The sequence below is a fragment of the Hymenobacter caeli genome (assembly GCF_013294115.1).
Taxonomy (GTDB): domain Bacteria; phylum Bacteroidota; class Bacteroidia; order Cytophagales; family Hymenobacteraceae; genus Hymenobacter; species Hymenobacter caeli.
Genome location: NZ_JABSNP010000004.1, coordinates 226,633 through 281,796, shown reverse-complemented (window position 1 = coordinate 281,796; position 55,164 = coordinate 226,633). Strand labels below are relative to the sequence as shown.

The 55,164-nt window shown below is 63.2% G+C and carries 56 protein-coding genes and 2 tRNA genes (2 of these 58 cut by a window edge); 25 read left to right on the top strand and 33 right to left on the bottom strand.

The annotated features are described in order from the left end of the window. The 5 genes from pta to HNP98_RS06515 form a co-directional block, all read left to right on the top strand. Window positions 1–1,937, top strand: the 3' portion of a protein-coding gene (gene pta, locus HNP98_RS06535; RefSeq protein ID WP_173809233.1) for a phosphate acetyltransferase. The gene continues 157 nt to the left of window position 1, outside the view; the window shows 1,937 of its 2,094 coding nt (coding positions 158–2,094); the start codon falls outside the window, past its left edge; the stop codon is at window positions 1,935–1,937. Window positions 1,938–2,116: 179 nt separating this feature from the next. Then, entirely contained in the window at window positions 2,117–3,310 is a 1,194-nt protein-coding gene (locus HNP98_RS06530; RefSeq protein WP_173809232.1) for an acetate/propionate family kinase, read from the top strand. A 102-nt stretch (window positions 3,311–3,412) separates the two neighbouring features. After that, entirely contained in the window at window positions 3,413–3,646 is a 234-nt protein-coding gene (locus HNP98_RS06525; protein WP_173809231.1) for a cytochrome b5 domain-containing protein, read from the top strand. Window positions 3,647–3,654: 8 nt separating this feature from the next. Further along, entirely contained in the window at window positions 3,655–4,461 is an 807-nt protein-coding gene (murQ, locus tag HNP98_RS06520; protein WP_173809230.1) for an N-acetylmuramic acid 6-phosphate etherase, read from the top strand. Window positions 4,462–4,585: 124 nt separating this feature from the next. Continuing rightward, a complete protein-coding gene (locus tag HNP98_RS06515) occupies window positions 4,586–5,152 on the top strand; it encodes a hypothetical protein (protein WP_173809229.1) in 567 nt (188 codons plus the stop codon). 96 nt (window positions 5,153–5,248) lie between these two features. On the opposite strand, the gene hemH is transcribed toward HNP98_RS06515, so the two are convergent. Then, entirely contained in the window at window positions 5,249–6,295 is a 1,047-nt protein-coding gene (gene hemH, locus HNP98_RS06510; RefSeq protein ID WP_173809228.1) for a ferrochelatase, read from the bottom strand. Window positions 6,296–6,438: 143 nt separating this feature from the next. On the opposite strand from hemH, the gene HNP98_RS06505 reads away from it, so the two are divergent. Further along, on the top strand, window positions 6,439–7,458 hold the full coding sequence (locus HNP98_RS06505) for an AraC family transcriptional regulator (protein WP_173809227.1): 1,020 nt from the start codon (window positions 6,439–6,441) through the stop codon (window positions 7,456–7,458). Here the strand turns inward: HNP98_RS06505 and HNP98_RS06500 are convergent. Beyond that, window positions 7,415–8,101, bottom strand: a complete 687-nt coding sequence (locus HNP98_RS06500; protein ID WP_173809226.1) for a metal-dependent hydrolase — start codon at window positions 8,099–8,101, stop codon at window positions 7,415–7,417. The genes HNP98_RS06505 and HNP98_RS06500 overlap by 44 nt on opposite strands. Window positions 8,102–8,324: 223 nt before the next feature. On the opposite strand from HNP98_RS06500, the gene era reads away from it, so the two are divergent. The 3 genes from era (at window position 8,325) to HNP98_RS06485 (ending at window position 11,116) form a co-directional block, all read left to right on the top strand. Next, entirely contained in the window at window positions 8,325–9,221 is an 897-nt protein-coding gene (gene era / locus HNP98_RS06495) for a GTPase Era (protein ID WP_173809225.1), read from the top strand. A gap of 185 nt (window positions 9,222–9,406) precedes the next feature. Further along, on the top strand, window positions 9,407–10,729 hold the full coding sequence (gene der, locus HNP98_RS06490; RefSeq protein WP_173809224.1) for a ribosome biogenesis GTPase Der: 1,323 nt from the start codon (window positions 9,407–9,409) through the stop codon (window positions 10,727–10,729). A gap of 123 nt (window positions 10,730–10,852) precedes the next feature. After that, window positions 10,853–11,116, top strand: a complete 264-nt coding sequence (locus tag HNP98_RS06485; protein ID WP_173809223.1) for a hypothetical protein — start codon at window positions 10,853–10,855, stop codon at window positions 11,114–11,116. Between the two features lie 79 nt (window positions 11,117–11,195). On the opposite strand, the gene HNP98_RS06480 is transcribed toward HNP98_RS06485, so the two are convergent. Both HNP98_RS06480 and HNP98_RS06475 read right to left on the bottom strand, forming a co-directional pair. Next, window positions 11,196–11,561 carry a PRC-barrel domain-containing protein gene (locus HNP98_RS06480; protein ID WP_173809222.1) on the bottom strand — a complete coding sequence of 122 codons (366 nt, stop codon included), beginning with the start codon at window positions 11,559–11,561 and terminating at the stop codon, window positions 11,196–11,198. A gap of 12 nt (window positions 11,562–11,573) precedes the next feature. After that, complete coding sequence (locus HNP98_RS06475) at window positions 11,574–12,155, bottom strand: hypothetical protein (RefSeq protein WP_173809221.1); 582 nt, start codon at window positions 12,153–12,155, stop codon at window positions 11,574–11,576. Between the two features lie 236 nt (window positions 12,156–12,391). On the opposite strand from HNP98_RS06475, the gene HNP98_RS06470 reads away from it, so the two are divergent. Continuing rightward, window positions 12,392–13,384 (top strand): DUF2157 domain-containing protein, encoded by a 993-nt coding sequence (locus HNP98_RS06470; protein ID WP_173809220.1) that lies wholly within the window; start codon window positions 12,392–12,394, stop codon window positions 13,382–13,384. A 1-nt stretch (window position 13,385) separates the two neighbouring features. Then, on the top strand, window positions 13,386–14,573 hold the full coding sequence (locus HNP98_RS06465) for a hypothetical protein (protein ID WP_173809219.1): 1,188 nt from the start codon (window positions 13,386–13,388) through the stop codon (window positions 14,571–14,573). Between the two features lie 3 nt (window positions 14,574–14,576). On the opposite strand, the gene HNP98_RS06460 is transcribed toward HNP98_RS06465, so the two are convergent. Further along, on the bottom strand, window positions 14,577–15,719 hold the full coding sequence (locus tag HNP98_RS06460; protein ID WP_173809218.1) for a cysteine desulfurase family protein: 1,143 nt from the start codon (window positions 15,717–15,719) through the stop codon (window positions 14,577–14,579). A gap of 104 nt (window positions 15,720–15,823) precedes the next feature. Beyond that, window positions 15,824–17,221: a phosphoglucosamine mutase gene (gene glmM, locus HNP98_RS06455; protein ID WP_173809217.1), complete on the bottom strand. Its 1,398-nt coding sequence runs from the start codon at window positions 17,219–17,221 to the stop codon at window positions 15,824–15,826. Between the two features lie 74 nt (window positions 17,222–17,295). On the opposite strand from glmM, the gene mazG reads away from it, so the two are divergent. From mazG to HNP98_RS06415, 8 genes are all read left to right on the top strand, one after another. Next, window positions 17,296–18,162: a nucleoside triphosphate pyrophosphohydrolase gene (gene mazG / locus HNP98_RS06450; protein ID WP_173809216.1), complete on the top strand. Its 867-nt coding sequence runs from the start codon at window positions 17,296–17,298 to the stop codon at window positions 18,160–18,162. Between the two features lie 276 nt (window positions 18,163–18,438). After that, a complete protein-coding gene (locus HNP98_RS06445; RefSeq protein WP_173809215.1) occupies window positions 18,439–19,317 on the top strand; it encodes a MotA/TolQ/ExbB proton channel family protein in 879 nt (292 codons plus the stop codon). 118 nt (window positions 19,318–19,435) lie between these two features. Beyond that, a complete protein-coding gene (locus HNP98_RS06440) occupies window positions 19,436–20,065 on the top strand; it encodes an ExbD/TolR family protein (protein WP_173809214.1) in 630 nt (209 codons plus the stop codon). A 106-nt stretch (window positions 20,066–20,171) separates the two neighbouring features. Beyond that, window positions 20,172–20,633 carry an ExbD/TolR family protein gene (locus HNP98_RS06435; protein WP_317171054.1) on the top strand — a complete coding sequence of 154 codons (462 nt, stop codon included), beginning with the start codon at window positions 20,172–20,174 and terminating at the stop codon, window positions 20,631–20,633. Beyond that, complete coding sequence (locus HNP98_RS06430; protein WP_246275000.1) at window positions 20,630–21,460, top strand: energy transducer TonB; 831 nt, start codon at window positions 20,630–20,632, stop codon at window positions 21,458–21,460. The genes HNP98_RS06435 and HNP98_RS06430 overlap by 4 nt, the downstream gene beginning before the upstream one ends. Window positions 21,461–21,708: 248 nt before the next feature. Continuing rightward, window positions 21,709–22,008 (top strand): hypothetical protein, encoded by a 300-nt coding sequence (locus HNP98_RS06425; protein ID WP_173809212.1) that lies wholly within the window; start codon window positions 21,709–21,711, stop codon window positions 22,006–22,008. After that, window positions 21,989–22,990 carry a PstS family phosphate ABC transporter substrate-binding protein gene (locus HNP98_RS06420; protein ID WP_173809211.1) on the top strand — a complete coding sequence of 334 codons (1,002 nt, stop codon included), beginning with the start codon at window positions 21,989–21,991 and terminating at the stop codon, window positions 22,988–22,990. Before HNP98_RS06425 ends, HNP98_RS06420 begins: the two co-directional genes overlap by 20 nt. Window positions 22,991–23,044: 54 nt before the next feature. Next, window positions 23,045–24,694 carry a tetratricopeptide repeat protein gene (locus HNP98_RS06415; protein WP_173809210.1) on the top strand — a complete coding sequence of 550 codons (1,650 nt, stop codon included), beginning with the start codon at window positions 23,045–23,047 and terminating at the stop codon, window positions 24,692–24,694. Window positions 24,695–24,760: 66 nt separating this feature from the next. Here HNP98_RS06415 and HNP98_RS06410 read toward each other — a convergent pair whose 3' ends face one another. The 15 genes from HNP98_RS06410 to HNP98_RS06340 form a co-directional block, all read right to left on the bottom strand. After that, entirely contained in the window at window positions 24,761–25,810 is a 1,050-nt protein-coding gene (locus HNP98_RS06410) for an RluA family pseudouridine synthase (protein WP_173809209.1), read from the bottom strand. 71 nt (window positions 25,811–25,881) lie between these two features. Next, a complete protein-coding gene (locus HNP98_RS06405) occupies window positions 25,882–26,526 on the bottom strand; it encodes an OmpH family outer membrane protein (protein WP_380267063.1) in 645 nt (214 codons plus the stop codon). Between the two features lie 50 nt (window positions 26,527–26,576). Beyond that, on the bottom strand, window positions 26,577–27,263 hold the full coding sequence (locus tag HNP98_RS06400; RefSeq protein WP_246274998.1) for an OmpH family outer membrane protein: 687 nt from the start codon (window positions 27,261–27,263) through the stop codon (window positions 26,577–26,579). A 34-nt stretch (window positions 27,264–27,297) separates the two neighbouring features. Further along, window positions 27,298–29,802, bottom strand: a complete 2,505-nt coding sequence (gene bamA, locus HNP98_RS06395) for an outer membrane protein assembly factor BamA (RefSeq protein ID WP_317171053.1) — start codon at window positions 29,800–29,802, stop codon at window positions 27,298–27,300. A 24-nt stretch (window positions 29,803–29,826) separates the two neighbouring features. Next, the gene (locus tag HNP98_RS06390; RefSeq protein WP_173809206.1) at window positions 29,827–30,573 is read right to left on the bottom strand and encodes an isoprenyl transferase; all 747 of its coding nucleotides are present in this window, start codon (window positions 30,571–30,573) and stop codon (window positions 29,827–29,829) included. Window positions 30,574–30,733: 160 nt separating this feature from the next. Next, window positions 30,734–31,501 carry a type IX secretion system protein PorG gene (gene porG / locus HNP98_RS06385; RefSeq protein WP_246274997.1) on the bottom strand — a complete coding sequence of 256 codons (768 nt, stop codon included), beginning with the start codon at window positions 31,499–31,501 and terminating at the stop codon, window positions 30,734–30,736. Between the two features lie 51 nt (window positions 31,502–31,552). Next, the gene (locus HNP98_RS06380) at window positions 31,553–32,425 is read right to left on the bottom strand and encodes a DUF6089 family protein (RefSeq protein ID WP_173809204.1); all 873 of its coding nucleotides are present in this window, start codon (window positions 32,423–32,425) and stop codon (window positions 31,553–31,555) included. Between the two features lie 136 nt (window positions 32,426–32,561). After that, entirely contained in the window at window positions 32,562–33,455 is an 894-nt protein-coding gene (locus HNP98_RS06375) for an NAD kinase (protein ID WP_173809203.1), read from the bottom strand. Window positions 33,456–33,543: 88 nt separating this feature from the next. After that, window positions 33,544–34,980 carry a POTRA domain-containing protein gene (locus HNP98_RS06370; RefSeq protein ID WP_173809202.1) on the bottom strand — a complete coding sequence of 479 codons (1,437 nt, stop codon included), beginning with the start codon at window positions 34,978–34,980 and terminating at the stop codon, window positions 33,544–33,546. A gap of 43 nt (window positions 34,981–35,023) precedes the next feature. After that, window positions 35,024–35,701, bottom strand: a complete 678-nt coding sequence (locus HNP98_RS06365; RefSeq protein ID WP_173809201.1) for a CBS domain-containing protein — start codon at window positions 35,699–35,701, stop codon at window positions 35,024–35,026. Window positions 35,702–35,877: 176 nt separating this feature from the next. Next, a complete protein-coding gene (locus tag HNP98_RS06360; protein ID WP_173809200.1) occupies window positions 35,878–36,660 on the bottom strand; it encodes an alpha/beta fold hydrolase in 783 nt (260 codons plus the stop codon). Between the two features lie 10 nt (window positions 36,661–36,670). After that, window positions 36,671–37,276, bottom strand: a complete 606-nt coding sequence (locus tag HNP98_RS06355) for an anthranilate synthase component II (RefSeq protein ID WP_173809199.1) — start codon at window positions 37,274–37,276, stop codon at window positions 36,671–36,673. Between the two features lie 122 nt (window positions 37,277–37,398). After that, entirely contained in the window at window positions 37,399–37,929 is a 531-nt protein-coding gene (locus tag HNP98_RS06350) for a CvpA family protein (protein WP_173809198.1), read from the bottom strand. Window positions 37,930–38,008: 79 nt separating this feature from the next. Continuing rightward, window positions 38,009–38,473: a GatB/YqeY domain-containing protein gene (locus HNP98_RS06345; protein WP_173809197.1), complete on the bottom strand. Its 465-nt coding sequence runs from the start codon at window positions 38,471–38,473 to the stop codon at window positions 38,009–38,011. An 88-nt stretch (window positions 38,474–38,561) separates the two neighbouring features. After that, complete coding sequence (locus tag HNP98_RS06340) at window positions 38,562–39,584, bottom strand: hypothetical protein (RefSeq protein WP_173809196.1); 1,023 nt, start codon at window positions 39,582–39,584, stop codon at window positions 38,562–38,564. 113 nt (window positions 39,585–39,697) lie between these two features. Between HNP98_RS06340 and HNP98_RS06335 the strand changes: the two genes are divergently transcribed. Beyond that, window positions 39,698–40,414 (top strand): pyridoxine 5'-phosphate synthase, encoded by a 717-nt coding sequence (locus tag HNP98_RS06335; RefSeq protein ID WP_173809195.1) that lies wholly within the window; start codon window positions 39,698–39,700, stop codon window positions 40,412–40,414. A 109-nt stretch (window positions 40,415–40,523) separates the two neighbouring features. Next, a complete protein-coding gene (locus HNP98_RS06330; RefSeq protein WP_173809194.1) occupies window positions 40,524–42,434 on the top strand; it encodes a T9SS type A sorting domain-containing protein in 1,911 nt (636 codons plus the stop codon). Between the two features lie 92 nt (window positions 42,435–42,526). Here HNP98_RS06330 and HNP98_RS06325 read toward each other — a convergent pair whose 3' ends face one another. From HNP98_RS06325 to mutS, 6 genes are all read right to left on the bottom strand, one after another. Further along, window positions 42,527–43,525, bottom strand: a complete 999-nt coding sequence (locus HNP98_RS06325) for an AAA family ATPase (RefSeq protein WP_173809193.1) — start codon at window positions 43,523–43,525, stop codon at window positions 42,527–42,529. Between the two features lie 56 nt (window positions 43,526–43,581). Next, window positions 43,582–44,298 (bottom strand): GAF domain-containing protein, encoded by a 717-nt coding sequence (locus HNP98_RS06320; RefSeq protein WP_173809192.1) that lies wholly within the window; start codon window positions 44,296–44,298, stop codon window positions 43,582–43,584. Window positions 44,299–44,477: 179 nt separating this feature from the next. Then, a tRNA-Leu gene (locus HNP98_RS06315) sits at window positions 44,478–44,561 on the bottom strand. Continuing rightward, complete coding sequence (locus HNP98_RS06310) at window positions 44,562–45,059, bottom strand: HNH endonuclease signature motif containing protein (RefSeq protein ID WP_173809191.1); 498 nt, start codon at window positions 45,057–45,059, stop codon at window positions 44,562–44,564. 40 nt (window positions 45,060–45,099) lie between these two features. Next, window positions 45,100–45,175, bottom strand: a tRNA-Gly gene (locus HNP98_RS06305). 132 nt (window positions 45,176–45,307) lie between these two features. Continuing rightward, complete coding sequence (gene mutS / locus HNP98_RS06300; protein WP_173809272.1) at window positions 45,308–47,971, bottom strand: DNA mismatch repair protein MutS; 2,664 nt, start codon at window positions 47,969–47,971, stop codon at window positions 45,308–45,310. A gap of 219 nt (window positions 47,972–48,190) precedes the next feature. Between mutS and HNP98_RS06295 the strand changes: the two genes are divergently transcribed. Next, window positions 48,191–48,724 (top strand): RNA methyltransferase, encoded by a 534-nt coding sequence (locus HNP98_RS06295; RefSeq protein ID WP_173809190.1) that lies wholly within the window; start codon window positions 48,191–48,193, stop codon window positions 48,722–48,724. Between the two features lie 197 nt (window positions 48,725–48,921). Then, window positions 48,922–49,341: a hypothetical protein gene (locus tag HNP98_RS06290; RefSeq protein WP_173809189.1), complete on the top strand. Its 420-nt coding sequence runs from the start codon at window positions 48,922–48,924 to the stop codon at window positions 49,339–49,341. A 53-nt stretch (window positions 49,342–49,394) separates the two neighbouring features. Here the strand turns inward: HNP98_RS06290 and HNP98_RS06285 are convergent, their stop codons facing one another. The 3 genes from HNP98_RS06285 to HNP98_RS06275 form a co-directional block, all read right to left on the bottom strand. After that, window positions 49,395–50,165, bottom strand: coding sequence for a TerC family protein (locus HNP98_RS06285; RefSeq protein ID WP_173809188.1), 771 nt, complete (start codon window positions 50,163–50,165; stop codon window positions 49,395–49,397). Window positions 50,166–50,267: 102 nt separating this feature from the next. Next, a complete protein-coding gene (locus HNP98_RS06280; RefSeq protein WP_173809187.1) occupies window positions 50,268–50,759 on the bottom strand; it encodes a YajQ family cyclic di-GMP-binding protein in 492 nt (163 codons plus the stop codon). 227 nt (window positions 50,760–50,986) lie between these two features. Further along, complete coding sequence (locus HNP98_RS06275; RefSeq protein WP_217425667.1) at window positions 50,987–51,127, bottom strand: Mpo1-like protein; 141 nt, start codon at window positions 51,125–51,127, stop codon at window positions 50,987–50,989. A 77-nt stretch (window positions 51,128–51,204) separates the two neighbouring features. On the opposite strand from HNP98_RS06275, the gene HNP98_RS06270 reads away from it, so the two are divergent. Further along, window positions 51,205–51,711, top strand: coding sequence for a PaaI family thioesterase (locus HNP98_RS06270; protein ID WP_173809186.1), 507 nt, complete (start codon window positions 51,205–51,207; stop codon window positions 51,709–51,711). A 115-nt stretch (window positions 51,712–51,826) separates the two neighbouring features. On the opposite strand, the gene HNP98_RS06265 is transcribed toward HNP98_RS06270, so the two are convergent. The 3 genes from HNP98_RS06265 to HNP98_RS21825 form a co-directional block, all read right to left on the bottom strand. After that, window positions 51,827–52,855 carry an NYN domain-containing protein gene (locus HNP98_RS06265; protein WP_173809185.1) on the bottom strand — a complete coding sequence of 343 codons (1,029 nt, stop codon included), beginning with the start codon at window positions 52,853–52,855 and terminating at the stop codon, window positions 51,827–51,829. 358 nt (window positions 52,856–53,213) lie between these two features. Then, window positions 53,214–53,954, bottom strand: coding sequence for a metal-dependent hydrolase (locus HNP98_RS06260; RefSeq protein WP_173809184.1), 741 nt, complete (start codon window positions 53,952–53,954; stop codon window positions 53,214–53,216). Between the two features lie 64 nt (window positions 53,955–54,018). After that, entirely contained in the window at window positions 54,019–54,390 is a 372-nt protein-coding gene (locus HNP98_RS21825) for a hypothetical protein (RefSeq protein ID WP_173809183.1), read from the bottom strand. 150 nt (window positions 54,391–54,540) lie between these two features. Between HNP98_RS21825 and mfd the strand changes: the two genes are divergently transcribed. Beyond that, window positions 54,541–55,164: the start of a transcription-repair coupling factor gene (mfd, locus tag HNP98_RS06250; protein ID WP_173809182.1), read on the top strand. It continues 2,790 nt past the right edge of the window; only the first 624 of its 3,414 coding nucleotides appear in the window; it begins with the start codon at window positions 54,541–54,543; the stop codon falls past the right edge of the window.

The following is a 55,164-nucleotide window of genomic DNA, read 5'->3' as shown; positions in this document are numbered from 1 at the left end:
TGGACGTGATGATGCGCCATTTCAAGCTGCCGCTGGCCGTGGCCGATACCTACGCCTACACGCGGCCCGAGGCCCTGCGGCTGATGGAGGCCGGCGCGGAGGGAGCCATGATCGACGCCATCATCCGCAAGTTCAAGCGGTGGGAGGACGACTACGACTTCACGGTGGTGGAGGGCAGCGACTTCCTGGGGGCCGGGACGGCTTTTGAGTTCGACGCCAACGTGTCGATTGCCAAAAACCTGGGCGTGCCGGTCATCCTGGTGGCCTCGGGCGAGGGCAAGAGCACGGCCCAGATTATCAGCGCGGTGCTCACGCTGCTGCACAGCTTCGAGGCCCGCGAGGTGCCGGTGCTGCTGGCCGTGGCCAACCGCGTGCCGCCCGCCCAGGCCGACGACGTGCGGGCCCTGCTGCACAGCCAGCTGCCGGCCGACGTGCTGCTGGCCGTCATCCCCGAAGATGCCGACCTGCTGCACCCCACCATGCGCGAAATTCAGGCCGGGCTGGACGGGCGGCTGCTGTTCGGCGCGGCGGGCCTCGACAACCAGGTGGACAACTACATCATCGGGGCCATGCAGGTGCCCAACTTTCTCAACTACCTCACCGACAACGTACTGATTGTGACGCCCGCCGACCGCGGCGACATCATCCTCTGCGCCCTGCAAGCCCACCAGTCGGCCAACTACCCGCGCGTGGCGGGCATCGTGCTCACGGCCCGCGGCGAGCCCGACGCGGCCGTGGTGCGCCTGCTCGACGGGCTGCCGGGCGTGGTGCCCATTCTGGCCGTGGCCACCGGTACGTTTGCCACCACCACCCGCGTGGGGGCCATCCGCTCGCGCATCACGCCCGACAACCCGAAAAAGATTCAGCTGGCCATCAGCACCTTCGAGCGCCACGTGGACGTGCGGGCCCTGGAAGAAAAGCTGGCCGGCTTCCAGTCGGTGGGCCTCACGCCGCACATGTTCCAGTACCGGCTGCTGCAATGGGCCAAGCGCCAGCGCCGCCACATCGTGCTGCCCGAGGGCAACGACGACCGGGTGCTGCGGGCCGCCGCGCTGCTGCTCCAGCAAGACATCGTGGACCTGACCATCCTGGGCAACCCCGCCGACGTGGCCGCCGCCGCCAAGCGCCTGGGCATCAGCCTGCCCGCCGGCCACTTGACCATCGTCGACCCGGTGGAATCGGCGTACTACGCCGATTACGTGGAGACGTTTTACGAGCTGCGCAAGGACAAGGGCGTGAACCACGACATGGCCCGCGACCTGCTGCGCGACGTGTCGTACTTCGGCTCGATGATGGTGTACCGGGGCCAGGCAGACGGCATGGTGTCGGGGGCGGTGCACACCACGCAGCACACGATTCGGCCGGCCTTGCAGTTCATCAAAACCAAGCCGGGCGTATCGGTGGTGTCGTCGGTGTTTTTCATGTGCCTGCCCGACCGGGTGGCCGTGTTCGGCGACTGTGCCGTGAACCCCAACCCCACGGCCGAGCAGCTGGCCGAAATTGCCATTTCCTCGGCCGACAGCAGCCTGGCGTTCGGCATCGAGCCGCGGGTGGCCATGCTCTCGTACTCGTCGGGCACCTCGGGCGCGGGGGCCGACGTGGAGAAGGTGCGCCAGGCCACCGCGCTGGTGCGCCAGCTGCGGCCCGAGTTGAAAGTGGAGGGCCCCATCCAGTACGACGCGGCCGTGGACCCGCTGGTGGGCCGCCAGAAGCTGCCCGACTCGGAGGTGGCCGGCCAGGCCAGCGTCTTCATCTTCCCCGACCTGAACACTGGCAACAACACCTACAAAGCCGTGCAGCGCGAAACCGGGGCCCTGGCCATCGGCCCGGTGCTGCAAGGCCTGAACAAGCCCGTGAACGACCTCAGCCGCGGCTGCACCGTGGACGACGTGTTTAACACGGTGGTGATTACCGCGATTCAGAGCCAGCAGGGCTGAACGGTGTTTAGCTCATTAAGATAAAATCAAAACGGTCATGCTGAGCGCAGCCGAAGCATCTCTCCCGCTGAGTAACTATGATTACTGCTGCGGTAGAGATGCTTCGGCTGCGCTCAGCATGACGGTCTAAATGCATTCATTATAACGTTCTATTTGTTACCTCACCGCCTTCCTCCCGCATGAACATCTTCGTCGTTAATTCTGGTAGCAGCTCCCTTAAGTACCAGCTGTTCAACTGGCCCGATGAGCAGCCGCTGTGCAGCGGGTTGGTGGAGCGCATTGGCTCGGCGGAGGCCGAAATCACGCACCGGGTATTCGGCGTGGGGGCCCCGGCGGAGGCCCTGCACCGCACCCTGGCCGTACCCGACTACGAGGCCGGTTTGCGCGAAGTGGTGCGCCTGCTGACGGACGGGCCCGGGGCCGTTATTCGGGCCCCGGCAGAAGTGGGTATAGTGGGCCACCGGGTGGTGCACGGTGGCGAGGCCTTCACGGGGCCCACGCTCGTTGACGCGGCGGTGAAGGCGAAAATCAAGGAACTGTTCGGGCTGGCCCCGCTGCATAACCCGGCCAACTACCAGGGCATTGAGGTGGCGGAGCGGCTGTTTCCGGGGGCCCGGCAGGTGGCGGTGTTCGACACGGCGTTTCACCAGACGCTGCCCGAATATGCGTTTCGCTACGCGCTACCCACGGCGCTTTACACCGAGCAGCGCATCCGCAAATACGGCTTCCACGGCACCAGCCACCAGTACGTAGCGGGCCAGGCCGCCAAGTACTTGCAAAACCCCGACGCCCGGCTCATCACCGTTCACCTCGGCAACGGGTGCAGCATGGCGGCGGTGCGCGGCGGCCGCTCCCTCGATACCAGCATGGGCTTCAGCCCGCTCGCCGGCCTGGTGATGGGCACCCGCTCGGGTGACCTCGACCCCTCGGTGCTGCTGCACCTGCTGGGGCCCCTGGGCTATACCACGGAGCAGGTAGGCACGCTGCTGAACAAGGAAAGCGGGATGCTGGGCCTCGCCGGCTCCAACGACCTGCGCGACGTGGGGCGGGCCCTGGCGGCCGGCGACGCGCGCGCCGCGCTGGCCCTGGACATCTACGCCTACCGCATCCGCCAGTACATCGGGGCCTACGCGGCGGTGCTCAACGGGCTCGATGCCATCGTGTTCACGGCCGGGGTGGGCGAGAACGATGCCCTGGTGCGGGACCGCGCCTGCCAGGACCTGGAGTTTTTCGGCCTGGCGCTGGACGCGGCCCGGAACGAGGCCTGCACCCCGGGCTTGCGCGACATTAGCCAGCCCGCGTCGCGGGTCCGGATTCTGGTCATTCCGACCAACGAGGAGCTGGAAATTGCCCGGCAGTGCGCCACGCTGTAGCGCCTCTACCCCACTGCGTAGTTTCCCCAACTACTCAAGGATACCCGGCGTAATTTTGGGCTCCAGCACCACCCTCGGCCGCCACCCTCCTTGCCCCAACCCATGCTCAGCGAATACACCCGCGGCCAGCTGGCCCTGCGCAACGGCCAGGACCGCGACGAAATCTGGGTGGCCTACCAGGGCCGCATTTACGACGTGGGCGGCTCGCGGCTGTGGAAGCGCGGCAACCACTACGAGCACTGGGCCGGCCAGGACCTGACGCCCGAACTGGACCAAGACGCCCCGCACAACGCCCACGTGTTCGACAAATTCCCCGTCGTGGGCCTCTTAAAATAGCTTGCCCGATGATGACCACTGAAGCCCCCTCCGAGTTCACCGACCTTGAACATTTGCCCACCGCCGCCCTGCTGGCCGGCATGAACCGGCTCGACCAGACCGTGCCGCTGGCCGTGCAGCGGGCCCTGCCGCAACTGGAGGCCCTGGTGGAAGCCACCGTGGCCCGGTTGCGGGCCGGGGGCCGGCTGTTCTACATCGGGGCCGGCACCAGCGGGCGGCTGGGGGTGGTGGACGCCTCCGAGTGCCCGCCCACGTTCGGCGTGCCGGCCGGGCTGGTGGTCGGCCTCATTGCCGGCGGCGACGGGGCCATCCGCCAGGCCGTGGAGGGCGCGGAAGACAACGCCACCCAGGCCTGGGTGGACTTGCAGGCCCACGGCGTCAGCGCGCAAGACGTGGTGGTGGGCATCGCCGCCTCGGGCCGCACGCCCTACGTCATCGGGGGCCTCAATGCGGCCCGCGCCGCCGGCCTGGCCACGGGCTGCATCGTGTGCAACGCCGGCTCGGGCGTGGCGGCAGCAGCCGAGTACCCGGTGGAGGTCGTCACGGGGCCCGAGTTCCTCACCGGCAGCACCCGCCTCAAGGCCGGCACGGCCCAGAAGCTGGCCCTCAACATGCTCACCACGGCCACCTTCATCCGCCTGGGCCGGGTGAAGGGCAACAAGATGGTGGACATGCAGCTCTCGAATGAAAAGCTAATCGAGCGCGGCCAGCGCATGCTGATGGACGAGCTGGGCATCGGCCAGCCCGCGGCCGCCGCCCTGCTGGCCCGCCACGGCAGCGTGCGGGCCGCGCTCGGGGCCCCGGGCCCGGCGTAGGCGCGGGCCGGAACGCGGGGCCCCCGGCCCGGGGTTAGGGCAGGAGCCGGACGGTATTTGGCCGGCCCGGCCCAACCGAATGCGCGTTGGCGCGTTTCTATCCCAGCCCCTATCCTGCCCCGCTATGCACACCATCGAGCCTTATTATAACTGGATCGACCAGTATTCTGCGGCCGAAGACCCCCAGTCGCCGCTCTTCGGGGCCGAAAACAGTCTGGAGCTTTTCACCAACAACATCTACGGCTACCTCATTCACCCGCAGTGGGACAGCATGGAGTCGGAAACGCTATTTTTGAAAATTCTCTTCGCCGACTACGAAGAGAAAGTGGCCGTTATCGAGTTCATCGGCGAGTGGAACGACGCCATCGAGAACGACGTGATGCACCTCAAGCGCCACATCGTGGACCCGCTCGTGGCCGAGGGCATCCGCAAGTTCATCCTCATCGGCGAGAACGTGTTCAACTTCCACGGGGCCGAGGACGACTACTACGCCGAGTGGTTCGAGGACGTAGAAGACGGCTGGGTGGCCGGCATCAACTTCCAGGAGCACGTACTGCGCGAAATGCACCAGTATAATGTGGATAACTACGTGAATTTTGGGGGGCAACTCGACGACTTGCCCTGGCGCACCTACGAGCCCCGCCGCTTATTTGAAGTAGTGGATGGGCTGTTGCAGCGCCGCTTGAACTGAGCGGTGAGGGCCAATATTGAGCCGTAATTAAACGGTCATGCTGTAAACGGTCATGCTGAACGTGTTATAGGCCAAAACCTTCCACCCAACTCCGTTCTACTTCCGCCGAATCATGTCGGCCACGGCTTCCACCCACTGCGGCTCGGAATTCAGCGAGGGCACCAACTGCCAGTGCGTGCCGCCGGCTTCCTCGAACAGCTCCTTGAATTCCTCGCCCACCTCGATGGTCGTTTCCAGGCAGTCGGCCACGAAAGCGGGGCTGAAGGCCAGCACGTGGTGGATGCCCTTGGCGGGGAACTCCTTCAGGGCCTCGTCGGTGTAGGGTTGCAGCCAGGGGTCGCGCAGGCGGCTTTGCAGGCGGCTCTGGAAGCTGACGGTGTATTGCCCGGGCGCGAGGCCCAGGCCCGCCGCCACCAGGCGCGAGGTGGCGAAGCACTGGGCCCGGTAGCAGTACTGGTTGCGGTCGGTGAGCGTGTCGCAGCAGCTGCCGAAGCGGCAGTAGTTGGTGGGGTCGCCCTTTTTCACGTGGCGCTCCGGGATGCCGTGGTAGCTGAACACGACGTGGTCGTAGTGCTGCTTGTCCAGTTCGGCCCGGCCGCGCGCCACGATGCTGGCAATGAAGCCCGGCTCGGTGGCAAACTGGCTGATGAAGTTGATGCTGGGCACGATCCACCAATCTTTCACGATGTCCATCACCTTCTCCTGCACCGAGCCCGTGCTGGCCGAGGCGTACTGCGGAAACAGCGGCAGTACCACGATGCGCTCTACTTCGGCGGCCCGCAACTCGTCCAGCGCCTTCTCGATGCTGGGGTTTTGGTAGCGCATCCCGAAGGCCACCACGTAGCCGGGCCCCAGCGCGGCCTGCACCTTTTCCTGCAAGTCGAGGCCGTGGAAGAGCAGCGGCGAGCCGCGGTCGGCGTCCCAGAGCTGCTGGTAGATTTTGGCCGATTTCGGGGCCCGCAGCGGCACCACCAGCCCCTGGAACAGCGGGTAGCGGATGGCGGCCGGCATGTCCACCACGCGGCCGTCGGTGAGGAACTCGTTGAGGTAGCGGCGCACGTCGCCGGTTTGGGGCGAGTCGGGCGTGCCCAGGTTGACTAATAGGACGCCGATGCGGCGGGCGGAAATGGCGGGAGAATTCATCGAGGCAAAGTTCGGGAGCAACGGGCGGACTGTACGGGCCCCCGGCGGGCTCGTGATGCAATCACCTAAGCAAACAGCCGCGCGCGGGCATGGTTCGACGCGCTGCCCGTACTTGCGGCGCTATTTCGCGCTATGTGCCCCCGATGACGCCGCCCGACACCCTCGCTGCTTCTTCCCTCAACCTGCTGCTGTGGGCCGCCGGCCAGCACGGCGCCAGCGTGCCGGCCCTGTGCCAGGCCATCGGGTTCGACCCCGCCACGGCCGCCGGGCCCGACGCCCGCGTGCCCCTGGCCACCATCCAGCGGCTGTGGCCGTTGGTGATGGAAGCCACCCACGACCCGTATTTCGACCTGCACCTCGGCGGCTTCGTCAATTTTACGGCCGCCGGCACGCTGGCTTACGTGCTGCTGCACGCGCCCACCCTCGGCGCAGCCATCGCCCAGCTCTGCCGCTACCAGGACGTGGCCTGCCAGGGCGTGCGCACCTTCCAAACGCCGGCCGCGGAGGGGCCCGGGGGCATTTGGCTGAACCTGGAGCTGACCAGCCCCGCCATCGTGCACCCGCGCCACGTGCTGAACTCGGAGCTCTCGCTGTGCCTCGCGGCGTTTGGCACGCTCGTCGGCCGGCCCGTGGTGCCCGGGGCCGTGCAGCTGGCCTACCCGCGCCCGGCCGATACCCGGGCCCACGAGCAGGCGTTTGGCACGGCGGCATTGGCGTTTGACGCGCCGGTAACCCGGGTAGCTTTTGACGCGGCGACCCTGGCGTTGCCGGTGCTGCACGCCAACGCGGCGCTGTTTCCGCTGTTCGAGCAGCACACGGCGGCCTTGCTGGCCCAGCTTCCGGCCCACCAGCCGCCTACGCTGCCGGAACGGGTGCGGGGCGAAATCGTGCGCCAGCTCAAGGGCGAAGCGCCCACGCTGGCCGCCGTGGCCGACCGCCTGTGCCTGGGCGTGCGCACCCTGCAACTCAAGCTCAAGGAAGCCGGCCACACCTACCAGCAGCTCCTCGACCACGTGCGCCGCGACCTGGCCCAAAGCCACCTGCGCGAATCCGAGCTGAGCACCACCGACATTTCCTTCCTGCTCGGCTACTCCGAGCCGAGCGTGTTTGCCCGCTCCTTTAAGAAATGGACGGGGCAGACGCCGGGCGCGTTTCGCCGGTAACCTCCCGGTTGCGGTCGACCCAGTACGCCAGCGGCACGAACAGCCACAGCACCTGCGCGCCCCAAGCCAGGGCCCCCACGCTGGCCGGCGCCGGGCTAAACAGGCCGGCCACGTGCGTCAGCGCCAGCAACACCACCAGCACCAGCAAGCCGTAGCGGCCGGCACCGTTGCGGGCCCGGGTGCGCCGCATGTACAGCCACAAGCCGAGGCCCAGCAGCGCAAATTCTATCACCTGCGTGGCCACCAAGTGGTTCCACATGCCCAGGCCCAGCAGCGGCGAGGCCCCCGGGTACAGCGGCAGATCGGGCACGTGCACCACCAAATCGAGCAGCCAGTGGCTGGGCACCAGCAGGCCCACCAGCAAGGCCCCGCCGGCGTTGCGCCGCAGCAGCCAGTAGGCCAATCCCAGCAACAGGCCCGCTACCAGTTCACCCACCAAGCTGTGCGTGAAGGGATAGTACACGAAATCAAACGCGTTGGTGGCCGTGAAGTGCGGCACGATACGCACCCGCTCCACGCCCAAGAGCAGCAGCGTGGGCCACACCAAATCGGCGAGTTGGGCGGCCAGGAACAGCGTGCCCAGCGACACGCGGGGTTGCAGGGTTTTAGCGCCGAAACCGACGCCGAAATGTCCGAGAAACATAGGGCTTGAGGAAAAGAGTGGAAGGAAACGTGCTGTGGGAGAACAGGACAAAGGTCCGGGCCCGCCCCACCGGCCTCGCTGACGATTCCCGAAAATTGGATTGACCAAAAGCGAAATTCGGCACGTTCGCCCGGGCGTTTACCAGCCGGTTACTTTGGGGGCCCGTAGCATTTGCGCCGCGCAAGCCGTACCTTTGCGCCCTCATTATCAAATCTATCCCTCTGTGAATCCCGAACTTAAGCCCCACCGGGCCGGCTTTGTAAGCATCATCGGTAAGCCCAACGTGGGCAAGTCCACGCTGATGAACGCGCTGGTGGGCGAGCGGCTGAGCATCGTCACCAGCAAGGCCCAGACCACCCGCCACCGCATTCTTGGCATCCTCAACGGGCCCGATTTTCAGCTTATTTACTCCGACACGCCGGGCATCATTCAGCCCAAGTACGAGCTGCACAACGCCATGATGGCGTTCGTGTACTCGTCGCTGGAAGACGCCGACGTGGTGTTGTTCGTGACGGACATTTACGAGAAGTACGACGAGGAGCCCGTGGTGGAGCGCCTGCGCAAAATGGTGGACACGCCCATCATTCTGCTCGTCAACAAAATAGACCAGGCCGACCAGGCCGCCGTGGAGGCCAAGCTGGCCTACTGGCAGGAGCAGCTGCCCAACGCCGCCGAGGTGCTGCCCATCTCGGCCCTCAACGCCTTCGGCACCGAGCGGGTGCTGGAGTCGGTGCTCGAAAAGCTGCCCGTCCACCCCGAGTACTACCCCAAAGACGAGCTGACCGACAAGCCGGAGCGCTTCTTCGCCGCCGAAATGGTGCGCGAGAAAATCTTTAAGCTCTACAAAAAGGAGATTCCCTACAGCTGCGAGGTCACCGTCGAGGAGTTCAAGGAGGAAGACACCATCATCCACATGCGCGGCGTCATCTACGTGGAGCGAGCCAGCCAGAAGGGCATCGTCATCGGCAAGGGCGGCGAGGCCCTGAAGAAAGTGGGCACCTGGGCCCGCGAAGACATGGAGAAGTTTTTCGCCAAAAAGGTCTTCCTCGAACTGCACGTAAAAGTGAACGAGAACTGGCGCACCGACCCCAAAGCCCTGAGCCGGTTCGGGTACCAGTAAGTCATTTAACATTTAGCAATTAACATTTAACAGCCGTTCCTGCTGACGCTACTGGCTCGGTATAGACATTGCCGTCTGCGTGTTAAATGATAAATGTTAACTGAATAAAACCTCCGACCATTCTTAACTAAACAACCCCGGGCACTGCCGAATCTAGGTCGGGCCGGCGGCTGGGGCTACGCAACATGAGTAATACCATTGCAATTGTGGGCCGCCCCAACGTGGGCAAGTCCACCCTTTTCAACCGCCTCGTGGGCCAGCGCAAGGCCATCATGGACAACGAGAGCGGCGTGACGCGCGACCGCCACTACGGCCACGGCGACTGGATTGGCAAGAACTTCACCGTGATTGACACCGGCGGCTACGTGCACGGCTCGGACGACATTTTCGAGGGCGAAATCCGCAAGCAGGTGAAACTGGCCATCGACGAGGCCGACGTGGTGCTCTTCATGGTGGACGCCGCGGACGGTGTGCATGGCCTGGACGAGGAATTTGCCCAGGTACTGCGGCCCTACTTGAAGAAGAAGCCTATTTTGCTGGTGGCCAACAAGGCCGATACCAACGCCCGGGCCCACGGCAGCGGCGAGTTTTATTCGCTGGGCATGGGCGAGGGCGAAATCTTCGCCATCAGCAGCGCCAACGGCCACGGCACCGGCGAGCTGCTCGACGAGGTGGTGAGCCACTTCCCGGAGGCCGGCATCGAGGAGCCCGATTCGGACATCCCCAAAATTGCCGTGGTGGGCCGGCCCAACGTGGGCAAGTCGAGCTTCGTGAACCTGCTGCTGGGCACCGAGCGCAGCATCGTGACCGACATTGCCGGCACCACGCGCGACGCCATTTCGACCCGCTACAACGTGTTCGGCCACGACTTCATTTTGGTGGACACGGCCGGCCTGCGCCGCAAGGCCAAGGTGAGCGAGGACATCGAATTCTACGCCAACATGCGCAGCCTTAGGGCCCTGGAAGAGTGCGACGTGTGCGTGGTGCTGATTGACGCCACCCGCGGCATCGAGTCGCAGGACGTAAACATCATCGCCCTGGCCGACAAAAACCGCAAGGGCGTGGTGATATTGGTGAACAAGTGGGACCTGGTGGAGAACAAGGAAACCAACACCACGAAGGAGTTCGAGGAGAAGATTTACGCCAAGCTGGCCCCCATTGCCTACCCGCCCATCGTGTTCATCTCGGTGCTTACCAAGCAGCGGGTGCACAAGGCCATCGAAACGGCCGTGCAAGTGTTCGAGAACAAGCGCCGCAAGATTCCGACCTCGCAGCTCAACGACGTGATGCTGGAGGAGATTGCCAAGTACCCGCCGCCCGCCATCAAGGGCAAGCTGGTGCGCATCAAGTACGCCACGCAGCTGCCCACGCACAACCCAGTGTTTGCCTTTTTCTGCAACCTGCCGCAGTACGTGAAGGAGAACTACACCCGCTACCTCGAGAACCGGATGCGCGAGCACTTCGACTTCACGGGCGTGCCGATTGGCATCGTGTTCCGCAAAAAATAGTTTTTACGGGGAAGGTTACCTTTTCGGCCGTGGGGTATAAAGCGGCGAATCTGGCGGAGGGCCTTTGCCCGGCCGCCGGCCTCAAAGACCGCAATTTCACCCTTACCTAACTTTTCTTTCAAGATGAAAAACGTACTGTTCCTCGCCCTGGCCGCTGCTTCCCTCTCGTTCACCTCGTGCGGTGGCAAGCAAGAAGAAGCCGTTAAGAAAGAAGGCGACGCCGTAGAGGCTTCGGCCGATGCCAAAGCCGCCGGCATGGAAGCCGCCGCCGATTCGACCAAGAAAGCTGGCGAAGCCACCGCCGATGCCATGAAGGACAACGCGGGCAAAATGGATGCCCCCGCCGCCGGCACCACCACGACCACCACGACCGAGGTGAAAAAATAGTTTCGGCTTTTGCCGGAATCAGAAAGGCCGCTCCTTTGCAGGAGCGGCCTTTTTTGTGTGCCCGGCGCGGCGCGCGGCTCTACAGCGGCTCGCCCAGGGCTTGCCGCAAGCCTGCGGTGTAGGCGGGCGTCACCAGCTCTTCGGCGTAGGCCGGGTAGGCCAGCACGGCGGCTTCGGTGAGGGCGGGCACGAACACGCTGGAGGTCTCCGCGTCGAGCGAAGCCAGGCGCAGGGGCAGCAGCACGCGCTTGGGCGCGGGCGCGTCCAGCTGGGCGTCGAGGTAGCGCACTTGCTGAGCAATTGGGTCCACGAGCAGCTCCTGCACCGTGCCCAACACCGTGCCAGCGGCTCCGCGCACCGCCCAGCCGCGCACGTCGGGGTGGCCGTCGGCGACTTCAAAATCGGGCAGGTCGCGCAGGCGGCGCAGGTTGGCAGCGGGTTCCATACAGGCGGGTTATCAGGCGGTCGGGGGCACGTTTTCGGCTTGCAGCAGCGCGGCGGCGGCGTGCAAAAACTGGTGGGTTTGCTGCTGCTCGGCGGCGGTGCCGTCGCGGCCGGAGAGCTGGCCGGCTTGCTGCACCAGGCGGGCCGCCTGCTCGTCCAGGGCCGGGTAGGCTTTTTGCTGCACGGCGCGGAGCAGGTTGGCGGCGGCCACCAGGCCGGGGCGCAGGCTGGCCCGTGTCTCGCCGTCGGCGAGGCGGGCGGTGGCGCTGGTGAGGTTGTCGCGCTGCTCGCGCACGGTGGCGTCGTCGCGCAGGTCGGGCCGGTCGGCCAGGTCCGAGAGCTGCGCCACCAGCCCCAGCAGGCGGCCCCGGGTGCTGCTCGAATCGGGGGCCACGGCCGGGGCAGCCGCAAGCGAATCGGCGGGCACGCCGGGCGCGGCGTCGGGCACGGCCGTGGTGGCGGGCAGGGCGGGCTCGTCGGCGGGCGCGGGGCGCAGGTACCAGTAGGCCCCCAGCGTGAGGGCCAGGGCCGCCAGGGCCACCAGCACCCAGGGGCTCAGCGAAGGTTTTTTGCGTTGAATACGAATTTCGGCCACGGGTGCGCAGGGGGCGAGGGGTGAGGGTACCGCCTTGAACGCACCAAAACGCAAACCAGCCGGCGCGGGTTGGCCCGGTGCAGCCCTGCGGCCGCCCCGGGGCCACCGCGGCGGCGGCAACTGGGTCGTTGCGGGCCCCGGGGGTGGCGCTTGGCCGCCCCCAATCCGCATATAGCTCTATATTGCCCGGTAGTCCGCCGGTCCGCACACCTGGCCCGCTGCCCTGCCGCCCCGCCATGCCCCCCACTTTTGCCGACCGCCTGCTCGCCGACCTCGAAGCCCGGGGCCTGCTGCCCCCCGCACAAGCCGCCGCCCTGGCCGCCTACGAGCGCCAGCGGCCGTTTTCGCTGCACTACGAGCTGCGGGCCTTGCTCTACCTCGGCATTACGCTGCTGAGCGGGGGCCTGGGGGTGCTCATCTACCAGAACATCGAGCGCATCGGGCACGGCGTGGTGGTGGCGGGCATCGCGGCGCTGATGGCCGCCTGCCTGGCCTACGCGGCCCGGCACCGGCCGGCATTTACCTGGGGCGTGGCCCCCAGCCCGGGCCTGTTGCCCGAGTACCTGCTGCTGCTGGGCTGCCTGCTGTTTTTGGTGCTGGAGGGCTACTTGCAGGCCCAGTACCAGCTGTTTGGCACCCGCTTTGGGCTGGCGGCGGCGCTGCCCACGGCCCTGTTTTTCGGCATTGCCTACGGGTTCGACCACCGGGGCGTGCTGTCGATGGCCGTCACGGCGCTGGCCTCGTGGGTGGGCGTGAGCATTGCCCCGCTGGCGGCCTATGCCCAGAACGATTACGCCACCCTCAGCGGCCCGGCGGCCGTGCTGGGCCTGGGCCTGGGGGGCCTGGGCCTGTGGTCGGACCTGACCAACCACAAGCGCCACTTCGCGTTTGCCTACCTTTCGCTGGGCGGCAACCTGGCCCTGGTGGCCCTCACGGCAGCCTTGTTTCTGGGCCCGGCCCAAACCGGCGTGCCGCGCTGGGTGGCGCTGCCGGTGCTGCTGGCCACCTGCGCTGGGCTGGCCTGGTACGCGCGGCGCACGCAGTCGTACCTGTTCCTGCTGATGGGCGCGGTGTTCGGCTACGTGGCGTTCTCCTACCTCTGCTTTGAAGTGCTGGGCTTCATCGATGGCGTAGCGCTGGGCCTGCTTTACTTCCCCCTCACCGCGGCCGGCGTGGTGGTGTTTCTCGTCAACATGAAGCGCATTTTGCGCATCGTTCCCCGCCGCTGACATGCGCCTCCAAGCCTATAACCCCGCCTGGGCCCTGCACGCGGCCGTCCGCGCCGCCGCCACCCGCTGGCAGCGCCAGGGCTTGCTGGTCGACGGCCAACACGCGGCCATCGACGCCGCTTACCCGCTCGACTGTTACCAACCGGCCTGGCTGCTGCGGGCCGTGCTATTTTTCTTCACGGTGCTGGGCTGCGCGGCCGCCGCCGCCTTTTGTGCCCTGCCCCTGCTGAACTCTTCTTACTCCGACGCGGGCCTGACGGCGTGGCTATTGCTGCTGGCAGCAGGGTTTTTGTTGGTGCTGGAGCTAATTATTACCAGCTCGCGGCCCTACCACGCGGGCTACGACAACGCCATTTTGTACGCCGCCGTGCTGGCCTTGCTGGGCTTGGGCGTGCAAGCCCAGCTGGCGGTGGGCGGGGCTGGTACGCTGGCCGGGCCCCGGCTGGCACCGTTCCTACTTTACGGAATAGCGGTGCTGGGCGCGGCCACCGTGCGCTACGCCGACCTGCTGGCCGCCGCCCTGGTTTTTGCGGCTGCCCTGGCGCTGGCCGCCAACCTGGCCCTGCAAACGGCGGCCGGCCCGGCCCTGCTCCCGTTCGTGGCGATGCTGTTTGCGGCCGGGGCCGCGGCCGTGGTGCACCGCCTGGCCCGGGGCCCGCACTATTTCTATTACCGCACCTGCCGGCAAACCGTGAAGGCACTGGCATTGGCCACCTTTTACCTGGGCGGCAACTACTTGGTGGTGCGCGAGGGCAACGCCGCGCTAAGCCACTTGCCCTTCGCCCCGCAAATTCCCTTCGCCCCGCTTTTCTACGCCCTCACTGCCCTCATACCGCTGGCCTATTTGTACTACGGCCTGCGCCGCCACGACCGTCTGGTATTGATAATGGGGCTGCTGGCCGTGGCTTTTTCCGTGTTCACGCTGCGTTACTACCGCGCCCTGCTGCCCCCGGCCGTGGCCGCCGCGCTGGCTGGGGCCCTGCTGCTGGCCGTCGCGGCGGCCGCGCTCCGTTACCTAGGCACCCCGCGCCACGGCCTCACCGCGGCCGCCGACGACGAAGCCGTCCCGCTCTTCAACCTGGAGTCGCTCGTCGTGGCTCAATACAATGTACCAGGTCAGGTCCCGGCGGCCGGGTTTCAATTCGGTGGGGGCGATTCGGGCGGTGGCGGGGCCACCGGGCAGTTTTAAGCGCTAAGCGGCTACCGGCTGGTAGAGTTTGGCCAGCTGCGCCACGGCGTAGTCCACCTCTTCCGCAGTATTCATTTTACTTAGCGAGAAGCGCACCGTGGCCCGGTCGGCGTCGCCGCCCAGGGCCTCCAGCACATGCGAGCCAGCTTGGGCCCCGCTGGTGCAAGCCGAGCCGCCCGACGCCGCTATCTTGCTGATATCTAGATTAAACAGCAGCATTTCACTGATGGCCGACGGCGGCAAGCTCACGCTGAGCACGGTGTACAGGCTCTGGTCGGCATCGGCCGAGCAGCCGTTGAACTGCACGTCGGCCACCCGGGCCCGCAGCTGGCCGATGAAGCGGTCCTTCAGCCCTTGCACGTGGGCGCGGTGGGCGGCCATGTCGCGGTAGGCAATTTCCAGGGCCTTGGCCAGGCCCACAATGCCGTACACGTTTTCGGTGCCCGCCCGCACGTTGCGCTCCTGCGAGCCACCGTGCATGAACGGCTCCACCGCCGTGCCCGGCCGGGTGTATAGAAACCCTACTCCCTTGGGTCCGTGGAACTTGTGCGCCGCGCCCACCAAAAAATGGTTTTGCAAGGCCCGCACGTCGTGTCGGTAGTGGCCCATCGTCTGCACCGTATCGGTATGAAAAATGGCATTGTGCCGGGCGCACAGGGCCCCGATGGCTTCGATGTCGTTCAGGTTACCGATTTCGTTGTTGCCGTGCATCAGGCTCACGAGGGTGCGCGGGTTGGTGGCCAGCAGCTCGTCGAGGTGGGCCAGGTCGAGGCGGCCCTGGGCATCGTGGCGCACGTAGCTCAGGGCCACGGTGCCGGCCTTGGCCAGGGCCTGCACGGGGTGCAGCACGGCGTGGTGCTCGAGCGGCGACGTGACGGCGTGGCGCAGCCCCAGGGCCCGCACGCTGCCAAAAATGGCCGCGTTGTCGGCTTCGGTGCCGCCACTGGTGAAGGCAATTTCGGCCGGGGCGGCCCCGAGCAGGTGGGCCACCGTTTTGCGGGCGTTTTCGAGCGCCGCCCGCACCTGGCGGCCCGGCCCGTGCAAGCTGCTGGGGTTGCCGTAGTGCTGGCTCAGAAAAGGCATCATCGCCTCCAGTACTTCCGGGTCGAGGGGCGTGGTGGCGGCGTTGTCGAAGTAAGCGTGCATTTTTTTGGTGCTTGGTGCGTGGTGCCCGGTGCCTGGTTTTTAGCAACTGCACTCATCTCGACATATTTGCCAAGCACCAAGCACTGTGCACCAAGCACCAAAAATCAGGCCTTCACGGCAATTATTTCCTTGATGTCGCCGATGATTTTCTGCGCCAGGTAGTCAGCCGTGGCATTCGAGTCCGACTCGGCGTAAATGCGGATGATGGGCTCGGTGTTGGACTTGCGCAGGTGTACCCACTCCTTGCCAAACTCGATTTTCACGCCGTCAATCGTATTCACGGGCTGCTTGGCGTAGCGCTTTTCCATCTCCACCAGCACCATATCGGTATCGATTTCGGGGGTCAACTCAATCTTGTTTTTGGAGATGAAATAGCCCGGGTACGAGGCCCGCAGCCGCGACACGGTGAGGCCCGACTTAGCCAGGTGCGTGAGAAACAGCGCGATGCCCACCAGCGCGTCGCGCCCGTAGTGCAGCTCGGGGTAGATGATGCCGCCGTTGCCCTCGCCGCCAATCACGGCCTGGGTTTCCTTCATCTTGGCCACCACGTTCACCTCGCCCACGGCGGCGGCGGCGTAGTGGCCGCCGTGCCGCTCGGTCACGTCGCGCAGGGCCCGGGTGCTGCTGAGGTTGCTCACGGTGTTGCCGCCGCCGTGGGCTTGTAGCACGTAGTCGGCCACGGCCACCAGCGTATACTCTTCGCCAAACATCTCCCCGTTTTCGCTCACCAGCGCGAGGCGGTCCACGTCGGGGTCCACCACGATGCCGAGGTCAAACGAGCCCTTCTCCAGCACCTTGGCGATGTCGCGCAGGTTTTCGGGCAGGGGCTCGGGGTTGTGGGCAAAGTCGCCGGTGGGCTCGCAGTGCAGCTTTTCCACGGTCGTCACGCCCAGGGCCGCCAGCAGCTGCGGCACGGCAATGCCCCCCGACGAGTTCACGGCGTCCACCACCACCCGGAAGTTGCGGGCCCGGATGGCGTCCACGTCCACCAGCGGCAGGGCCACCACGGCCGCAATGTGCCGGGCCAGGAACTCGTCGTCGGTCGTGTACTGGCCCAGCTTCGTCACGGGCGCAAAGTCAAAGGCTTCGCGGTCGGCCAGGGCCAGCACCTGCTGCCCGTCGGCATCAGAAATAAATTCGCCCTGCGCGTTGAGCAGCTTCAGCGCGTTCCACTGCTTGGGGTTGTGCGAGGCCGTGAGGATGATGCCACCGGCGGCTTGCTTGGCCAGCACGGCCATTTCCACGGTGGGCGTGGTGCTCAGGCCCAGGTCCACCACGTCGAGGCCCAGGCCTTGCAAGGTGGCGGCCACGAGGCTGCTCACCATCGCGCCCGAAAGCCGGGCGTCGCGGCCGATGACGATGGTGCGCGACGCCGCGGGCTGGGCCAGGGCCCACGTGCCGTAGGCGGCGGCGTACTTCACTACGTCGAGGGGGGTGAGGCCTTGGCCGGCGGGCCCGCCGATGGTGCCGCGGATGCCGGAAATGGATTTGATGAGGGTCACTGAATGCAGTATTAGAAAGGGCAAAAATACGCAGCCGCGCCGGGTTGGCCCCGGTTCGGGTTATCTTTGAAACGATGGAAAACCACCCGCCCGCCCCCGCGGCCCTGTTGGGGCCCACCCGCCGCCCGGCCCAGCTGGCCGCTTTCGGCCGCCTGCTCGACGTGCTTGACCGCCTGCGCACCGAGTGCCCCTGGGACCAGAAGCAGACCCTGCAGAGCCTGCGCCACCTCACCATTGAGGAAACCTACGAAATCAGCGATGCCATCCTGCGCGACGACCTGCCCGACCTGAAAAAGGAGCTGGGCGACGTGATGCTGCACCTGCTTTTCTACGCCCGCATCGCCGCCGAGCAGGGCGCGTTCGACATTGCCGACGCCCTGAACGCGCAGTGCGAGAAGCTCATTTTCCGCCACCCGCACGTGTACGGCGACGCCCAGGCGGCCGACGAAGCGGCCGTGAAGCGCAACTGGGAGCAGCTTAAGCTCCGCGAAAAAGGCAACGCGGGAGTGCTCAGCGGCGTACCCACCTCACTGCCCGCCCTTGTGAAGGCCATGCGCATCCAGGAAAAGGCCCGGGGCGCGGGCTTCGACTGGGAAGAACCGGCCCAGGTGTGGGCCAAGGTGCAAGAAGAACTGGGCGAGTTCGGGGCCGAATATGGCCACGGCCGGCCCGAAAAAATGCAGGCCGAGCGGGCCGCCGAAGAATTCGGCGACCTGCTGTTTTCACTCGTCAACTTTGCCCGCTTCGCCGGCATCAACCCCGAAGAAGCATTGGAGCGCACCAACCGAAAGTTTATCAGTCGTTTTCAATACCTTGAATCCGCTGCCGCCGCTGATGGCCACCTCCTCGCCGACCTGACCCTGGCGCAGATGGACATTTACTGGGAAGAGGCTAAGCGCCGGCCAGGGCCCGTAGCTGTGCCGCTCTCCACTAAAAATTAGCTTTCTTGCACACCCAATTCAACGCCACGCGCCTTTCCAAACCGATTTTTCTTTTGCTGCGCCAAAGATTTTGGTTAGGTTTGTCAGGTTGAACCGCCCCTTTGATTCCGCTCAGGCCGCAATTGTTTATCTGCTACACCCCATTTTGGATGGATGCCTCCGCGGCAGTGCCCGCACGGTACGGCCTTCACTCCTGGTAGTAACACCTTCGTTTCTCTCAAGTTTTTCTTTTAATTTTTACCTCTTCCCAACCCCCAACCCAAACCTTTCGGAATAATGGAACAGAAAAATGCCCTCAACACGAGCCCCCGGCCCACCACTCCGGCCGTTGCTCCTAAGGCCGCCGAGAAAAGCAGCGGGGGGGCCTCGCTGTTCTCCGTCATCGCCATCATCCTCGCCTTTGTCGTTGCCTACATCGTCTTCAAATTTGTGTTGGGTAACGGCAGTCACTTCCAAGGCGGTGTCAACACCAATGCGCCCATTCCTGGCGACCTTTTGGGCACCGTGTACAGCGGCGGTAACATTGTACCGTTGCTGATTACGATGTTTCTGTGCGTTATTCTTTTCTCGATCGAGCGCCTGTTGACCATTTCCAAGGCCAAAGGCTCGCAGAGCATCGAAGGTTTTGTACGCATCGTGCGCCAGCGCCTGAACGCCAACGACATTACCGGGGCCATCGCCGCCTGCGACAAGCAGGGAGGCTCGGTAGCCAACGTAGTGAAAGCTGGCTTGGTGAAATACAACGATATGTCCCGGGAGCGCACCATGAATTCGGACCAGAAGGTACTCGCCATCCAGAAAGAAATCGAGGAGACCACTGCCCTAGAGTTGCCTATGCTAGAGAAGAACTTGGTCATTATCTCCACCATCGCTTCCATTGCTACCTTGACGGGTCTGCTCGGCACGGTGTTCGGTATGATCAGCGCCTTCTCGGCCCTGGCCCAGGCCGGCTCGCCTGACGCCGTGAAGTTGGCCAGTGGTATCTCGGAAGCCTTGATTAACACCGCTTTCGGCATCGGTACGTCGGCCCTGGCCATCGTGGCCTACAACTACTTCACCAGCAAGATTGACGAGTTGACGTACAGCATCGACGAGGCTGGCTTCAGCATTATCCAAACCTTCGCTGGTCAGCACGGCCAGACGGTTCAGGCGTAGTTAGCCGTGGGTGGCCAAGGCGGAACCGGGCCTTGGCTACCCGCCTATATACGTACTAAAACGACGGAATTAGCGTTGCTCCTGGCACCGCTTCTTCTTTCTTAACCCCACCCCCGCAATGCCCAAAGTAAAACCGCACCGCACCTCGCCGTCGTTGGACATGACGCCGATGGTGGACTTGGCCTTTCTGCTGGTAACGTTCTTCATGCTGACCACCAAGTTCGCCCCCGAAGAAACCGTTGTAGTGGATACCCCCTCATCGACGTCGGAAATTAAGCTGCCGGAAAGCAATGTTATTACGCTTACGGTGGACAAGAACAAGCGCGTGTTCTTCGGCTTGGACGACGAAAAAGCCAAGGTGGCAACGCTGCAAAAAGTGGGGGCCAAGTACGGCGTCAACTTCAATGCAGCGCAAGCCAAGGCTTTCGGCAACCTGACCAACTTTGGTGTGCCCGTTGGCCAACTTGGCTCGCTGCTAAGCATGGATGCCGACCAGCGCAAAGCCGTGGCGAAGACCGAGCCCGGTATCCCCATGGATTCCCTTAACAACCAGCTCATCGACTGGGTAATAGAGGGCCGCAAAGCCAACTTGGCGCTTTACAAGAAACCGACGTACATTGCCATTAAAGGCGACGGTGAGGCCGACGTGCCCACTGTGCAGCAGCTGATTAAAGTATTGCAAGAGAAAGACATTAACCGCTTCAACCTAATTACCGATTTGGAAAACAAACCGGTGGTGAGCAAATAAGCGGCTACCCAGACATTTACTAGTACCTCAGTAACTAGAACTCATGGCAGAAATACAAGGAAAAGCCGACTCCGGCGGGAAAGGCGGGAAGAAGCGGGCCAAAAAAATGTCGACCAAAATCGACATGACGCCGATGGTGGACCTGGCCTTCTTGCTACTCACCTTTTTCATGCTGACCACCACGTTTGCCAAGCCCAACGTGATGCAGCTGACCATGCCCGTGAAGGAAAAGAACGAGGACGAGCAAACCAAGCTCAAGGAATCGGAAGCTTTCACCATCATCATGGGCGCAAGCAACAAGGTGTATTATTACGCCGGTATGAACTCGGCCGAGTCCAAGGCTGATTTGAAGGTGACCAACTACGGGCCCAACGGCATCCGGCAAGTCATCCTCGACCGCCAGCGGGTGCAGCCCAAGACCGTCATTCTCATCAAGCCCGACGACAAAGCCGTGTACAAAAACATGGTGGACATCCTCGACGAGATGAACATTACCAACCAGAAAAAATACGCTTTGGTGAAAATCGCCAAGTCCGACCAAGACCTAATTAAAGCATCCGCGCTATGATGACCTCCGCGCAGATTGCCCAGGCCAGCCTGGACGATATCGTATTCGAAGGCCGTAACAAAAATTACGGTGCTTATGTACTGCGGCAGCTCTACCAGCGCAACGTAACCCGCTCGCTCATCATTGCTACGGCAGTTTTGGTGTTGTTGGTAGCGTTCCCGCTTATTGCGCAGTACATCCGCGACCACAAGCCCAAGGAAATCGTCAAGAAAAATTTGACGGAGAATGTGTTGATGGACGCCCCGCCGCTGGACGACACCAAGCCCCCGCCCCCGCCCCCGCCCCCCGAGGCGCCGCCGCCCCCGCCGCCCAAGCTCACGACCATCAAGTTCACCCCGCCGGTGATTAAGAAGGACAACGAGGTGAAGCAGGAAGACGTGCCGGACCAGGAGGAACTGAAAGACAAAGCCGTGGCCACGGTGACCGTGAAGGGCAACACCGATTCCCAGGACCTGTCGGAGCTTTCGGGCGAAGGCAACAAGGTGGTGGAGGAAGTGGTGGAAAACAAGGTGTACACTTACGTGGAACAAATGCCGCAGCTGCCCGGCGGTGGCGGCAACGGGGCCATCGTAGCAGCCATTCAGAAGGCTACCAAGTACCCCCGCATGGCGCAGAACAACGGCGTAGAAGGCCGGATTTTCGTGAGCTTCACGGTAAATGCGGAAGGTGACGTGTCCGATGTGAAGGTTGTCAAAGGCTTGGGTTCGGGTCTTGACGAGGAAACGATTCGGGCGGTAAAAACCCTTCCCAAATTCATCCCTGGTAAGCAGAATGGCCGGGCGGTGAGCGTATCGTTCACGGTTCCGATTACCTTCAAGATTCAATAATCCAGCAGTTTCGGCATTCGCTGAGCCACTGCTCAAACCCCGGACGGACCGCATGGCCCGGCCGGGGTTTTTTCGTACAAGCCCCCTGGTGCCTTACGTGGAGTACCGCCCCCACCAAACGGGTAATTTTTAGCTTCCTTGCACGTTCATTGTTAATCCACACGGGCGCATTGACGAATCATTTACGCCGGAAAACAAGTTTTTAAGGCTAATCAATTGATTTCTGCAGTTATTTGGGTTTCCTTCTCATGCCGCACTTACCCACCACCGAAGAACGTTTGGGCCGGTCGCCACAAGGGCTGGTGCGCTACTTCGTCCTTTTCATGTCGCTTGTGTACGTAGGCATGGGGGCTTGGCTGGCTTGGACGGCTAGCCAGCCCACGGGCCCTGCGATGACCCATTTCAGCGAGATTGGCCTGACGGGTAACCGGCTACGCCTATTGGGGCTGTTCTTTGTCTTGTACGGGCTGGTACGCTTTGTGCGCAGCTACCGGGCCAATTTCCGCATTTCTACCGCTCCTGACGACGATGACCTTCCCCTCCATTAAGCGTTCTGCTCTTCTTGTTGCCCTAGCCGGGGGGCTGCTGGTACCGGCCGGCTGCCAGCCGGGTGGCAACGGCACCCCTGGCAGCACCAGCACGCCGACTAGCGGCACGGTAGCCGTGGCCGTTGACGAAACCTTTGCGCCCATTTTGCAGGCCCAGGTCGATACGTTTGGCAAGCTCTACCCGGATGCGCACGTCCAGCTGCGCTTTGAGCCGGAAGAGAACGCAATGGTGGACCTCGTGAACGGCAAAGTGGACGTGGCCGTGGTTTCGCGCGAGTTGAACGCCGAAGAAACGGCCGCCTTTGCCAAGCAAACCATTTACCCCCATACCACCCGCATTGGCATTGACGGGCTAGCCGTCGTGCTGCATCCGTCCAACCCCGACTCGCTGCTTACGATTGACCAACTGCGGGCCATCTTCACGGGAAAAAATACGACCTGGAGCCAAGTCAGTGGCCAAAAAAAATTGGGCGATATCAACATCGTGTTTGATGCCAGCCGCAGCAGCACCGCCCGCTTCGTGCGCGATTCCCTGACGAAAGGGGCCGCGCTTACTGCGCGCGTATTCGCGGCCAAGTCGAACCCGGCGCTGCTCGATTACGTGGCGGCCCACCCCAACGCCATTGGGGTGGTGGGCGTGAACTGGATTTCGGACCACGACGACCCGGCCGCTATGAAGTTTTTCCGCAAGGTGCGGGTGGCCGGCATCACGGCCCGCCCCAACCCCAAGCCCGACGATTTCATCCAGCCCTACCAGGTGAACCTGGCCTTTAAGACGCCGGCCCAGCTCGCTCAGTACCCCGAATTGCAGAACTACCCGCTGCGCCGCAACCTGTACATCATCAACCGGGAGGCCCGCACCGGACTTGGCACGGGATTTACTTCCTTCGTAGCCGGCAAGAACGGCCAGCTGATTTTTCAGAAATCGGGGCTGCTGCCGGCCCTCATGCAGGCCCGCGTCGTGACCACGCCCAAACGTTAGCCGCGCCCCTGCGTACACTTTCATCTTCTCAGTTTTTTCACCATTCCCTTACCCATGAGTTTCAAGCCCTGGAAACAGCCCCTGCTCGCTGCCGCCGCTTTGGCAGCTGGCACCACGGCGGCCACCGCCCAAACCACCAACGTAGAGACACTGATTCAGCACGAACGCTACAACGAAGCCCGCGCTACGCTTGCCAAGGGCGGCACGCCGGAAAATGCGTTTGAGCTGGGCCGCATCTACCAGTTCCGGGACATGCCCGACTCAGCGGCTTATTACTTTAACAAAGCCAGCGGCACGACGCCTTTTGGGCAAGTAGCCGCGGGCCGCGCCCTGTTGGCCAAGGGCCAGATGGCTCCGGCCGACGCCCAATTCGACGCCGCGGCCAAGGCCACCAAGAACAAGGATGCCAAGGTACTGACGATGATTGCGCAAGCCTACGCCGAGACGGACGAGGTGAAGAGCATCGACAAGCCCCTGGCCTTTATTACCAATGCCCAGACGGCTAACAAAGGCAAGGACGATCCGGCACTGATGGTGGCCCGTGGCGAAGTGTATTTGCACAGCGACAACGGCGGCGGCGAAGCCATGAACAGCTTCGACCGGGCCGTGATGGCCAACCCCAGCTACGCGCAGGCTTATTACGAAAAAGGCGTTTTGAACGTGCGGGCCCGCAACTTCAACGAAGCCCGCACCAACCTTAACAAAGCCGTAGAGCTGGACCCGAGCTACGCGCCGGCCTACCGCGAGCTGGCCGATATGTACTACTACGCCGGCCAGTACGACCAGGCCCTCAGCACGTTTCAGAAGTACACGAGCCTGTCGGAAAAATCTCCCCGGACCGATGCGCAGTACGCTTCATTTTTGTACCTGACCAAAAAGTACCCGGAGGCCCTGACGGCGGTGAACGCGTCGTTGCAGAACGACCCAAACAACCTTACCATGAACCGCCTGAAGGCGTATCTGCTCTACGAAACCAATGATTACGCCGGGGCCGCTACGGCAATGGACGCTTACATGAAAATGGCCCCGGCTGCTAAAATTCTGCCGGAAGACTACGTGTACCAGGCCCGCATCCTGACGAAATCCGGCCATGCCGACGAGGCCATTGCCATTTTGCAAAAAGCCATTGCCGCCGCCCCCGACCCTGCCAAGAAGTCGGAGTTGGAAAACGACCTTGCTTCGGCATACATTGGCAAGAAGGATTACACGGATGCCATTGGGTTGATTAAAAAGAAAATCAACAACAACCCGGACAAAACCGACCTTGTGGACGTTTTCCGCTTGGCTTCGGCCTACGACAACGCCAAGAAATACACCCAGGCCGACAGCGTGTACAACGTCATTCTGACGGCCAAGCCCACCTACGCCCCCGGCGTGCTGGCCCGGGCCCGTACCAACAACAACCTGGACCCTGATTCGAAAAAGGGCCTGGCCAAGCCGTACTACGAGCGTTACATTGAGCTGTCGAAGGCGGAGGGAGCCGACCCGGCGAAGTTCCGCAATGGCCTCATCGAGGCCAACTACTACCTTGGCGTGTACGAATTGCAGGTGAAAAGCAACAAGGCCGGGGCCAGCACCTACTTCCAGCAAGTACTGGCCATCGACCCGGCCAACAAGGACGCCACCAATGCCCTGAGCATCATCAATGCCAAGCCGCGGGCTACGCCGGCCAGGAAGCCGGCCGCTCCGGTTAAGAAGAAGTAAGTTTTTTTGAGTCAAAAAGCCCCGTCGCAGCGCTGCGACGGGGCTTTTTGGTGGGGCCTGGCCTTGTCAGTGCTGGGCCGCGTAGGCCTCCCACTTGGTCAGCGCGGCGGCAAAATCGGCCGGCAGCTCCGACTCGAAGAACAGGTGCTGGCCCGTGGTGGGCTGCACGAAGCCCAGCGACTGGGCGTGCAGCGCCTGCCGGGGCAGCAGCTGGAATGTGTTTTCGACGAAGGCCCGGTAGCTGCCCGTGTTGGGGCCCACCCGGATGCGGCTGCCGCCGTAGGTGGCGTCGTTGAACAGCGGGTGGCCCAGGTACTGCATGTGCACCCGGATTTGGTGGGTACGTCCGGTTTCGAGCACGCAGCGCACCAAGGCCACCGGGCCGTAGCTGCGCAGCACCTCGTAGTGCGTCACGGCGGCTTTGCCCTGCTCACCGCCGGGGTACACGGCCTGCACCTTGCGGTCGCGCAGGCTGCGCCCGATGTGCCCGCTAATGGTGCCCGTGGCCTCCTTGGGCGTGCCCCAGACCAACGCCAGGTAGCTGCGCCGGATGGTGTGGTGGAAGAATTGCAGCGACAGGTGCGTCATGGCAAACTCCGTCTTCCCAATCACCAGCAGGCCCGACGTGTCTTTGTCGATGCGGTGCACCAGGCCGGGGCGCACCTCGCCGTTGCGGCCCGTGGGCAGGTCGGCCAGGTGGTGCGCTAATCCATTCACCAGGGTACCCTCCCAATGCCCAAACGCGGGGTGGACCACCATTCCGGCCGGCTTGTTCACGAGGAGCAGGTCGTCGTCTTCGTAGGGGATGACCAGCGCCATCGGCTCGGGCAGGATTTTGCCCGTGCGCGGCGGCTCGGGCAGCGTCACCGTGATGGTGTCCTGGGGCTTCACCCGGTAGTTGGGCTTCACCAGGCGGCCGTTCACGTGCACGGCCTCGGCCCGGATGGCCTCCTGCACCTTGTTGCGCGAGGTGTGGCCCAGCCGGTGCAGCAGAAACTTGTCGATGCGCAGCAGCTCCTGGCCCCGGTCCACCACGATGCGGTGGTGCTCGTACAGCTCGTCGCCGCCTTCGGGTTCATCGGCCTCGGGCTCGGGGCCGTTTTCGGTGTCGTTCATAGGCAGGGAATTATTCAACAAAAAGGCCAGGGCTTGCGCCCTGGCCTTTCTTATTCACAAGCGTAAGCGGCTTACTTCTTGCTTTTTACTTTGGTCTTGCTCGCGCTAGGGGCAGCCGATGCGGGGGCGGCCGGCGTGGCGTTGGGCGTGGTGGTGGGGCCCGACTTCAGGGGGGCCGGGGCCGTGGGCGTGATGCCCATTTTCTTCAGCACGATTTCCGAGATGTCGCCGTCCTTGGGGCCGTGCAGCAGCGTCGGGGTGTCGCCGTCCGAGTTCAGCACGTAAGTGTAGCCGTTCTCAGTGGCCACGTCGTCGATGGTCTTTTGCAGCTTGTCGAGGGCTGGGCGCAGCAGGCCTTGCTGCTTTTGCTGCAACGACTGCTCGGCGCTACCGCGGAACTCCTGGATGGACTGCTGCAAGCCGGTCAACTCTTTCTCTTTGTCGGCCTTCACCACGTCGGTCATGGTGTTGGCGCTCTTTTGGTAAGCGTCGAGCTTGGTTTGGTAATCGGTTACCTTGCTCTTCATCTGGGCCGTCAACTGGTCGTTGTACGTCTTCAGGCTCGACTCGATTTGCTTGCTCTCGGGCATCTGGCTCAGGATGTACTGCACGCTGGTGTAGCCAATTTTGAGGGGGGCCTGGGCCTGCGCGGTGTTGGCGGCCAACGTGCCAGCGGTCAGCAGAGCGGCGGCCAGCGCCAGGCGGAGGGTTTTCACGGAATTCATCAAAGGAAAATGGGTCAGAGAAAGTGTAGATACAAAGGTAGTTATTTTGGGCTTTTCCCGGCGGCCCGTTTTGCCTTGGCATCGGTGGCCTTGTCGGGCGTGCCCGAATCCGACTCAAATGCAGGGTCGGCGGAAGCCCCCGGCGTTTTGGGGGGCGCCACGGTTTTCACCGGGCCCTTGGTGCCGGGCTGGTTGCGGTCTTCGGCCGCCAGGCCCAACTCTTCGAGCACAAATTCAGTGTAATCGTAGGTAGGGTTGGTATAAAGCAGGGTCAAATCGCCGGCCTTGTCGATGACCATGGCCAGCTGCTTTTTCTTGGCTACTTTCTCGATGGCCTCGAACACCTTGTCTTGCACCGGCTTGTTCAGCTCCTGGCGCTTCTTGAACAGCTGGCCCTCGTAGCCGAACTGCTTGTTTTGGTAGGTTTTAATCTCCTGCTCTTTCAGCAAAATCTCGTCCTGCCGCTTTTTTTTCATCGGCTCGGTCAGCACCACTTCTTCGTCGTGGTAGGTGTGGTAAAGGTGGTCAAGGTCTTTCTTCTGCGCCTCGATTTCTTTTTGCCACGTCTCCGACAAGCCGTTCAACTCTTTTTGAGCCTTGGCAAATTCGGGCATCTTGCCCATGATGAACTCCGAATCGACCCACCCAAACTTTTGGGCCTGCGCCGCCGGCCCCGCCAGCAGCAACCCCGCCACCACTCCCAAAACACCGGCTAGTCTCATGCGCATCGAACAAAGAAAACGGCCGCTGGGTGCCGCCAAACTAGCGGATTTGCTGGCCGATGATGAAGTGGAAGTGGTTAGGATCCTGCTTGGTAGTCGTGCCCGGCAACGGCACCACCTGGTCGAAGCCGTGCCCGTAGTCGAACCCAAGCAAACCGAACGCCGACATGAAAATGCGGGCCCCGACCCCAGCCGAACGGTATAACTTGTAGGGATTGTAATTAGTATAATCGTCAAAGGCGTTGCCTGCTTCGGCGAAGGCCAGCACGTACACCGTCGCGGCTGGGTTGAGGCTCACGGGGTAACGCATTTCCATCACGTACTTGTTGTAGACGATGCCGCCGTTCTGGTTTGATTGGGCCGTGGGAATGGCGTAAGCCGCATTGGGGTCGTCGTAGCCGCGCAGGCCGATGTAATCGGTGCCCACGATGAAGTTGCCGCCGCCGTTGTAGCCCAGGCCGGCCCCGCCCATCTTGAAGCGTTCAAACGGCCCCAGCGGGCGGCTGCCGTACGAGCCCAGGAACCCGAAGTGGGCCCGGGTGTTCAGCACCAGCTTGCCCACAATAGGCGTGAACCACGAAGCGTCGAACATCCACTTGTGGAACTCCAGCCACTCGTTCGCGTCGGGGTGGGCCCCTTTGAAAGCGGAGTACGGCGGCGTGAGGGCCAGGCTCAGGCTCAGCGACGAGCCCCGACGCGTGTAGGTGGGGTTGTCGATGCTATTGCGCGAGAGTGTGGTGTTCAGAGTGATGTTGGTGGCCCGGCCCGTACTGAAGCCCGGTAGCAGCGAATAGTTCTGCGTCTGGTAAGCACTCACCGACAGCGAGTTGCTCAGGGTAAAGTAGTCATCTGGCACGCGCAGCTGGCGGCCCAGGCCCACGCTGGCGCTGTTCACCTTGATGAAGCTGCCCGTGCTGGCATCGAAGTTGGTGCCGATGCGGCTGATGCTCCGGTTGAGGCTGAACGAAAGCGAGTTGGGTTTGCGCCCGCCCAGCCACGGCTCCGTAAACGAAAGCGAATAGGCCTGGTACTGGAAGCCGTTGGCCTGCACATTCAAAGCCAAGCGCTGGCCGTCGCCGGCCGGCACCGGCGTCCAGTTGCGGAGCGTACCGGCCTTGCGCAGCGAGAAGTTGTTGAACACCAAGCCCACCGTGCCAATGAAGCCGGCGTAGCCGCCCCAGCCGCCCGAAAGCGTTACCTGGTCCGAAGGCTTTTCCACCACCGTGTAGTTAATGTCCACGGTGCCGTCGGCCTGGTTGGGCACGGGGTTGATGCCCACTTTCTCGGGGTCGAAGTAGCCCAGCGTCGACAGCTCGCGGTTCGAGCGAATGAGCAATTCGCGGTTGAACTTGTCGCCGGGCAGGGTGCGGATGGCGCGGCGCACCACGTGGTCGTTGGTCTTGGTGTTGCCCGCGATGTTAATTTCTTTGATGTGGGCCTGCACGCCTTCGGTGAGGCGCATCTCGATGTCAATCGAATCGCCTTCCACCTTTTTCTCCACCGGCTCAATCTGAAAAAATAAGTACCCGTCGTTCATGTATAGCGACGTCACGTCCTGGCCCGTAGGGTTGTAGTTCAGGCGTTTATCAAGCACCTCCTTGCTATAGGCACTGCCCGACTTGATGCCCAGCACCCCCGACAGAGTTTTGTCATCGTAGAGGTAGTTGCCGTTCCAAGTGATGTGGCGGAAGTAGTACTTGGGGCCCTCGTCTACCTTGATGGTCAGCGCCAGCCCTTTCGCGTCGCGCACAAGCGTATCGCTCACCAAAACAGCGTCGCGGTAGCCTTCAGCATTATAAAACTCGATGAGTTTCTTCTTATCCTCCTCGTATTCATTACGTTGGAATTTACCCGACGTCAAGAATTTATAGGACTTGCGGGCTTTGGTTTTCTTCAGCTTGCTTTGGAGCTTACCGTCCGAAAAAGCTTTGTTGCCTTCAAAACTGATGTCGTGAATACGGACTTTATTTCCTTTCTCTACGTTGATGCGCAATGCTACGCTATTGGAAAGCGACGAGTCGGGCACTTGCAAAATGTTCACCTTCGTGTCGAGGTAGCCCTTGTTCACGTAGAATTTGCGCACCTGGGTGCGGGTGTTGTTTAGCAAGGCATCGGTCACGACCTTGCCCCGGATGAGGGTAATCTTCTTGGTCAGTTCTTCTGTTTGGCCCTTGCTAATGCCGTTGAAAGTAAATTTAGACAGGCGGGGCCGTTCCTTGAGGGTGAAATCCAGGAAAATCTTGTCGCCTTCGGTGCGGGCGATGGTCACGTTCACATCGCCCAGAATGCCCTGGGCCCACAGCTTGCGGATGGCCTTGCCAATCTCTTCGCCCGGAATGGTGATGTTATCGCCCACCCGCAGGCCCGACAGGCCAATAAGGGTGCTCGGGTCCAGGTAGCGGGCCCCACTCACGGTGATGCCGCCCAGCACGTACTTTTTGGGTTCGTCGCCGCCCGCGGGGCGCGCCCCCAAGCCTTGGGCCTGCGCTGCCCAGCCACCCAACACCATCCACCCCAGCAGCAGAAACCAAGAAAAATTACGCACCGAAATCATGAGTTAAATAAAATACTAAGAAACAGTGACTTGCTCACTGGTTTTACCAAAGCGGCGTTCCCGCCCCTGATACGCCCGAATGGCGTCCTGCAAATGCTCGCGCCGAAAGTCCGGCCACAGCAAATCGGTGATATACAGCTCGGTGTAAGCCAGTTGCCACAGCATAAAGTTGCTGATGCGCTGCTCGCCGCTGGTGCGGATTAGCAGTTCCGGATCGGGGATGCCCGCCGTGGCCAGGTAGCCCGCCACGGTGGCTTCGCTCACGCTGGCGGGCTGCACGCGGCCAGCGGCCACGTCCGCCGCCAGGCGGCGGGCGGCCTGAGTCAAGTCCCAGCGTCCGCTGTAGCTCAGGGCCAGCACCAGCGTCATGCGGGTACCGGCTTTGGTGAGGTCCTGGGCTTCGGCCAACTCCCGCTGGCAACTCGCGGGCAAAGTGCTCGTATCGCCTATCGACTGCAACCGGATGCCATTTTTAAGCAGCGTAGGGGTTTCATGGCGAATGGTGTGAACTAGCAGTTGCATCAAAGCCATTACCTCCAATGCCGGGCGGTTCCAGTTCTCTGTTGAAAAGGCATACAAAGTTAAGTACTTCACACCCAGGCGCGCCGCTTCTTCCACGGTTTCACGCACGGCCGTAATGCCGCTTTGGTGGCCAAACACCCGCAGGCCACCCCGCTGCTTGGCCCAGCGGCCGTTGCCGTCCATAATGACGGCCACGTGCGCAGGAATGTTAAGAGAGTCGATTTCGGCCCGGCCGGTCATCGTTGCGGTTTCGGTATAAGAGGCCGCAAGTTACGAAGACGGTTGCATCCGCCGGCCAGCTGTAGCAGCCGCACCAATGGTTTATTGAGGCTCGATACCAAAAACGCCCGCCACCAAGCCATTGATTGGCTTGGTGGCGGGCGTTTCGACTGCGGCAGGGCTATTCCAACAACCTCTTGTTATTCTTATACTGTGGGGGGCAGCGCACTTTGTAAAAAGTGTACGACAAGCTCAGCCCGCTGTAATAATACCAGTCGTTGTCGTGGGCGTTCACCAGCAACGGGTCTTGGTCGCTCAGGTTGTCGAGCTGGTCGCTGAACGTCTTGCGGACCCCTACTTCCAGCCCTAGATTGAAGTGCTGCGACAAAGCATACTTGAACCCCACCCCAGCCGGAATGACAAGGCCAAAATGCCCTCCCGACTGGTTGTAGGCGGGCCCCAGGTTTTGGTTCGTAGTCACGGTGCGGGTGTTAGCGTAATACGCCCCGACCCCGATGAATAAGTACGGCGTAAAATGCACCTTCTTCTTTCGGGAGCGGTAATCCAGGAAATTGTATTCCATCGCTGCGGCCGCTTCCAACACGCTGCCTTTTACGTTGGAGCCCCGGTAGCCTTGAAGCGGCGGCACCCCGCCGTTGGCCCCGGTCACGTCGCCGTCGTCGGCCCGCAGCAGGCCGGCCAGCACGCTGCCGCGCAACGTGACGGGTACCGATACGTCGCGCCGGTAGAACGCGGTAATGGCCGGCCGGTTGTTGCCAAACTGATACTGCGGCGAAATCTCGCCCCGGTAGTTGGTCACACCCAAGCCTACGCCCAACTCGCTTGTGCGCTGGGTTTCTATTTGTGCCTGGGCGGGGGCACAAAAAAATGCACTCCCTGCTTGCACAAAGCAAACAAGGAGTGCGCAACGAAATGCATTAACTATCATCAAGCAGTGTAAGACGCTAAGCAAAAGCAGGCAACGGCCGGCGAGCGGGGCCTAGCGGAATTTTGGGTTTTTGATGCGGGGCGTCAGGATGTAATTCAGCGAAAAGCCCGTGTTGGTGTACCAATCGGTTTTGTTCTGGCCACGCTTGCTGCCAGCGGCAGCAAACTGCGTGTAGTCGCCCGTTTGACTCTTGGTGATGCCATTGCCAAAATATTGGGCATCGCCGCCGGCCAGCGCCGCTGCTCCAACAAAATTCTTGTTCACATCGTCCAGGTAACCGGTAAACGTCTTGCGAATACCCAGTTCGAAGCTGGCGTCAAAATTCCGGTTGATGCGGTAGCGCACGCCGCCGCCAAAGGGAATGGCGACTTGGAACCGGCTGTAATTAACTCCTTCCGTGGCCAACGGCTGGAGGTCAACGTAGGTACCATCGGCCCGGCGGCCCTGCGGGTTGTGGTGGAAACCGGCCACGCCCGCAAACACGTAGGGCACGAAGTCGGGGCGCTTCAAGTAATTATTACGGTTCTGGATAAGGTCCACGATGACCACGGCCGATAGCTCCTGAATGTCGTTCTGGAAGTTAGCGTTGCGATTGTAACGATAACGGGCGTTCTGGTCGCTGGCGTTGGCAGCCGTAGCGTCGTCGCCGGTGATGCGGCCATACGAAAGCCCCAAGCGGCCCGATACGCGGGGAAAAAAGCGCCGGGTAATGGTCACGCCCACGTTGGGGCGAGTATTATTAAAACGGAAACTCGGGAACCCCGTCTGGGGAGCCAGGTCGCCGAAGTAATTCATGGCACTTAGGTTAAAGCCAATCGAATTGTACTGCTTGCGTTTATTGAACTGCTGCGCATCGGCTTTGGAAGAACCAAGCAACGCCAGTCCAACCAACAGAGCAGTGGGATAAGTGAAGATATGTTTCATAAGGCAGGGAAGGTGAATAGCGTCGAACGTAAAACCCGGGAAAGTGCCAATCGAACACGCTCAGGCGATTACAAAAGTATAGCGTGGAAAGAACTAAAAAAAATTTGTTTTGAACTTTTAAGTGAATCGCAATTTATTAACCTACCACGGTTCCGGGATTTCGACGGTCGAGCCCCCAGTTGAGCTTGCTGCGCAAAGTGCTCAAAAAATTTACGTGGTTAAGTTTTACCAAGCGGGCGCAAAAGCTTTCGCGGCGCACGGCCATCTGCACACTCGCATCAACGGAGATGGAGCGGGAGTCGAGCGAAAGCATATAATTGGAGCTACGGCCTTCAATTTCAAAGGAAATCACACTTTGGTTCGACACTACGAGGGGCCGCACGTTCAGGTTGTGGGGGCATACGGGCGCGATGATAAAATTGTTGGTTTGCGGCACCATCACCGGGCCGCCGCAGCTCAGCGAGTACCCCGTGGAGCCAGTGGGCGTGGCCACCACCAGGCCGTCGGCCCAGTACGAATTCAGGTATTCGCCGTCTATATAGGTATGCACGGCAATCATGGAAGCCGAGTCTCCCTTTAAAATACTAAATTCATTCAGTCCAAAATTCAATCCACCAAACACGTCCGGGTCGGTATCGACGCGGATTAAGCTGCGGTCGTCGAGCACGAAGTGCCCTTTGTACAGGGCATCGATGGCCTGGCTAATGCCATCGGGGGTGACGGTGGCCAGGAACCCCAGGCGGCCGGTGTGAATGCCTAAAATAGGAATTTGCAGGGCTCCGACGTAAGTTACGGTGTCGAGCAAGGTGCCATCGCCGCCGATGCTGAGCACGAAGTTGGTGCCCCGCAGCGAGTCGCCGCGCCGGAAGCTGGTGGTATTGTCGGGCAGCCGCAGGGTGTTGTCGAGGTAGGTGCGGAAGGACTCCACGATGCGCACTTCGGCCCGGCGGGCGGCCAAGTCGTCGAGCAGGGCCTGGATGGCCGGGGCAGCGTCCTCTGCGAAGGGCTTGCCGAGGATGGCAATTTTCATGCGGTTGGAAAGGGTAGGCGGTGCGAATAACGCACCGGCGGCGGCTTCGCGGGGCCCGGGCCTGCTTTACAGGGCCCGGGGGCGGCCGTCAGATAGGGAAAGAACTGCGAAAAAAGAACCCCGCCTGGCCCAAGCCGTTGCGGGTGTATTCGAGGGTAAATACCCGGTCGTAGTACGTGACCAGGTGCAGGCCCAGGCCCACCGAGCGCAGCAGGTGGTTGGGCAACTGGTTTTCGGAAAGGGCGGCGGGGGCCACCACGTAGCCGGCGTCGGTGAACAAGTTGAGGTAGGCCACCACCGGGATGGTGTTGATTTTAAGGTTTTCGATGCCCGCCAGGTGAATTTCGCTGGCCTTAAAAAGCCGGTAGCTCAGGCCCTGCTGCACCAGGCCGTAGTGGCGGCCGTCCACCACGTAGGCGTCGTAGCCGCGCACCAGCGCGTCGTTGCCCAGGGCGCGGGCGTCGGCATAGGCCAGGGCCCGGGTGAGGCGAATTTGTCCGTTCACTTCAAAAGCGTAATAAAACCCGTGCCCCAGCGCGAAATAATGGTCGTACACGAGGCGCAGGGCGGTAAGGGCGGGCAAGCCCGGGCTCAGAAACCGGCGGTGCAGCAACAGGCCTTGGGCGTACTGCCCGGTGAGCGGGTAGGCGAACGTGTTGCGCTGGTTGAGGGTGGTGATGACGCTGAAATCGAAGTATTCGCGCTGGGTGCGGCCCAGGAAGTAGGCCGGGTTGTAAAAATTTACCGAGTCTAGGATTTGTTCGCGGTGGTACGATACGTCGAGCGCGGTGAGCAGCTGCACGGTGTGGCGCAGGCGCAGGCCCCCCGAAGCGTAGAAGCGCTGGACGGGAAAAGCATCGTCGGCGCGGTAGGACAGCAGGCGGTCGGCCACGGTGCGAAAGTCAACGGAGCGACTTTGGGAAAAAGAAATGCTACCCCCCACTCCTACGCGCCGGGCCCGGCCCAGGCCGGGGGCTTCGTAAAACAGCTCGTACTTGGGGTTGAAGCCCAGTTGCAAGTTGGCGGTCAGCTCCTCGTTGCGGCCCCGGAAGTTGTTGCGCGTGAGATGAATACCGTAGTCGAGCCGCCGCCAGCGGTCGGGCCGGTCGAGCCAGGCGCGGAAGTTGCGGTCGGCGATGGAAAAGATGGGGACCGGAAACGTGTAGAACCGCTCCTGCACCACAAACAGCAACACCAGTTGCCCGTTGCCCTGGCAGCTGGCCTGCACCAGCACGGTGTGGAACAGCTGGAGGTTGAAGAGCCGGCGGCGGTTGGCCTCGAGGCGGGCGGGCAGGTCGGCCAGGTCGAGGGTATCGCCCTCACGAATGTTCAGCTCGGCCCGCAGCGTACGGTCGCGCGTGACGCGGTTGCCCACCAGCAGCACCGCGGCCACGCGGGCCCGGGGGGCCGCACCGACGCAGGGCAGGATGCGCACCAACGTGTCGGTGGGGGCCACCACGGGCGGCAGGGCGCGGGTGGCCCGTAGGGGCAAGGTATCGGCGGGGGCCAGCCCCGGGCCGGCCATAAGCCCGGTGAAAAAAAGCAGAATTATTCCCAGCACTCCGCTCCTACACGCTCAGGTAGCGCAGCAGGCCGTCGTAACGTTCCTGCTCGTTCTCACCCACTTCGCCGGCCCCGCTGAACTGCGCCGCCACAAAGTAGCCGAACCGCTCGAGGGTAGCCACAATGCGGGCCATGTTGTCGGTGTTCAGTTTGAGGGTAAGACGGATGCGGTAAGGGTCCAGTTCGTCGGGCATCACGTAGGCGTTCACAATCTTGGCGTTGTTCTCCTCCACGTAGCGGCTGATTTGCGAGAGGGAGTAGTCGCGCTCGGCCATGCTGAGCACGATGATGCCGCCCTGGCCGGGGGCCGATACCTGGGGCCCGAAGGCGGCCAGCGCGTCGGCCACCGTGACAACGCCCAGGTAAGCGGCGTCGTCGCCCACCACCGGCACCAGCTGGAGCTTGTTTTCGATGGCCAGCTCCACCACCCGGAAGAAGTGCTGGTCGGGCCGCACGAAAGTTTCGCCGAAGCTCAGCGGCAGCTCCGACAGCAGGGTGTCGGGGTTCTCAACATCGGCCAGGTCGGCTTCCGTCACCAGGCCCCGGTACTGCCGTTCGGCCAGCACCGGCAGTTGGCCCACCCGAAACTCGTCGAGCCACCGGGCGGCTTTGCCCAGCGAGTCGGTGCCCTTGAGGGGCGGAATCATTTCGTTGAGTAAATCTTCGGCGAGCATGGCTTGCATGAGCGGGCGGGGCGAGAAACACACGACGCGTAAGCGGCCGCACGTAGGATGAAAAAAACAGCAATAAGGCGACTTGTATTCAGTAGCGCTAACCAGATAAAAAATGAATAAGGCTGCCCTGCCGTCAGAAGAAACCGCCGCTTTCGCCCCGGCAAAAATTACGCCGGGCCGGGGCATCAGGCCAAAACGGCGGGCCGGGGTTCCGTCTTACGCAAAAAGCGGCGCAAGTAGTTGTTGAAGCCGGCCGCGCGCTCCATCATGGGGGCGTGGCCGCAGTGGTCGAGGAAGGCCAGCTCGGCCCGGGGCAGCAGGCGGGCAAAGTCGTGGGCCACCGGCGGCGGCGTGATGGTGTCGTTCAGGCCCCAGACCAACAGCGTGGGCACCGCGATGCGGTGCAGCTCCTTGGTGAGGTTGTGGCGCTGCGCCGAGCGGGCAATGGCGATGATGCGCAAGCACTTGGCGTTGGAGTTGGTGACGCGAAAAATCTCATCGACCAGCTCCTTGGTGGCCACGGCGGGGTCGTAGAAGGTGTAGGCCACCCGCTCGCGCACGAAGCCGTAGTCGCCGCGCTTGGGGAAGGAGCCGCCCATGCCGTCCTCGAACAGCCCGCTGCTGCCCGTGAGCACCAGCCGGCTCACGCGAGTGGGATTATCGAGGGCGTACACCAGGGCCACGTGGCCGCCCAGCGAGTTGCCCAGCACCGTGAAGGCCGGCGGCAGGCCCAGCGCCGCCGCAAAGCCCTCGACGTAGCTCACCAGCCCGGGCACGCCGGCCTGCGCCAGCGGCATGTCGTAGATGGGCAGCAGCGGGATGAGCACGCGGTAACGCGGCCGGAACGCGGCCACCACTTCGGCCCAGTTGCTGAGGGCCCCGAACAGGCCGTGCAGCAGCAGCAGCACGGGGCCCTCGCCTTCGTCGACGTACTCGTAGCCTTGCTGATGGTGGGTGCGCAATTCCATGGAAGCTGTACTAACCGGCCGCGGGGGAACCGGGTTTCGCAATGTTACAAAACCGCAGCCAATTGGCCAACATCGCCCGGCCGTCCGGCGTCAGCAGGGCCTCGGGGTGGAACTGCACCCCGAACAGCGGCAGCGTGCGGTGCTGCAAGGCCATCAGTTCGGGCGGGCCGGGGCCCGTGGTGTGCGCCAGCGGCCGCAGCGCCGGGGGCAGGGGCTCGCGCAGTACCAGCGAATGGTAGCGCGTGGCGGGCGTAACGCGCGGCAGGCCAGCGGCCAGCGCCGCGCCCGCCACCCAGGCCACCTCCGAAACCTTGCCGTGCATGGGCCGCGCCGCCCGGCCCAGCGCGGCCCCAAAAAATTCGCCCAGCGCCTGGTGGCCCAGGCACACGCCCAGCATGGGCAGCCGCGCGTGGTAGTGGGCGATGAGGGCCGGCATTACGCCGGCCGCCGCCGGGGTTCCGGGCCCCGGCGAGAGCACGATGCCGGTCCAGGCGGTGCGTTGCAGCTCGGCCAGCGCCACATCGTTGCGCCGCACCGTTACCCCGGCCCCCAACTGGCGCAGGTAGTCGGCCAGGGTGTGGGTGAAGGAATCGAAATTATCGAGCAGCAGCAGCAATTTTTTACGAATACAAATGAGAGAGGCGATGGGAAAGAGGAACGAAGCTGCCAAGAACCCCAAAGCCTGGCAATTGATTACTGTTGCGTTCCTAACGCATTTCATTCACCGCCTTCGCATCTTCACGCTTTCGTGAACGCGGCTTTCATGCGCACAAGCAAGCCCTTGGCCACGGGCAGCACGTAGGCCATGGTGCGCAGGGCCAGCGGGGTGGCCTGCCGCACCAGCGGCAGCACCTGCGAACCGGCCACCAGCTTGGGCGACAGCAGGTGCAGGCCCGCCGAGTCGGTGCCGTGCAGCAGCAGGCTTAAGCCCAGCAGCCACTTGAGCAGGCCGGCCGCCCCGCCCAGCAGGCTGTCCAGAAAGCCGAACGGCGTGAGGTGCAGGGCCGTTTTCAGCAGGCTACCCAGCCAGTGCACCCCCCACAAAATCAGCCCGAACACCAGCGCGAACGAGACCAGCGGCAGCAGCCCGTAGGCCTCGCCCACGTAGTGCCGCACCACCGGCACGGTGGCCGTGAGCAGGCTTAGCCCGCCCACCACGGCCAGCACGAAGGCCAGCAGCGAGGCCACCTCCAGCACCAGCCCGCGCCGGAAGCCCTTAACGGCCCCCACGCCGAGCACGAGCAGCAAGAGCAGGTCGAGGGCCGTCATTTTTTACTGGGTGAGTTGGTGAATGAGTGAATGGGTGAATTATTATTCAAAGCAATGATTCAGTCATTCGCCCATTCACTCACTGATTCGTGTTGTTCAGCAGGTTGCTGACCACTTGGGAAATCATTTTGCCGTCGGCCTGGCCGGACAGCTCGCGGGCGGCCACGCCCATCACCTTGCCCAGGTCGGACGGGCCCTGGGCCCCCACGCGCTGGATGATGTGAACGAGGCGCTCGACCAAATCGGCCTCCGTGAGCTGCTGGGGCAGGTATTCTTCGATGATGGCCAACTCGGCCAGCTCGTTGGCTTCCAGCTCGGAGCGGAACTGTTCTTTGTAAATGGTGGCAGCGTCGCGGCGCTGCTTGGCGGCTTTGTTAAGCAGTTTCAGCTCGGCGTCGGGGGTGAGGGCCGCGCCGTGGGCCCCTTCGGCCGTTTCGGCCAGCATGATTTGCGACTTCAGGGAGCGCAGCGTGGTGAGGCGCACCTTGTCTTTGGCCAGCATGGCTTGCTTGATGACGGCGTCGAGAGTTTCTTTCAGGGGCATGGGCCAGGGATTTTGGGTGGGGAACGGGCAGCGGGGCGGGGCCCGGTTGCCAGTGCAAGATTACGGCGCAACGCGCCGGGCGGCTACCTCAGGCGGCCGGCCCGCCGGCCAGGGCCCCCAAAAACGCCCGGGGTTGGTCGAGGTACAGCGCCAGCCGGCGCACGGTGCGCCGGGTGCCGTAGGGGCCCGCCACCACCACGGGCGCGGCAAACGTAAGCAGCACGTTAGAGCTGGCCAGCAGCACCTTGGCCGCGTTCAGCATATCGGCCGCGGGGGCCGGAGCTTCGCGGATGGCCGCGGCCGCCACGGCAGCGCGGGGCACCACCACCCGCCACGCAAAGCCCACGCGCACCTCCAGCAGCGCGTCGCTTAGCAGCACCGGGCACAGCCGCACGGCGTGGGCGTGGGCCACCAGCAGCAGCACGGTGTACAGGCTCAAAAACGTGAGCCAGTTGGCCGCCACCGGGTGCCAATGCCCTACCACGAGGTGGACGGCCGCGGTTTCGATAAGCGTGAGGAAGCCAGCCGTTGCCATTAGCGCCACAAACCCCGACTCGCGGTGGCCACTGAAGGCGGCGTGGGCCGGTCGCACTTCTAGCGGGGCCCACCAGCCCAGCACGGCGTAGCGCAACATATTGCTTTCAGCCACCAGCAAAACGCCCGGCCAACCCAGCACCTGCTCCAGGGCTTGGCCCAGGCTGGGCCCCCGGCCCCGGTGCTGCCGGGCGGCGCGGTAGGCCCGCCACAGGCGGCCGGCGCGGGCCACGGCCAACGCCAGCGTGGCGCCTTCGAGCAGGGCGGGCAGGAAGGCCAGGGCCCGCAAGGGCTGTTGCTGGCCTGCGGGCAGCAGCCACGTGGCCAGCGCCAGGCAGGCCCCCAGCGCGGCCACCAACGTACTCAGGGGCAACCCGTAGCGGCGCACCACCAGCCAATAAAACAAGGCCGGCAGCCCCACCAGCACGTCGAACGCGACGGCCATCGGCAACGCGGGGCGCTGGAAAAAGATGGGCCGCGTGGTGACGAGGTGCTCGGTGGCCACAACGGCCAGCGCCAGCCCGGCAAACAGCAGCAGCGGGCGCAGGCGGGAAACAGCGGGAAGGACCAGCGCCATCAGAAAAGTTGGGGAAAGCGGCAAACGCCGGGGCCGGCCGCCGGTTGTGGTACGCAGGAAGGGCCCGACCTTCGCGGCCCGGTCCTTTTGCCAGCAATATACCCCGCTATTCCATGACGAAGCTAAGCGTTAACATCAACAAGATTGCCACCCTGCGCAACGCCCGCGGCCCGCACGCCCGGCCCGACCTGCTGCAAGCCGCCCGCGACATCGAGCGTTTCGGGGCCGAAGGCATTACGGTGCACCCGCGGCCCGACGAGCGCCACATCCGCTACCAGGACGTGCGCGACCTTCAGCACCTGGTGACCACCGAGCTGAACGTGGAGGGCAACCCCACGCCCGATTTTATGGCCCTGGTGCGCGAGGTGCGCCCCGCGCAGGTAACGCTGGTGCCCGACGCGCCCGACGCCCTCACCTCCAACGCCGGCTGGGACACGGTGGGGCAGCAGGCCTACCTGAAGGACATCGTGGCCGAGCTGCACGGGCTGGGCAGCCGCGTCAGCATTTTCCTCGACCCCGACCTGGCCCTGGTGGACGCCGCCGCCGCCACCGGCACCGACCGCATCGAGTTGTACACCGAAGCCTACGCCCGGCAGTACGCCGCCGACCGCGCGGCCGCCGTGGCCCCCTACCGTGCGGCGGCGGCCCGCGCCGGCCAGTTGGGCCTGGGCGTGAACGCCGGCCACGACCTCGACCTCGACAACCTAGCGTTTTTGCACCAGCAGCTGCCCGAACTGGCCGAAGTAAGTATCGGCCACGCGTTGGTGGCTGATGCCCTGTATCTTGGCCTGGAGAATACCGTTCAGCTTTACAAACGCCAGCTGCGCTAGCCGGGGGCCTCGTTCATGCCACCGTCACGGCTTGCGGCCGAACGCCGGCCCGGCAAAGCAGTGGCGGCGGGTTTGCTTAGTATCATTTTTACACATTTTTTTCTTTTTTATGCCGCAAACCTTACTTTTTGCCAACGTGCGTGCCTGGGTGCGCCGGGGGCTGCTAGCAGTCGCCATGTTGCCCGTGGCAATGGCCGCGGCGCAATCCATCCCCTACACGCCGGCTGGCTCGGCCAACGTGGCCGGCACCTACACCGATTTGGGCGCTGCGGGCGCGGCCATTGCCACGGCCAACACCGACGACGCCAACTCGGCAGCCCAGGACATCGGGTTCACTTTTACCTTTAACGGCACCGCCTTCACGCAGTTTGTGCTGAACACCAACGGTTTCGTGCGGCTGGGGGCCACGGCCCCCTCGGCGGTGGACTTGTACTTGGGCGAGGCATCTAACAACGTTGACCCCATCCTGAGCAACAACGCGGCCGATGTCAACATCTTGGCCCCGTTCAACTTCGACCTGGCCGCGGGCACGGCCGCCGGGGGCACCGAGTACCGGGTAGCCACCACGGGCACCCAACCCAACCGGGTGTGCACGGTGCAGTGGAAAAACGTGCAGGACAAAGCCGCCACCGCCGCCACGCAGTACGCCAGCTTTAGCTTTCAGCTAAAGGTGTACGAGGGCACCAACGCCATCGAATTCGTGTACGGGCCGGTGGTGGCGGGCACGGGCGCGGCCGGTCCGCGCTTTCCGGTGGTGGGCATCAAGGGCTCGGGGCTGAGCGACGGGCAGACGGTGCTGGCCGAGAAAACGCAGTCGGGCCTGCCGTGGTCGGCCGCTACGTTCCGCACGGGGTACTACCCCATCGACGCAACGGGCACGACCATTCTCAACACCCACAACTTCCGGAGCAACGTGCCGCCCGACCTGGGCCGCACCTACCGTTTCGTGGCCACGCCGCTGGCGCTGGCGGTCTACACCTTGGGCAAAGCGGCTGGTTACACTTCGCCCCTGGCGGTGCAGGCGGGCGTTGTCAATTACTCGAACACGACCCTGACCAACCTGCCGGTGACGCTGACCGTGAGCGGGGCCACCACTTTTACCAATACGCAAACCGTGGCGTCGCTGGCGCCCGGTGCTGCCGCCCTGGTGACGTTTGCCACCTACCCCATCACGGCCACCAGCGGCACCAACACCATCGCCGTGGCGGTGCCCGCCACGACCGGTACGCCGGCCTTGTCGCAGACGATTACCCAAACCCTGTCGGCCTCCGACCTGAGCTACCTGACCGCCGACCCGACCCTGGGCGTGGGCGTGAACAATGCCGCCAACAGCGTGCTGGCCGTGGGGTATCGGATCAATTCCGCGGTGCTCACCACCGTTACGCCCACCTTCGTGGGGGCCGGAGCGGCTGGCTCGACCTACCAGGTGGTGGTGTACGGGGCCACGTCTACGGGCCAGCCCGGGGCCGCGCTGTACACGTCGCCCGTCCGGGCCCGGCCCGCGGCCACGAGCCCCGACGCGGTGGCCATTCCCAGCATCCCGGTCAGTGGGAAATTCTTTGTCGGCGTGCGCACCATCGGCACCGATAACATCGGGCTGGGCTACCAGGACGAGTCGCCGCTGCTGCGCCCGGCCACGTTTTACCTGACCCTGGACGGCACCGCCTGGACCGATATCAGCAGCCTGAACAGCGTCAGTTCGCGCCTGGCCGTGGACGTGACCCTGGGGCCTGGCACCCCCACGGCCACCCGCGCCGCGCTGGGCAACGGCGGGCTGGTGGCCTTCCCGAACCCGGCCAGCCGCGACTTCACCCTGAGCCTGCCCGCCGTGGCCGGGGCCCGCACCGCCGCCGTGGCCCTGTTCAACAGCCTGGGCCAGCGCGTGCAGGCCCGCACGCTCGACCTGGCCCCCGCGGGCACCCAAGCCCGGTTCGACGTGAGCAGCCTCGCCCCGGGCCTCTACGTGGTGCGGGTACAGGCCGGCAGCCAAGCCGCCAGCTTATCCGTCACCCTGCAATAGGCCTTTTGGCTTTCCGTTAAAAGTTGAGGGTTAAAAGTTAAAAAAGAGTCGCCTCCTTTTTAACTTTTAACCCTCAACTTTTAACGGAAAGCCTAGCTGCTGATGGGCACTTTGCCCAGAATGGCTTCGATCAAGTCCTGGGTGCGGATGCCGTCGGCTTCGGCCTCGTAGGTGAGCAGAATGCGGTGGTTGAACACGTCGGCGGCCACGTCCTTGATGTCTTCGGGCAGCACGTAATCGCGGCCGGCCAAGTAGGCCACGGCCTTGGCGGCGCGGTGCAGCGCGATGCTGGCCCGCGGGCTGGCCCCGAACTGCACGGCCTGCGCGAAGTCGGGCAGGTCGTAGTCGGCCGGGCGGCGGGTGGCAAACACCAGCTCGATGATGTACTTCTCCAGCGTTTCGGAAATCTGCACCTGGTTGATTTGCTGGCGGATGCCTTGGATGTCGGCGGCCGTCAGCACCGGCTGCACGTCCTCCTGGAAGCTGAGGTTGGCCATGCGGCGCATCACCTCCAGCTCGTCGGCCTTCTTGAGGTAATCGACGTGCACCTTCAGCATGAAGCGGTCCACCTGGGCCTCGGGCAGCGGGTAGGTGCCTTCCTGCTCCACCGGGTTTTGGGTGGCCAGCACCAGAAAGGGCCGGTCGAGGCGGTAGGTGGTTTCGCCGATGGTGACCTGGCCTTCCTGCATGGCTTCGAGCAGGGCGCTCTGCACCTTGGCCGGCGAGCGGTTGATTTCGTCGGCCAGCACGAGGTTGGCGAAGATGGGGCCCTTCTTCACCTCGAACACCGACTGCCCCTGGTTGTAAATCATGGTGCCCACGAGGTCGGAGGGCAGCAGGTCGGGCGTAAACTGCACCCGCTGGAAGTGCAGGTTGAGCACCTTGGCCAGCGTGGACACGGCCAGGGTTTTGGCCAGGCCCGGCACGCCTTCGAGCAGGATGTGGCCACCCGTGAACAAGCCAATCAGCAGCCGCCCTACCAGCACTTGCTGGCCAATCACAACTTTGCCCATCTCGGCAAATACCCGTTGGATGAGGGCGGGGTAGTCGGGCGGCGGCGTAGTAGCAGCAGAATCGGGAGCGGGCAGCATCGGCGGGGGCGTGGGTCGGGCCGCAAATTACGCCGCCGGCCCGGGGCCCGGCCGCCTCAGGCCCGCAGCGCCCGGATTTGCTCCGTCAGCACCGCGATTATTCGCAGGCTTTCTTCGCGGGCCGAATCCTGATAGGATTGGGCGGTGGGGCCGTCTTCCTCCTCCCAGCTGGCCAGGGCGGCCAGCGTTTCCAGCCGCGTCACGGAACTATCGATGCGGGCGTAGATGGCTTCCCACAGCCGTTGGTTCCAGGTGGGTTGTTGCTGCAGGTGCAGGCGCAAGTCGAGCAGGCTCATTACCACCGCGGCGAGCCGCTCGAGCAGCCCGGCCTCGGCCTCGCTGAACGAGCGGGGCTTGTGGCCAATCACGCAGAGCACGCCGATGGGGTAGCCCGCCGCGGTGCGCAGGGTACGGCCCGCGTAGAAACCCAGGCGCAGCCGCTGCACCAGCATGGGGCTCACCAAGTCGCAGGGGTGGTCGTGCAGGTTTTCAAAAACCGTGGTTCCTTCGTTCAGCAGGGCCACCGAGCACAGGGTTTCCCCGCGGCTCACCCGGTCCAGGCCCGGCTCCAGCCCGTGGTTGAGGCCCAGGCTCACTTCCTCTTCCTCCACAAAAGCCACGATGCCGATGGGGACGTTGAAGAGCTTGGCCGACAGGCGCACCAGCTCCGTGAACGTCTCGTCCTGCATCGTATTGAGGAGCTGGTACGGCCGCAGCGCCTGCAGGCGCAACTCTTCCGCGAGGGGCAACGAGGCAAGATGGGCAATGGCCATGCAATTATCTCCCGTTAAAACACCATATTAGTATTCAAAGATACGATACTATTCTAGCACATCCTAGCCCCCAGCTACCGCGTCCAAGTCCTGGCAAATGCAGAGTCCCTCGGCCAACTGCCATTCATCTTCTAACGCAACAACCCCGTTTCTGGGCCAGAAACGGGGCTGTTGCATTGTACCAGAGACGGGAATCGAACCCGTACTTCCTCACGGAAACGACAGTTTAAGTGTCGCGTGTATACCAGTTTCACCACTCTGGCTTAAGCAGTTACCTTTTTACGCTGTTGATTTTTGCCCCGATAATTTTCAGTCAGCGCGTGGCAATTGGGGCAAAGCAACTGCAAGTTAGCGAGTCGGTGGTCATTGTTCACGCCGTTGGCGTGGTGTAGCTCCAACGGGATGGCCTGTCCCAACCACTCCGTCAACCCACACGTTTCGCACTGTGCCGCTTTTAATCTTGCCGCAATCAGCCGGTTCCGAAGGCGAAAAGTGGAGGTGTAGGTTGAATTTTCAACCAAGACGCCGTCCCAAGAAAAAGGCTTGCCGAGCATTTGGTAGCGGGGACCCTGATTCCAGCCGGCCCCGGTAAAGTGGCTTGTGTCCAGCGCCAGCAATTTGATGCGGGCGTACACCGTTTTGTAGTTGCCACCGGCCGGTACCAGCCCAATATGGCCCAGCACCTGCCGCACCGACAGGCTCACGGCCACGGCTTGCCGAAAGTCGTCGTCCGTACTGAGGCATTTGCGGGCAGCGGCCATAGAAACAAAAAACGCCACCCAAAGGCGGCGTTTAAATTTTTGGAGCGGGAGACGAGGTTCGAACTCGCGACCTCGACCTTGGCAAGGTCGCGCTCTACCAACTGAGCTACTCTCGCAGGAGGGCCGCGACGACTAGCGTAGCGGCGAATGGTGGTACAAAGGTAACGTTATTTGAACGCGGGGCAAGGCGTGCGGGATAAAACCGGCCCCTGGCGCACCTTTGGGGCTCATTTTCAGGCTCAAAATTTTTATGCCGTGCCCAGCGCGAGCTTTAATTCGTTCAGTTTTAGCAGCGCTTCGATGGGCGTGAGGGTGTTCACGTCGAGGTTTTGGAGCAGCTCGCGCAGGCGTTCGAGGGCCGGGTCGCCGGGCTCGAACATGCTCAGCTGGAGCTGGGCGCGGGGCGCCGTGGCCACGGCCGAGGTGGCGCGGGGCCGGGGCTGGGCCGGCTGGGGCCCCTCGTCGAGCCCCACCAGCGCGGCGTCGAACTCCGTGGGGGCCCCGGTATCATCCGCGCCGGCGCTGGTGCGCTCCACTTCGAGGTGGTGCATGATTTCGTTGGCCCGCAGCACCACGGCGGTGGGCATGCCGGCCAGCCGCGCCACGTGGATGCCGAAGCTGTGCTCGGAGCCCCCCGGCTGAAGCTTGCGCAGGAACAGGATGCGGCCGTCGGCCTCCTTCACGGCCACGTTGTAGTTGCGCACGCGGGGGCAATCGTCGGCCAGCTGGTTCAGCTCGTGGTAGTGGGTGGCAAATAGCGTTTTAGCCTTGGCTTTGGGGTTGTTGTGCAGGTGCTCCACAATGGCCCAGGCGATGCTGATGCCGTCGTAGGTGCTGGTGCCGCGCCCGATTTCGTCCATCAGCACGAGGCTGCGGTCGGAGAGGTTGTTGAGGATGGAGGCGGTTTCGGTCATCTCCACCATGAAGGTGCTCTCGCCCTTGCTCAGGTTGTCGGAGGCCCCCACGCGGGTGAAAATCTTGTCGATGATGCCCACCGTGGCACTTTCGGCGGGCACAAACGAGCCGATTTGGGCCAGCAGCACGATGAGGGCCGTTTGGCGCAGCAAGGCCGATTTGCCGGCCATATTGGGCCCCGTAATCACCACGATTTGCTGGTCGGTCTGGTCGAGGCAGATGTCGTTGGGGATGTAGCTCTCGCCGGGCGGCAGCTGGCGCTCAATGACGGGGTGGCGGCCCTGCTTGATGTCGAGCACCGTGCCGTCGTTCACGGTGGGCCGCACGTAGCGGTGCTGGCGCGCCGTGAGGGCGAAGCTGGCCAGGCAGTCCATCACCCCAATGGCGCGGGCGTTTTGCTGAATCTGGGGCACGAAATCGAGCGCGCTCAGCACCAGATCGGTGTAGATGCGCTGCTCAATCACGAACAATTGCTCCTCGGCGTGGAGGATTTTTTCCTCGTAGGTTTTCAACTCCTCGGTCACGTAGCGCTCGGCGTTCACCAGCGTCTGCTTGCGAATCCATTCGGCCGGCACCTTGTCTTTATGGGCGTTCGTCACCTCCAGGTAATAGCCAAACACCTTGTTGTAAGCTACTTTCAGCGACGAGATGCCCGTGTTGCGCTGCTCGCGCACTTGCAGCTGCAAGAGGTAATCTTTGCCCGAAAAGGCCAGGCCGCGCAGCTCGTCCAGCTCCGCGTCCACGCCGTCGTTCAGCACGCCGCCTTGGTTGGTGAGCAACGGCGCGTCAGACTTGATTTTAGCCTGGATTTCGCGGCGCAGGGCCAGGCAGGGGTTGAGCTGGTCGGCCAGCTTCTCCAGGGCCCGCACGCCGGAGCCGGCCAGGCGGGCGCGCATGGGCTCCACGGCTTCCAGGGCCCGGGCCAGCTGCAGCAGCTCGCGGGGGTTCACGCGGCGCACGGCCACCTTGCTGATCAGGCGCTCCAGGTCGTTGATTTGGCGCAGGTGCTGGGTGAGGTCGGCCAGCAGGTCCTCGTCGGCCACCAGGGCCCCCACGGTGTCGAGGCGGCGCTGAATCTGGCCCGCTTCCTTCAGCGGCAGCACCACCCACTTCCGCAAGAGCCGGGCCCCCATGGGCGTCAGCGTCTGGTCCAGGATGTCAATGAGCGGCACGCCGCCGGGGTGCTGGGCCTGGATCAGCTCCAGGTTGCGCACCGTGAAGCGGTCGAGCCACACGTACTTGTCCTCCTCCAGGCGGCCCAGGCTGGCGATGTGGCTGAGGTTGGCGTGCTTGGTTTCGGCCAGGTAGTGCAGGATGCAGCCGGCGGCGATGACGCCCTCCTTGAGGTTGTCCACGCCAAAACCCTTAAGCGAAGTGGTGCGGAAGTGGCGCGTGAGCGTGTCGTGGGCGTAGTCGGGCCCGAACACCCACTCGTCCAGCCCGTAAGTGCAGAAATCCGGCCCAAAGTGCCGCTCAAAATCGCCGCGGCTCTGCTTGCAAAACAGCACCTCGGCGGGCCCGAAGTTTTGCAGCAGCTTGCCCAGGTAGCCAATGTCGCCCTGCGCCACCAGGAACTCGCCGGTGCTGATGTCGAGGAAGGAAATACCGGCCTCGGCCTTGCCGAAGTGGATGGCGGCCAGGTAGTTGTTGGCGCGGCGCTCCAGCACGTTGTCGTGCAGGCTCACGCCAGGCGTCACCAGTTCGGTGATGCCGCGCTTCACCAGGCCCTTGGCCAGCTTGGGGTCTTCGAGTTGGTCGCAGATGGCCACGCGCTGGCCGGCGCGCACCAGCTTGGGCAGGTACGTATCGAGCGAATGGTGCGGGAAGCCCGCCAGCGGCACCTCGCTGGGCGTGCCGCCCCCGCGCTTGGTGAGCGTGATGTCGAGGATGCGGCTGGCCGTAACCGCGTCTTCGCCAAAGGTTTCGTAGAAGTCGCCCACCCGAAACAGCAGCACCGCGCCCGGGTACTGGGTTTTGAGCTGGTAGTATTGCTTCATCAAAGGCGTGTCAATCACCGGCGCGGCGGTGAAGTGGTCGGGGCCCACCGACTTGATGACGAATTCTTTTTTGGGAGCGGACAAAGCAGAAGTAGCGCGAACTTTGTAGTTCGCGTTTGTGGGGGTGAAGGCTATTTTTTAGCGCAAATCATGGCCGCCGCCGCGCCATTCAATTAACGTAAACCGACGACGCGAACCACAAAGTTCGCGCTACTGCCCATGCGAAAACTTACCATGGCCGAGCTGAACCGCGTGGCGGTGGCCGACTTCAAAAGTACGCCCAAAAGCCCCGTGGTTTTGGTGATGGACAACGTGCGCAGCCTGCACAACGTGGGCGCCGTGTTCCGCACCGCCGACGCGTTTGCGCTCGAAAAAATCTGGCTTTGCGGCATTACCGGCCGGCCGCCGCACCGCGAAATCACCAAAACCGCCCTGGGCAGCGAGGCCGCCGTGGCCTGGGAATACGCCCCCGAAACGGCCGACGCCGTGGGGGCCCTAAAAGCGGCCGGCTACCAGGTGGTGGCCGTGGAGCAAACCACGGGCAGCGTGCCGCTGCCGCAGTTCCAGCCCGCGCCGGGCCGGCCGCTGGCGCTGGTGCTGGGCAACGAGGTGTTCGGGGTGGACGACGCGGTGCTGGCCCTGTGCGACGTGGCCGTGGAAATCCCGCAGTTCGGCACCAAGCACTCGCTGAACGTGGGCGTGGCGGCCGGCGTAGTCCTCTGGGACGTGCTGGTGAAGCTGGGCGTAGTGTAGTTAGCTGTTAGCTGTTAGCTGTTAGCTGTTAGCTGTTAGCTGTTAGCTGTTAGCTGTTAGCTGTTAGCTGTTAGCTGTTAGCTGTTAGCTGTATAACACATTGCTTATCAATAGGTTGTTTGGCAACGTATCTTTTCTAAATTAAATTACAACGAGGCTAAAAGCTGACAGCTAATGGCTAACAGCTCCAAAAAGCCATGCCCGATTTCTTCCGTCCCGACGACCAGCTCCGCGCCCTGCGCCCGCTGGTACCCACCCAAACGCCCGCCGACGCGGCCACCGACACCGTGGGCGACTTCCTGCACGCCACGCTGCGCCCCGTGCTGAAGCTGCAAAACGCACTCCTGCTGGCCGCCGTAGCCGACTTCGTGCACGACCACCACATTGCCCTGGCCGCGGCCGACGCCACTACCCGGCAGCGCCTGCTTACCGAACTGCTGGGCCGCAACACCAAGCTGCGCTACACCATCGTCGGCCTCGTCACGGCCCTGTTCACGGCCGAAGAATACGCCTACTACCGCACCCAGCGGCCCGAGCTAAACCGCCGCCTGCTGGCCCTGGCCCAGCAGCGCGTGCTCGACCAGGTTGCCGCTGTAGTACTCCTGGCCACCGAGTAAAGAACGGCCGGGCCCCGCGGGGCCCGGCCGCTAGCGCCTGGGTATTCGGAGGCTTATTCGTACTGCGAATCCTGGAGCTGCACGGCATCGGTATTTTTGCGCATCCGCATATTCAGCAGCTCCACCAGCAGCGAGAAGAACATGGCGAAATAAACATAACCTTTGGGCACTTCCTGGTGAGCAGCTTCGAGAATGAGCATGCCGCCGATCATGACCAGAAACGACAGCGCTAGCACCTTGATGGTAGGGTTGCGGTTCACAAAATCGGCCACTACGCCTGAGAATGCCAACATGATGCACATGGCCAGCACCACGGCCGCAATCATCACCAGCACGTTGCTCACCAGGCCCACAGCCGTGAGGATGGAGTCGAAGCTGAACACGATGTCGATGATGACGATTTGGATGACTACGCCCAGCATGGTGCTGCCGGCCTTGCCCGTGCCGGTGGCGTCGTCGTCGTGGCCTTGCAGCTTTTCGTAAATCTCGACGGTGCTTTTATACAGCAAAAACAAGCCCCCGGCCATCAAAATCAGGTCGCGGCCCGTCACGCCGAAGGGCCCTTCGGCCGTTTGGATGGGCAGCGTAAAAAGCGGGGCCCGCAGGCTTACCAGCCACGAGATGCTCGTGAGCAGTCCGATGCGGAACACCAGGGCCAGCAGCAGGCCGATGGTGCGCCCGCGCGGCTGCTGGGCCCGGGGCAGCAGGTTGACGACGATGGAAATGAAGATGATATTATCAATCCCCAGCACGATCTCCATGAACGTGAGGGTCAGCAGGCTAATCCAGGTTTGCAGTTGCCCAAAGGCCGAGAAATCGTACATAAATCAATAGTGAAAACGTAAGAATGCGAGAATGCGAGAAATGAAAAAATTGGGCAGATTGATTATTTCTCACATTTCCACAGCATCTCATTTCCACATTTTTCAGGATTTCATGTTCACGAACTGCAACGGTAAGCCGATGTCGGAGCGGCGCAGCACGGCAATGGCGGCCTGCAGGTCGTCGATTTTTTTAGCCGTGACGCGCACCTGGTCGTCCTGCATTTGGGCCTCCACCTTCACCTTGGCGTCCTTGATGGCCTTGATGATTTTGCGGCCGAACTCTTTGTCTACGCCGGCCCGCACCTTGATGGTTTTCTTGATGAGCTGGCCGCTGGGCTGCTCGTCGGCCGTGAAGTCGAGGCTCGTGCCGTCAATGCCCTGCTTCACCACGCGGCCCAGCAGAATGTCTTCGAGGGCCTTCACGCGCATTGAGTTTTCTGACGACAGCAGGATGGTGTTTTCCTTCTTATTCAGCTCGATGCCGCCCTTGGTGTCGCGCAAATCGTAGCGGGTCAGAAGTTCTTTTTGGGCCGTGTTCACCGCGTTTTCGAGGGTTTGCGGGTCCACTTTGCTCACGATGTCGAAAGAAGCCATGCTGATTATCAAGTTAAAGTACAGATGAAGCCCCGGCCTGCCCGGCACGAAGATAGCCGCGGGCCAACTTGCCGCCGGGCGGGCCGGCTGGCCCGCCGCCGTCGCAGGGGGCTTGTAGTACGCGCCGCGCCCCGGGGCGTTGCGCCGGGGCCCGAGCGGGCCCACGCCACTGGCCGCTTGGGTTGGGCCCGGCCCGGCGGCATTTGCTGGAGCTTCTCGCGGCCGCGTCACAGGTCGGCGTACAGCTGAAAATCGCCCAGCAGCGAAAGCCAGGGGTGCTGGAGGGTAGCGGGGCGGTTGCGCCCCATAAAAAAATGGCCCCGGCGGGCCCCGGCGGGCCCCGGCGGGGCAAACCGGCCAGGGTCCATCAACCGGGGTTGGTTGATAACGCGGGTTTTAACCAAACTTGCCGGCCCAAACCTAAGCTCGCCTCTTCTCACCCGCCATGCCCGACGCTTTTCCGCCCGCCGCCCCTTCCAACCTGGCCGCGATGGTGGCCGTGTACAACCAAATTAACCACTACGGCCGCGCCAACGGCATGGTCCTCACCGTGCCGGGGCCCGGCCAGGCCGACTACCGGATGCGCGTGCTACCGGCCCACCTTTCGTCGCCCAATACCTGCCACGGCGGCGTGCTGGCCGGCCTGATGGATGCGGCCCTGGGGGCGGCGGCCCTCACGCTGGCCTTCGCCGCGCAGGAGCTGGTGTCCACCGTCGAGTTCAAAATGAACTACCTGCACCCCGTGCACCTGCACGACGAGCTGCGGGCCGAGGGCCGCGTGGAACACACCGGCCAGCGCCTGCTGGTGAGCAGCTGCGTGGTGTACCGCGTGGCGGCCGGGGCCCCCGACGTGGCCGTGGCCCGCGGCCTGGGCACCTTCAACCGCTACCCGGCCGACAAGCGCGACTTCGCGCAGCTGCTGCGGGGCCCCGAGTCGGACCACATTCGCTAGCCTGCGCCCGCGCCAAGGCCCAAAAAAAGCGCCGCGGGGGCCCCGCGGCGCTTTTTTTTATTCATACCATCGAAAAGCTAACAGCTAATGGCTGAAAGCTAACGGCTCAAAAAAGCTACAGCTCGGCGGTTTCCGTGCGCAGGGCGGGCTCGGGCTCGTAGTCGTCGGTGTCGCCCAGGTGCGGGGCGGCCACTTTGCGCACGTTGCGGGCGCAGTCCTCGTCGCGGTGGTTGCGGCCCACCGTGAACTCCACCCAGTCGCCCTCGCGCAGGTCGTTGAAGTCGCCCTCGGTGAGGTCGGCGTAGCTGAAGAACAGGTTGTTGGGGGGCATCACCACGAAGCCAAAGCCGTTTTTCAGGTTTTTGATGGTGCTCATGCCGGTGGTGCCCACGGGGCCGGCGGCGGTGGGCCCGGTGGGGCGGGCCACTTTGGCGGCAGCGGCGGCCGAAGCAGCGCTGGCGGCGCTGGGCGCAAACGCGGCCGGCTCCGACTGGCTCACGAACAGGGCCTCCACCACTTCGTCCTGGGCGGTCAGGCCGCGGTCAATCACGGCGTGCATGGCCACGGGGTAGGTCACCTGCTCCAGCAGCTGCTGCGAGGCGCGCGTCACGCGGGTTTCGCCCTTGAAGTCCTCGTACTTGAAGTCCCAGTTCAGCAGCATTACGCGGGTGCCCACCGTGTTGAGCTTGCGGATGAGGGGCACGTAGTCCGAGTCGCCGGCGATGAGCACCACCACGTCGAGGGTTTTGTGCAGGGCCAGCTCCAGGGCCTCCAGCGAGAGCCACACGTCGATGCCTTTCTCTTGCAGGCGGCCGTCGCGGGTTTTCAGGGGCATGTAATGGGTGCTCACGCCCAGGTTCATCAGGATATCGTCGAGCAGGCGGTCGTGAAACAGCCGGTCTTTGTCGCGGGCTTCGGTGGCCGAGAGGCGGCCCCGGAAAAAGTGCGCGTCGGTGATCTGCGCCAGGCGCACGTCCACATCCTCTTCCTCAGCAACCTGGTGGCGAATAAACTCGTGCAGCCCTTCAAGGCTGATGCGGGCTTTGCGCTCGTGCTGGAAATAATAATAGTCGCTGATTTTCAAAAAATAATTGCCGTCGTAGAACACGCCGACGCGAATCAGGGGGCTATTCATCTGGTTCATGCGGATGGTTGGGTAAAGTATTGGTAAATGAGAGACGATTTTAGGTGGGAGGAGTAGACGGTAACGCACCGAGCCGCGCGGCAATGGCGGCAAGGGGTATGGCAGGTCGGAAGTGGGGAGGGAGCGGTGGCAGGCAAAAGCCGGGGCCAACCGGGGCCTTTTCGGCCGTTAATTATAATTATAGTGAATAACTAAACAAATACCCTCACCGAGAGCCGCTTGGGACCGCACCAAATAATGCGTGCCGGGCAGCGGCCTGCCTCAACTCTTCATATATCCGCTGCGAAGCTAACATCCCGTGCCGATTAAAGCAACCGATTGCCGGTTTCTTTTTCGGTCCAAGCACAGAAAATAATCATTATAGTCCTATTCTTCCTATCACTAAGCCCAGCACTAGCAGCGCGTAACCCGCGCAGATGCCCACTTCCAGCAGGTTGCCGGTGGCCGAGCCGGTGCGGATTAACGGGATTTTAAAGGCGTAGCCGAACAGCGGAAACAACCACTTCACCCCCGCTTTGGTGAGGCTGTCGGCCACGAGGTGCGAGGCGTAGCCGGCGCCCGCAAACAGCGCCACGCCGTGCCAACCCAGGTGGTGCTCGGCCAGGTAGCCGGTGTAGGTCCAGAAGGCGGTGGCCCACGCGGTGTGCGTCCAGGAGCGGTGGCTGGTGAAGGGGGCCAGGGCTACGAAGGCCCCCAGCAGGCTCAGCCACAGCTGCCCGGCGTAGAGGCCCGCCACGCCGGTGGCCAGCCCCGTGAACAGCAGCGCCAGCCGCCGCGCCGAGCCGCCCTGCAGGCCGGCCCCAATCAGCCCAAAACCCAGCGCGATGAGGTAGTACAGCCGCTGCCCGCCGCCCACGTGCAGGTACAGGTAGCTGTAGGCCCCGATGACCAGGGCCCCTACCACGAAGGCCCAGCGCACGTAGTGCTGCGCGAAGCCCAAGCGCTGGCTCAGGCGGCTTTCGGGGTGGTCGAGGTCGGGGGCCAGGGCCGAGAAGCCGGCCAGGGCCACGCCGGCCAGCGAGGCCGGCACGCCCGGGGCTAGGCCCGCAACGGCCACGCCCGTGATGAGGCCGATGGCCAGGTGGGAAGATCCGCGCACGGAAAAAGTTAAATCAAAAAAGCCCGCCACAAAGCTAGGGCGGGCCTTCACAAACCAAGCAGAGCTACTCGCCCTGCTCCAGGCGGCCGATGCGCGTTTCGTGGTCTTTGATGGCGATACGGGAGTCAACTTGGTGGCTCACCAGCTGGCCCATGTTCACGGACATGGCGTGGATGAGCCGCTCGGTGTCCTGCTTGGCATCGACGCGGTTGCGCTCCATCTGGTTCACCAAGCCGCCGATTTGGGTGCCCACGTAGTTCATCTGCGTGCGCAACCCCTTCATTTCGTCGCGCATCTCGCCGATATCGCCGCGCATCTCGTTAACGTCTTTCCTCAGGTCTTTTATATCGCCGCGCATTTCTTTAATATCGGTACGGACTTCGTGCATTTCGATGAGAATTTCGGCGACGACCAGGGGCAAGTCTTTGTTATCCATAAAACGCGGGCAACGGTAAAAAGTGCGGGATTCATTTGCAAGGTACGGCCGGAAACCTTCGCCGGGCCCCGGGTGTATTGCAGGGGCCAGCCCGGCCGGAATACGTTCTGGCCGGGCTGCTTTACGTGTTTCCGCCTAGCCCCGACCGTTGTGCAAGTAGTTGATTTTCTGCGCCTATACCGCCTCTCGCCCGAAATCCAGACCCTGGCCGCCCGCCTGCGCGAGGCCGCTAAGCCGGGCCCCGGCGGCGTGCGCCTGCACCTGCGCGGCCTGGTGGGCAGCCAGGATGCGGTGGTGGCCACCGCGGCCGCCAACCCCCAGCACGCCCACGTATTCGTGCTGCACGACAAGGAAGAAGCGGCGTATTTCCTGGCCGATTTGCAGCACTTGCTGCCCGAGGGCAGCGAGGCGCTGCTGTTCCCCAGCTCGTACAAGCGGCCCTACCAGTTCGACGAAACCGAGAACGCCAACGTGCTGATGCGCGCCGAGGCCCTGAACCGCCTCAACACCGTGCGCGGCGGGGCAGCGGGGCAGGGCGTGTTCATCGTGACGTACCCGGAGGCGCTGACGGAGAAGGTTATTAACCGCCAGAGCCTGGTGAAGAACACGTTCACGGCCAAAACGGGCGACAAGCTGGACGTGAATTTCCTGGGCGAGTTGCTGGGCGAGTACGATTTTGAGAAGACGGATTTCGTGTACGAGGCCGGGCAATACGCCGTGCGCGGCGGCATCGTGGACGTGTTCAGCTATGCCAACGACCTGCCGTTTCGGCTG

Excerpts from the sequence above, each read along its gene's own strand:
- mazG (WP_173809216.1), top strand. The coding sequence starts at position 17,296 with ATGGAAAACCACCCGCCCGCCCCCGCGGCCCTGTTGGGGCCCACCCGC.
- murQ (WP_173809230.1), top strand. The coding sequence starts at position 3,655 with ATGATGACCACTGAAGCCCCCTCCGAGTTCACCGACCTTGAACATTTG.
- HNP98_RS06290 (WP_173809189.1), top strand. The coding sequence starts at position 48,922 with ATGCCCGATTTCTTCCGTCCCGACGACCAGCTCCGCGCCCTGCGCCCG.
- HNP98_RS06465 (WP_173809219.1), top strand. The coding sequence starts at position 13,386 with ATGCGCCTCCAAGCCTATAACCCCGCCTGGGCCCTGCACGCGGCCGTC.
- hemH (WP_173809228.1), bottom strand. The coding sequence starts at position 6,295 with ATGAATTCTCCCGCCATTTCCGCCCGCCGCATCGGCGTCCTATTAGTC.
- porG (WP_246274997.1), bottom strand. The coding sequence starts at position 31,501 with ATGATAGTTAATGCATTTCGTTGCGCACTCCTTGTTTGCTTTGTGCAA.
- HNP98_RS06365 (WP_173809201.1), bottom strand. The coding sequence starts at position 35,701 with ATGCAAGCCATGCTCGCCGAAGATTTACTCAACGAAATGATTCCGCCC.
- HNP98_RS06415 (WP_173809210.1), top strand. The coding sequence starts at position 23,045 with ATGAGTTTCAAGCCCTGGAAACAGCCCCTGCTCGCTGCCGCCGCTTTG.
- HNP98_RS06485 (WP_173809223.1), top strand. The coding sequence starts at position 10,853 with ATGAAAAACGTACTGTTCCTCGCCCTGGCCGCTGCTTCCCTCTCGTTC.
- der (WP_173809224.1), top strand. The coding sequence starts at position 9,407 with ATGAGTAATACCATTGCAATTGTGGGCCGCCCCAACGTGGGCAAGTCC.
- HNP98_RS06410 (WP_173809209.1), bottom strand. The coding sequence starts at position 25,810 with ATGAACGACACCGAAAACGGCCCCGAGCCCGAGGCCGATGAACCCGAA.
- HNP98_RS06285 (WP_173809188.1), bottom strand. The coding sequence starts at position 50,165 with ATGTACGATTTCTCGGCCTTTGGGCAACTGCAAACCTGGATTAGCCTG.
- HNP98_RS06480 (WP_173809222.1), bottom strand. The coding sequence starts at position 11,561 with ATGGAACCCGCTGCCAACCTGCGCCGCCTGCGCGACCTGCCCGATTTT.
- HNP98_RS06310 (WP_173809191.1), bottom strand. The coding sequence starts at position 45,059 with ATGGCCGCTGCCCGCAAATGCCTCAGTACGGACGACGACTTTCGGCAA.
- HNP98_RS06265 (WP_173809185.1), bottom strand. The coding sequence starts at position 52,855 with ATGAACCAGATGAATAGCCCCCTGATTCGCGTCGGCGTGTTCTACGAC.
- HNP98_RS06280 (WP_173809187.1), bottom strand. The coding sequence starts at position 50,759 with ATGGCTTCTTTCGACATCGTGAGCAAAGTGGACCCGCAAACCCTCGAA.
- HNP98_RS06500 (WP_173809226.1), bottom strand. The coding sequence starts at position 8,101 with ATGTTTCTCGGACATTTCGGCGTCGGTTTCGGCGCTAAAACCCTGCAA.
- HNP98_RS06375 (WP_173809203.1), bottom strand. The coding sequence starts at position 33,455 with ATGAAAATTGCCATCCTCGGCAAGCCCTTCGCAGAGGACGCTGCCCCG.
- HNP98_RS06400 (WP_246274998.1), bottom strand. The coding sequence starts at position 27,263 with ATGCGCATGAGACTAGCCGGTGTTTTGGGAGTGGTGGCGGGGTTGCTG.
- HNP98_RS06435 (WP_317171054.1), top strand. The coding sequence starts at position 20,172 with ATGTCGACCAAAATCGACATGACGCCGATGGTGGACCTGGCCTTCTTG.
- HNP98_RS06340 (WP_173809196.1), bottom strand. The coding sequence starts at position 39,584 with ATGGCGCTGGTCCTTCCCGCTGTTTCCCGCCTGCGCCCGCTGCTGCTG.
- HNP98_RS06470 (WP_173809220.1), top strand. The coding sequence starts at position 12,392 with ATGCCCCCCACTTTTGCCGACCGCCTGCTCGCCGACCTCGAAGCCCGG.
- HNP98_RS06325 (WP_173809193.1), bottom strand. The coding sequence starts at position 43,525 with ATGCTGCCCGCTCCCGATTCTGCTGCTACTACGCCGCCGCCCGACTAC.
- HNP98_RS06430 (WP_246275000.1), top strand. The coding sequence starts at position 20,630 with ATGATGACCTCCGCGCAGATTGCCCAGGCCAGCCTGGACGATATCGTA.
- HNP98_RS06505 (WP_173809227.1), top strand. The coding sequence starts at position 6,439 with ATGACGCCGCCCGACACCCTCGCTGCTTCTTCCCTCAACCTGCTGCTG.
- HNP98_RS06275 (WP_217425667.1), bottom strand. The coding sequence starts at position 51,127 with ATGGACCCTGGCCGGTTTGCCCCGCCGGGGCCCGCCGGGGCCCGCCGG.
- HNP98_RS06440 (WP_173809214.1), top strand. The coding sequence starts at position 19,436 with ATGCCCAAAGTAAAACCGCACCGCACCTCGCCGTCGTTGGACATGACG.
- HNP98_RS06270 (WP_173809186.1), top strand. The coding sequence starts at position 51,205 with ATGCCCGACGCTTTTCCGCCCGCCGCCCCTTCCAACCTGGCCGCGATG.
- HNP98_RS06425 (WP_173809212.1), top strand. The coding sequence starts at position 21,709 with ATGCCGCACTTACCCACCACCGAAGAACGTTTGGGCCGGTCGCCACAA.
- HNP98_RS06445 (WP_173809215.1), top strand. The coding sequence starts at position 18,439 with ATGGAACAGAAAAATGCCCTCAACACGAGCCCCCGGCCCACCACTCCG.
- HNP98_RS06380 (WP_173809204.1), bottom strand. The coding sequence starts at position 32,425 with ATGAAACATATCTTCACTTATCCCACTGCTCTGTTGGTTGGACTGGCG.
- HNP98_RS21825 (WP_173809183.1), bottom strand. The coding sequence starts at position 54,390 with ATGGATAACAAAGACTTGCCCCTGGTCGTCGCCGAAATTCTCATCGAA.
- HNP98_RS06330 (WP_173809194.1), top strand. The coding sequence starts at position 40,524 with ATGCCGCAAACCTTACTTTTTGCCAACGTGCGTGCCTGGGTGCGCCGG.
- HNP98_RS06460 (WP_173809218.1), bottom strand. The coding sequence starts at position 15,719 with ATGCACGCTTACTTCGACAACGCCGCCACCACGCCCCTCGACCCGGAA.
- HNP98_RS06530 (WP_173809232.1), top strand. The coding sequence starts at position 2,117 with ATGAACATCTTCGTCGTTAATTCTGGTAGCAGCTCCCTTAAGTACCAG.
- HNP98_RS06345 (WP_173809197.1), bottom strand. The coding sequence starts at position 38,473 with ATGCCCCTGAAAGAAACTCTCGACGCCGTCATCAAGCAAGCCATGCTG.
- mutS (WP_173809272.1), bottom strand. The coding sequence starts at position 47,971 with ATGAAGCAATACTACCAGCTCAAAACCCAGTACCCGGGCGCGGTGCTG.
- HNP98_RS06320 (WP_173809192.1), bottom strand. The coding sequence starts at position 44,298 with ATGGCCATTGCCCATCTTGCCTCGTTGCCCCTCGCGGAAGAGTTGCGC.
- HNP98_RS06370 (WP_173809202.1), bottom strand. The coding sequence starts at position 34,980 with ATGGCCGGCCCGGGGCTGGCCCCCGCCGATACCTTGCCCCTACGGGCC.
- HNP98_RS06350 (WP_173809198.1), bottom strand. The coding sequence starts at position 37,929 with ATGACGGCCCTCGACCTGCTCTTGCTGCTCGTGCTCGGCGTGGGGGCC.
- HNP98_RS06335 (WP_173809195.1), top strand. The coding sequence starts at position 39,698 with ATGACGAAGCTAAGCGTTAACATCAACAAGATTGCCACCCTGCGCAAC.
- HNP98_RS06360 (WP_173809200.1), bottom strand. The coding sequence starts at position 36,660 with ATGGAATTGCGCACCCACCATCAGCAAGGCTACGAGTACGTCGACGAA.
- HNP98_RS06515 (WP_173809229.1), top strand. The coding sequence starts at position 4,586 with ATGCACACCATCGAGCCTTATTATAACTGGATCGACCAGTATTCTGCG.
- HNP98_RS06390 (WP_173809206.1), bottom strand. The coding sequence starts at position 30,573 with ATGACCGGCCGGGCCGAAATCGACTCTCTTAACATTCCTGCGCACGTG.
- HNP98_RS06295 (WP_173809190.1), top strand. The coding sequence starts at position 48,191 with ATGCGAAAACTTACCATGGCCGAGCTGAACCGCGTGGCGGTGGCCGAC.
- HNP98_RS06420 (WP_173809211.1), top strand. The coding sequence starts at position 21,989 with ATGACCTTCCCCTCCATTAAGCGTTCTGCTCTTCTTGTTGCCCTAGCC.
- HNP98_RS06525 (WP_173809231.1), top strand. The coding sequence starts at position 3,413 with ATGCTCAGCGAATACACCCGCGGCCAGCTGGCCCTGCGCAACGGCCAG.